This is a genomic window from Pseudomonas sp. N-1-13 (assembly GCF_057787095.1).
Genome location: NZ_JBYNRI010000001.1, coordinates 2074936 through 2130116, shown reverse-complemented (window position 1 = coordinate 2130116; position 55181 = coordinate 2074936). Strand labels below are relative to the sequence as shown.

Annotated in this window: 59 protein-coding genes (2 of these 59 only partly in view); 30 read left to right on the top strand and 29 right to left on the bottom strand. The window is 61.3% G+C overall.

Annotated features, from left to right (window positions below):
* The 5 genes from AC3I65_RS09755 to AC3I65_RS09735 all read right to left on the bottom strand — a co-directional run.
* Positions 1 to 46, bottom strand: partial view of an ABC transporter permease gene (locus tag AC3I65_RS09755; RefSeq protein ID WP_076385414.1) — the 5' portion only. Its footprint begins 911 nt before the window's first position; the window shows 46 of its 957 coding nt (coding positions 1-46); its start codon is at positions 44 to 46; its stop codon lies off the left edge, out of view.
* Positions 47 to 91: 45 nt separating this feature from the next.
* Positions 92 to 1735, bottom strand: a complete 1644-nt coding sequence (locus AC3I65_RS09750) for an ABC transporter substrate-binding protein (RefSeq protein WP_107322316.1) — start codon at positions 1733 to 1735, stop codon at positions 92 to 94.
* Positions 1736 to 1821: 86 nt separating this feature from the next.
* Complete coding sequence (locus AC3I65_RS09745; protein WP_076385417.1) at positions 1822 to 3096, bottom strand: NAD(P)/FAD-dependent oxidoreductase; 1275 nt, start codon at positions 3094 to 3096, stop codon at positions 1822 to 1824.
* A 36-nt stretch (positions 3097 to 3132) separates the two neighbouring features.
* Positions 3133 to 3801: a haloacid dehalogenase type II gene (locus AC3I65_RS09740; protein WP_076385419.1), complete on the bottom strand. Its 669-nt coding sequence runs from the start codon at positions 3799 to 3801 to the stop codon at positions 3133 to 3135.
* 430 nt (positions 3802 to 4231) lie between these two features.
* On the bottom strand, positions 4232 to 5116 hold the full coding sequence (locus tag AC3I65_RS09735) for a LysR family transcriptional regulator (RefSeq protein WP_305468129.1): 885 nt from the start codon (positions 5114 to 5116) through the stop codon (positions 4232 to 4234).
* Between the two features lie 94 nt (positions 5117 to 5210).
* On the opposite strand from AC3I65_RS09735, the gene AC3I65_RS09730 reads away from it, so the two are divergent.
* From AC3I65_RS09730 to AC3I65_RS09720, 3 genes are all read left to right on the top strand, one after another.
* Positions 5211 to 6347 (top strand): DSD1 family PLP-dependent enzyme, encoded by a 1137-nt coding sequence (locus AC3I65_RS09730; RefSeq protein ID WP_488523669.1) that lies wholly within the window; start codon positions 5211 to 5213, stop codon positions 6345 to 6347.
* Positions 6337 to 6735 carry a RidA family protein gene (locus AC3I65_RS09725; RefSeq protein ID WP_454864873.1) on the top strand — a complete coding sequence of 133 codons (399 nt, stop codon included), beginning with the start codon at positions 6337 to 6339 and terminating at the stop codon, positions 6733 to 6735. Before AC3I65_RS09730 ends, AC3I65_RS09725 begins: the two co-directional genes overlap by 11 nt.
* Before the next feature lie 275 nt (positions 6736 to 7010).
* A complete protein-coding gene (locus AC3I65_RS09720; protein ID WP_076385427.1) occupies positions 7011 to 8471 on the top strand; it encodes an aldehyde dehydrogenase family protein in 1461 nt (486 codons plus the stop codon).
* A gap of 15 nt (positions 8472 to 8486) precedes the next feature.
* Here the strand turns inward: AC3I65_RS09720 and AC3I65_RS09715 are convergent, their stop codons facing one another.
* Together AC3I65_RS09715 and AC3I65_RS09710 are read right to left on the bottom strand one after the other, a co-directional pair.
* On the bottom strand, positions 8487 to 8879 hold the full coding sequence (locus tag AC3I65_RS09715; RefSeq protein ID WP_047227679.1) for a GFA family protein: 393 nt from the start codon (positions 8877 to 8879) through the stop codon (positions 8487 to 8489).
* 33 nt (positions 8880 to 8912) lie between these two features.
* Complete coding sequence (locus AC3I65_RS09710; protein ID WP_076385429.1) at positions 8913 to 9839, bottom strand: LysR family transcriptional regulator; 927 nt, start codon at positions 9837 to 9839, stop codon at positions 8913 to 8915.
* A 131-nt stretch (positions 9840 to 9970) separates the two neighbouring features.
* Here AC3I65_RS09710 and AC3I65_RS09705 point away from each other — a divergent pair, with 131 nt between their 5' ends.
* A complete protein-coding gene (locus tag AC3I65_RS09705) occupies positions 9971 to 10375 on the top strand; it encodes a RidA family protein (protein ID WP_047227681.1) in 405 nt (134 codons plus the stop codon).
* A gap of 161 nt (positions 10376 to 10536) precedes the next feature.
* Here AC3I65_RS09705 and AC3I65_RS09700 read toward each other — a convergent pair whose 3' ends face one another.
* The 3 genes from AC3I65_RS09700 to AC3I65_RS09690 are packed head-to-tail and all read right to left on the bottom strand — an operon-like array spanning position 10537 to position 12100.
* Positions 10537 to 11016: a VOC family protein gene (locus AC3I65_RS09700; protein WP_047227682.1), complete on the bottom strand. Its 480-nt coding sequence runs from the start codon at positions 11014 to 11016 to the stop codon at positions 10537 to 10539.
* Positions 11017 to 11076: 60 nt separating this feature from the next.
* Positions 11077 to 11322 carry a hypothetical protein gene (locus AC3I65_RS09695; protein ID WP_047227683.1) on the bottom strand — a complete coding sequence of 82 codons (246 nt, stop codon included), beginning with the start codon at positions 11320 to 11322 and terminating at the stop codon, positions 11077 to 11079.
* Positions 11315 to 12100, bottom strand: a complete 786-nt coding sequence (locus tag AC3I65_RS09690; RefSeq protein WP_047227684.1) for an MlaA family lipoprotein — start codon at positions 12098 to 12100, stop codon at positions 11315 to 11317. Before AC3I65_RS09690 ends, AC3I65_RS09695 begins: the two co-directional genes overlap by 8 nt.
* Positions 12101 to 12361: 261 nt before the next feature.
* On the opposite strand from AC3I65_RS09690, the gene AC3I65_RS09685 reads away from it, so the two are divergent.
* The 6 genes from AC3I65_RS09685 (at position 12362) to AC3I65_RS09660 (ending at position 18171) form a co-directional block, all read left to right on the top strand.
* Entirely contained in the window at positions 12362 to 13072 is a 711-nt protein-coding gene (locus AC3I65_RS09685; protein WP_047227685.1) for a response regulator, read from the top strand.
* Positions 13069 to 14415: a sensor histidine kinase gene (locus AC3I65_RS09680; RefSeq protein WP_139050630.1), complete on the top strand. Its 1347-nt coding sequence runs from the start codon at positions 13069 to 13071 to the stop codon at positions 14413 to 14415. The genes AC3I65_RS09685 and AC3I65_RS09680 overlap by 4 nt, the downstream gene beginning before the upstream one ends.
* A 102-nt stretch (positions 14416 to 14517) precedes the next feature.
* Positions 14518 to 15039: a glutathione-regulated potassium-efflux system oxidoreductase KefF gene (gene kefF, locus AC3I65_RS09675; protein ID WP_488523668.1), complete on the top strand. Its 522-nt coding sequence runs from the start codon at positions 14518 to 14520 to the stop codon at positions 15037 to 15039.
* A 1-nt stretch (position 15040) separates the two neighbouring features.
* A complete protein-coding gene (gene kefC / locus AC3I65_RS09670) occupies positions 15041 to 16867 on the top strand; it encodes a glutathione-regulated potassium-efflux system protein KefC (protein ID WP_488523667.1) in 1827 nt (608 codons plus the stop codon).
* Positions 16868 to 16904: 37 nt separating this feature from the next.
* The gene (locus AC3I65_RS09665; protein ID WP_047227689.1) at positions 16905 to 17285 is read left to right on the top strand and encodes a RidA family protein; all 381 of its coding nucleotides are present in this window, start codon (positions 16905 to 16907) and stop codon (positions 17283 to 17285) included.
* Between the two features lie 331 nt (positions 17286 to 17616).
* Entirely contained in the window at positions 17617 to 18171 is a 555-nt protein-coding gene (locus tag AC3I65_RS09660; protein WP_488523666.1) for a thioesterase family protein, read from the top strand.
* Between the two features lie 68 nt (positions 18172 to 18239).
* On the opposite strand, the gene AC3I65_RS09655 is transcribed toward AC3I65_RS09660, so the two are convergent.
* The gene (locus AC3I65_RS09655; RefSeq protein WP_047227691.1) at positions 18240 to 18575 is read right to left on the bottom strand and encodes a lipoprotein; all 336 of its coding nucleotides are present in this window, start codon (positions 18573 to 18575) and stop codon (positions 18240 to 18242) included.
* 237 nt (positions 18576 to 18812) lie between these two features.
* On the opposite strand from AC3I65_RS09655, the gene AC3I65_RS09650 reads away from it, so the two are divergent.
* Positions 18813 to 19469 (top strand): polysaccharide lyase family 7 protein, encoded by a 657-nt coding sequence (locus tag AC3I65_RS09650; RefSeq protein WP_488523665.1) that lies wholly within the window; start codon positions 18813 to 18815, stop codon positions 19467 to 19469.
* A gap of 15 nt (positions 19470 to 19484) precedes the next feature.
* On the opposite strand, the gene AC3I65_RS09645 is transcribed toward AC3I65_RS09650, so the two are convergent.
* From AC3I65_RS09645 to AC3I65_RS09635, 3 genes are all read right to left on the bottom strand, one after another.
* Positions 19485 to 20717: a nucleoside permease gene (locus tag AC3I65_RS09645; RefSeq protein ID WP_445577727.1), complete on the bottom strand. Its 1233-nt coding sequence runs from the start codon at positions 20715 to 20717 to the stop codon at positions 19485 to 19487.
* A 194-nt stretch (positions 20718 to 20911) separates the two neighbouring features.
* On the bottom strand, positions 20912 to 22012 hold the full coding sequence (locus AC3I65_RS09640; RefSeq protein ID WP_139050635.1) for a sugar phosphate isomerase/epimerase family protein: 1101 nt from the start codon (positions 22010 to 22012) through the stop codon (positions 20912 to 20914).
* On the bottom strand, positions 22009 to 23175 hold the full coding sequence (locus AC3I65_RS09635) for a Gfo/Idh/MocA family protein (RefSeq protein WP_488523664.1): 1167 nt from the start codon (positions 23173 to 23175) through the stop codon (positions 22009 to 22011). The genes AC3I65_RS09640 and AC3I65_RS09635 overlap by 4 nt, the downstream gene beginning before the upstream one ends.
* A gap of 178 nt (positions 23176 to 23353) precedes the next feature.
* Between AC3I65_RS09635 and AC3I65_RS09630 the strand changes: the two genes are divergently transcribed.
* From AC3I65_RS09630 to AC3I65_RS09615, 4 genes are all read left to right on the top strand, one after another.
* Entirely contained in the window at positions 23354 to 24373 is a 1020-nt protein-coding gene (locus tag AC3I65_RS09630) for a LacI family DNA-binding transcriptional regulator (protein ID WP_139050637.1), read from the top strand.
* 112 nt (positions 24374 to 24485) lie between these two features.
* Positions 24486 to 25436: a TAXI family TRAP transporter solute-binding subunit gene (locus tag AC3I65_RS09625; RefSeq protein ID WP_047227696.1), complete on the top strand. Its 951-nt coding sequence runs from the start codon at positions 24486 to 24488 to the stop codon at positions 25434 to 25436.
* Between the two features lie 80 nt (positions 25437 to 25516).
* Positions 25517 to 27544, top strand: coding sequence for a TRAP transporter permease (locus tag AC3I65_RS09620; RefSeq protein ID WP_139050638.1), 2028 nt, complete (start codon positions 25517 to 25519; stop codon positions 27542 to 27544).
* A complete protein-coding gene (locus tag AC3I65_RS09615) occupies positions 27541 to 27921 on the top strand; it encodes a DUF1850 domain-containing protein (RefSeq protein WP_107322309.1) in 381 nt (126 codons plus the stop codon). Before AC3I65_RS09620 ends, AC3I65_RS09615 begins: the two co-directional genes overlap by 4 nt.
* Positions 27922 to 28036: 115 nt before the next feature.
* On the opposite strand, the gene AC3I65_RS09610 is transcribed toward AC3I65_RS09615, so the two are convergent.
* Together AC3I65_RS09610 and AC3I65_RS09605 are read right to left on the bottom strand one after the other, a co-directional pair.
* Positions 28037 to 29128, bottom strand: coding sequence for an SMP-30/gluconolactonase/LRE family protein (locus tag AC3I65_RS09610; protein WP_047227698.1), 1092 nt, complete (start codon positions 29126 to 29128; stop codon positions 28037 to 28039).
* A gap of 97 nt (positions 29129 to 29225) precedes the next feature.
* The gene (locus tag AC3I65_RS09605; RefSeq protein WP_188251548.1) at positions 29226 to 30356 is read right to left on the bottom strand and encodes a sensor histidine kinase; all 1131 of its coding nucleotides are present in this window, start codon (positions 30354 to 30356) and stop codon (positions 29226 to 29228) included.
* Positions 30357 to 30654: 298 nt separating this feature from the next.
* Between AC3I65_RS09605 and AC3I65_RS09600 the strand changes: the two genes are divergently transcribed.
* A complete protein-coding gene (locus AC3I65_RS09600) occupies positions 30655 to 31626 on the top strand; it encodes an EamA family transporter (RefSeq protein ID WP_454864885.1) in 972 nt (323 codons plus the stop codon).
* A gap of 53 nt (positions 31627 to 31679) precedes the next feature.
* Here the strand turns inward: AC3I65_RS09600 and AC3I65_RS09595 are convergent, their stop codons facing one another.
* Genes AC3I65_RS09595 through AC3I65_RS09585 form a run of 3 tightly spaced genes read right to left on the bottom strand, consistent with a single transcriptional unit; the run spans position 31680 to position 34144 of the window.
* A complete protein-coding gene (locus AC3I65_RS09595) occupies positions 31680 to 32312 on the bottom strand; it encodes a Vgb family protein (RefSeq protein WP_107322306.1) in 633 nt (210 codons plus the stop codon).
* 34 nt (positions 32313 to 32346) lie between these two features.
* Positions 32347 to 33573: a helix-turn-helix domain-containing protein gene (locus AC3I65_RS09590; protein WP_488523663.1), complete on the bottom strand. Its 1227-nt coding sequence runs from the start codon at positions 33571 to 33573 to the stop codon at positions 32347 to 32349.
* Between the two features lie 37 nt (positions 33574 to 33610).
* On the bottom strand, positions 33611 to 34144 hold the full coding sequence (locus AC3I65_RS09585; protein ID WP_047227703.1) for a cysteine hydrolase family protein: 534 nt from the start codon (positions 34142 to 34144) through the stop codon (positions 33611 to 33613).
* Between the two features lie 201 nt (positions 34145 to 34345).
* Between AC3I65_RS09585 and AC3I65_RS09580 the strand changes: the two genes are divergently transcribed.
* The gene (locus AC3I65_RS09580; RefSeq protein ID WP_488523662.1) at positions 34346 to 34780 is read left to right on the top strand and encodes a GNAT family N-acetyltransferase; all 435 of its coding nucleotides are present in this window, start codon (positions 34346 to 34348) and stop codon (positions 34778 to 34780) included.
* Positions 34781 to 34957: 177 nt separating this feature from the next.
* Here the strand turns inward: AC3I65_RS09580 and AC3I65_RS09575 are convergent, their stop codons facing one another.
* The gene (locus AC3I65_RS09575; protein WP_488523661.1) at positions 34958 to 35308 is read right to left on the bottom strand and encodes a hypothetical protein; all 351 of its coding nucleotides are present in this window, start codon (positions 35306 to 35308) and stop codon (positions 34958 to 34960) included.
* A 142-nt stretch (positions 35309 to 35450) separates the two neighbouring features.
* Here AC3I65_RS09575 and AC3I65_RS09570 point away from each other — a divergent pair, with 142 nt between their 5' ends.
* From AC3I65_RS09570 to AC3I65_RS09535, 8 genes are all read left to right on the top strand, one after another.
* Positions 35451 to 35711 (top strand): hypothetical protein, encoded by a 261-nt coding sequence (locus AC3I65_RS09570; RefSeq protein ID WP_047227706.1) that lies wholly within the window; start codon positions 35451 to 35453, stop codon positions 35709 to 35711.
* A gap of 2 nt (positions 35712 to 35713) precedes the next feature.
* Positions 35714 to 36049, top strand: coding sequence for a DUF6388 family protein (locus AC3I65_RS09565; protein WP_488523660.1), 336 nt, complete (start codon positions 35714 to 35716; stop codon positions 36047 to 36049).
* 91 nt (positions 36050 to 36140) lie between these two features.
* Positions 36141 to 36533, top strand: a complete 393-nt coding sequence (gene tusD / locus AC3I65_RS09560) for a sulfurtransferase complex subunit TusD (RefSeq protein WP_047227753.1) — start codon at positions 36141 to 36143, stop codon at positions 36531 to 36533.
* Entirely contained in the window at positions 36533 to 36895 is a 363-nt protein-coding gene (tusC, locus tag AC3I65_RS09555; RefSeq protein ID WP_047227708.1) for a sulfurtransferase complex subunit TusC, read from the top strand. The genes tusD and tusC overlap by 1 nt, the downstream gene beginning before the upstream one ends.
* Positions 36895 to 37188 carry a sulfurtransferase complex subunit TusB gene (gene tusB / locus AC3I65_RS09550; protein WP_107322303.1) on the top strand — a complete coding sequence of 98 codons (294 nt, stop codon included), beginning with the start codon at positions 36895 to 36897 and terminating at the stop codon, positions 37186 to 37188. The genes tusC and tusB overlap by 1 nt, the downstream gene beginning before the upstream one ends.
* On the top strand, positions 37185 to 37520 hold the full coding sequence (locus tag AC3I65_RS09545) for a TusE/DsrC/DsvC family sulfur relay protein (protein WP_047227710.1): 336 nt from the start codon (positions 37185 to 37187) through the stop codon (positions 37518 to 37520). The genes tusB and AC3I65_RS09545 overlap by 4 nt, the downstream gene beginning before the upstream one ends.
* On the top strand, positions 37517 to 38518 hold the full coding sequence (locus AC3I65_RS09540) for a glycosyl transferase family protein (protein ID WP_047227711.1): 1002 nt from the start codon (positions 37517 to 37519) through the stop codon (positions 38516 to 38518). Before AC3I65_RS09545 ends, AC3I65_RS09540 begins: the two co-directional genes overlap by 4 nt.
* Before the next feature lie 88 nt (positions 38519 to 38606).
* Positions 38607 to 39611, top strand: a complete 1005-nt coding sequence (locus AC3I65_RS09535) for a glutathione S-transferase family protein (protein WP_047227712.1) — start codon at positions 38607 to 38609, stop codon at positions 39609 to 39611.
* A gap of 139 nt (positions 39612 to 39750) precedes the next feature.
* Here the strand turns inward: AC3I65_RS09535 and cysG are convergent, their stop codons facing one another.
* The 6 genes from cysG to AC3I65_RS09505 all read right to left on the bottom strand — a co-directional run bounded on the left by cysG (position 39751) and on the right by AC3I65_RS09505 (position 47426).
* On the bottom strand, positions 39751 to 41145 hold the full coding sequence (gene cysG / locus AC3I65_RS09530; protein WP_076385475.1) for a siroheme synthase CysG: 1395 nt from the start codon (positions 41143 to 41145) through the stop codon (positions 39751 to 39753).
* Positions 41146 to 42426, bottom strand: a complete 1281-nt coding sequence (gene serS, locus AC3I65_RS09525) for a serine--tRNA ligase (protein ID WP_047227714.1) — start codon at positions 42424 to 42426, stop codon at positions 41146 to 41148.
* A gap of 15 nt (positions 42427 to 42441) precedes the next feature.
* Entirely contained in the window at positions 42442 to 42816 is a 375-nt protein-coding gene (gene crcB / locus AC3I65_RS09520; protein WP_047227715.1) for a fluoride efflux transporter CrcB, read from the bottom strand.
* Entirely contained in the window at positions 42813 to 44138 is a 1326-nt protein-coding gene (locus tag AC3I65_RS09515) for a replication-associated recombination protein A (protein ID WP_047227716.1), read from the bottom strand. The genes crcB and AC3I65_RS09515 overlap by 4 nt, the downstream gene beginning before the upstream one ends.
* A gap of 200 nt (positions 44139 to 44338) precedes the next feature.
* Entirely contained in the window at positions 44339 to 44962 is a 624-nt protein-coding gene (lolA, locus tag AC3I65_RS09510; RefSeq protein WP_047227717.1) for an outer membrane lipoprotein periplasmic chaperone LolA, read from the bottom strand.
* A 58-nt stretch (positions 44963 to 45020) separates the two neighbouring features.
* Positions 45021 to 47426 (bottom strand): DNA translocase FtsK, encoded by a 2406-nt coding sequence (locus AC3I65_RS09505; protein WP_076385477.1) that lies wholly within the window; start codon positions 47424 to 47426, stop codon positions 45021 to 45023.
* Positions 47427 to 47744: 318 nt separating this feature from the next.
* Here AC3I65_RS09505 and trxB point away from each other — a divergent pair, with 318 nt between their 5' ends.
* The 4 genes from trxB to infA all read left to right on the top strand — a co-directional run bounded on the left by trxB (position 47745) and on the right by infA (position 50539).
* Positions 47745 to 48704, top strand: coding sequence for a thioredoxin-disulfide reductase (gene trxB / locus AC3I65_RS09500; protein WP_107322300.1), 960 nt, complete (start codon positions 47745 to 47747; stop codon positions 48702 to 48704).
* Positions 48705 to 48774: 70 nt separating this feature from the next.
* Positions 48775 to 49455, top strand: a complete 681-nt coding sequence (aat, locus tag AC3I65_RS09495) for a leucyl/phenylalanyl-tRNA--protein transferase (protein WP_047227754.1) — start codon at positions 48775 to 48777, stop codon at positions 49453 to 49455.
* Between the two features lie 57 nt (positions 49456 to 49512).
* Positions 49513 to 50220, top strand: coding sequence for an arginyltransferase (locus tag AC3I65_RS09490; protein WP_047227720.1), 708 nt, complete (start codon positions 49513 to 49515; stop codon positions 50218 to 50220).
* Between the two features lie 100 nt (positions 50221 to 50320).
* On the top strand, positions 50321 to 50539 hold the full coding sequence (infA, locus tag AC3I65_RS09485) for a translation initiation factor IF-1 (protein WP_002553999.1): 219 nt from the start codon (positions 50321 to 50323) through the stop codon (positions 50537 to 50539).
* Between the two features lie 277 nt (positions 50540 to 50816).
* Here the strand turns inward: infA and clpA are convergent, their stop codons facing one another.
* Both clpA and clpS read right to left on the bottom strand, forming a co-directional pair.
* A complete protein-coding gene (clpA, locus tag AC3I65_RS09480; protein WP_047227721.1) occupies positions 50817 to 53087 on the bottom strand; it encodes an ATP-dependent Clp protease ATP-binding subunit ClpA in 2271 nt (756 codons plus the stop codon).
* Positions 53088 to 53116: 29 nt separating this feature from the next.
* Entirely contained in the window at positions 53117 to 53479 is a 363-nt protein-coding gene (gene clpS / locus AC3I65_RS09475) for an ATP-dependent Clp protease adapter ClpS (protein ID WP_015094394.1), read from the bottom strand.
* A gap of 227 nt (positions 53480 to 53706) precedes the next feature.
* Here clpS and cspD point away from each other — a divergent pair, with 227 nt between their 5' ends.
* Complete coding sequence (cspD, locus tag AC3I65_RS09470) at positions 53707 to 53979, top strand: cold shock domain-containing protein CspD (protein WP_047227722.1); 273 nt, start codon at positions 53707 to 53709, stop codon at positions 53977 to 53979.
* A gap of 81 nt (positions 53980 to 54060) precedes the next feature.
* Here the strand turns inward: cspD and icd are convergent, their stop codons facing one another.
* A protein-coding gene (gene icd, locus AC3I65_RS09465) for an NADP-dependent isocitrate dehydrogenase (RefSeq protein ID WP_047227723.1) crosses the window boundary here: on the bottom strand, positions 54061 to 55181 show its 3' portion. It continues 136 nt past the right edge of the window; only the last 1121 of its 1257 coding nucleotides appear in the window; the start codon falls outside the window, past its right edge — the gene reads right to left on this strand; the stop codon is at positions 54061 to 54063.

Here is a 55181-nt window from a genome sequence, read left to right as displayed (position 1 = left end):
CGGCGCCCATGCGCCGGCCGATCAACCAAAGTGTGCTGCTATTCATCCGCCTGCCCTCCTGCCCTGTCACCCAGCCAATACCCGGCGTTCATCAGGCGTCCAGCCAGACTTGCTCGGAGAACATGTAGCCCATGAAACCGCCCAGCGGGTTGGTGCCATAGCCTTTGACGCGCTGATCGACACCGTCGATGTTGCTGATAAACACCGGGATGCCGATGCCGCAGTGGTCATGCACCAGGGTCTGCATGTCGGCGTACATCTTGCCGCGCTTGACCTCATCAGTTTCGCCGCGGGCCTGGACCAATAGCTGATCGAACTGCGGGTTCTTCCAGGCGGACTCATTCCACGGCGCCGTGGACTGGAAGAACTGCGAGAACAGCATGTCGGCGTTGGGCCGCGGGTTGATATTGCCGAAGCTGATCGGGTGCTTGGCCCAGTGGTTGGACCAGTAGCCATCGCTCGGCAGGCGGTTGACATTGAGCTTGAGCCCGGCCTCCTTGGCCGATTGCTGCAGCAACACGGCAACGTCCACCGAGCCGGTGGCAGCCGGCGAGCACATCACCGGCATGGTGATACTTTCCATGCCCGCCTTCTTCAGCAGGAAACGCGCTTTTTCCGGGTCATAGGTCCGCTGTGGCAGGTCAGCATTGAAGAACCGTGCGCCGGGGGCGATCGGATGATCGTTGCCGACCCTGGCGTAGCCACGGAAGATTGCCGACTTGATCTGTTCACGGTCCAACAGCAACTTCATCGCCTGAGTGAACTCCGGGCTCTGGCCCGGCATCTGGTCCTGACGAATGATCAAGTCAGTGTAGTTACCCGACGGCGAGTCCACGACCCGATGGCCAGCACTGTTCTTGATACGAGTGGTGGAACGCGGGTTGACCTCGTTGACAATCTGCACATCGCCCGATAGCAGCGCGTTGATCCGCGATGGCTCGTCGGGAATGCCGATGAACTCGATCTCGTCCAGATACGGCAGGCCGGGTTTCCAGTAATTGGTATTGCGCGCACCGATGGAACGCACTCCCGGCTTGAATTCCTTGACCTTGAACGGACCGGTACCGATGCCCTGGCTGAAATCGCTGGTGCCTTCAGGCACGATCAACAGATGGGAGATGGCCAGGACCGATGGCAGCTCGGCATTCGGGCCGCTCAGGCGTATCTGTACTTCATGGCTGCCGATGGCCTTGACCTCGGCGAACTGCGACGCCAGCGGCAAGACCTTGGATCCCGTGATCGGATCCTTGTGTCGCAACAGGGAAAACACCACGTCAGCGGCGGTCAGCCCCTTGCCATTGTGGAAAGTCACTTCCTTGCGCAGGGTAATCACCCAGAGCGTGGCGTCTGTCGTGTCGATGCGCTCGGCCAGTTCGAGTTGCGGCACCATGTGACTGTCGAAGCGCGTCAGGCCGTTGTAGAACATGTAATGACGCACGTAGTCGGTGGACGATGAGCCTTTGGCCGGGTCCAGGGTGTCGGCGGTGGAACTGGAGATGCCGGCGACGCGGATACGCCCGCCCGGCTTGCCTTTGCCCGGGCTTGCCGCTTCTTCGGCGAACAGCTTGCCGGCGGCGCCGAAGAGGCTGCCTGCACCTGCTGCGGCCACACCTGCCAACCCCAGCATCTGCAATGCATTGCGGCGAGACATGCCGCGATTGAGCCCTTCGAAAACACGCAGACTTTCTGTACCGGTGATCAACTGGTCTTCAATGCCATTTTTGTTGTCAGTCATGTCAGTTCTACCTTTCGGAAAATGATAGGGCTCGATTGCGCACGATTAACGCAACGTGGTTGAAACGCCAAACAACGCCATGAAACTCAGTGCAGGTAGTCCTGCAGGCGGTAATACGCGCCTACCAGCGGCAGGAACCAGGGTTTGCCGAAATGCCCGGGAATGGCCGGCCAATCCAGCTCGCGCCAAGGGTTGGCCTCGACCTCGCCGGCCATGACCTGGGCCATGACCTGCCCCATGTGCACCGACATCTGCACGCCGTGGCCGCTGTAGCCCATGGAGTGATACACCCCCCCATGCTGGCCGGCCCGGGGTAAACGGTCGGACGTCATGTCCACCAACCCGCCCCAGCAATAGTCGATCCTGACGTGGGCCAGCTGCGGGAACATCTGCACCATCGCCGCTTGCAGCACCTTGCCGCTCTTGGCGTCGGAAACGCTGTCAGACATGGCAAACCGCGCCCGACCGCCAAACAACAGCCGGTTGTCCGGCGTCAGGCGAAAGTAGTTACCGATCATGCGGCTGGTGACGTAGGAGCGACGCGCCGGCAGCAAGCTGTCGATCAGCGCCTGGGGCAACACTTCGGTGGCAATGACGAAGCTCCCCACCGGTACGATTCGCCGCCGGTACCAGCCCAATCCGCCTTGCTGACAGGTGCCGGTGGCCAGCAGGATCTGCGAGGCCTGCAGCGCGCCCTTGCTGGTGTTGACCTGATAGCCGCCTGTGTTCGCCTTCCAGTCCTTCACCGACACGCCCTGGAACACCAACGCCCCGTGACGGGCCGCCGCCTCGGCCAGGCCGACACCGAAGCGCCCGACATGCATCTGCACGCCGTTGCGCTGCAGCAGGCCACCGTGGAACTGGGCCGAATTGACCTCCGCCCGCACCGCTTGGGCAGACAGCAACTCGACGTCGGCATCGACTTCCTTGCGGATCAACTCACAGGTGCGCGCCAGTCCTTCGTAGTGCAACGCTTTGGCGGCCAGTTTGAGCTTGCCATGGCGAGTGAGATCGCAGGCAATCGCTTCCTGCTCCACCAGCGAAACCACACTCTGTACGGCGCTTTCATAGGCCAGGTAATAAGCCCGCGCTTTATCGGCGCCGAGGCTGGCGGTGAGTGACGCGTAGTCTTGGGCAACGCCGGTGTTGCACTGACCGCCATTGCGCCCCGACGCTTCGCCAATCACCCTGCCTGCTTCCAGCACCGCCACGCTGGCCCCCTTCAAGGCCAGGGCCCGGGCCGCCGCCAGACCGGTGAAACCACCACCGACAATGGCCACGTCTACCCGCCCGGGCAATCCGCCGAGCTGGGCACCGGTGAAGGCCGGTGCGGTATCGAGCCAATAAGACTCACTGCCCATGTCTAACCCCTTTTCACCTTGAAGAGTGCGCTCAACTCAGAGCCCGACCAGACCGGCCAAACCGCCGATGTCCGGGATTTGGTGGTAGCCATACACAGCGTTCGCCGGCTGCTCATGACCGCGGGCGACGAAGGCTTTGTTCTTGATCTTCATGTCGTGGGCCGACATCAGGTCGTAGCGAAAGCTGGACGAGACATGCAGCACATCCTCCGGCCCGCAGCCGAGGTTATCGAGCATGAATTCGAAGGCCGCCAGGCGCGGCTTGTAGGCCTGGGCCTGCTGGGCGGTAAAGACTTTATGGAAAGGCGCGCCAAGCTTGTCGACGTTGGACATGATCTGTTCGTCCATCGCGTTGGAAAAAATCACCAGGGGAATCTTGTCGGCGATTTTCGACAGACCCGCCGGTACATCGGCGTGAGGGCCCCACGTGGGCACGGCGTCGTAATAGAGCTGGCCTTCGCCCCGATATTCGACACCCCAGCGCTTGCAGACCCGCATCAGGGACGTCTTGATGATTTCATCATAGGGCCGCCACTCGCCCATCACCTGATCCAGACGATAAGCGGAGAAATCCTTGACGAACTGGTCCATCTGCCCGGCATCGACACGATCGGCGAACAGCTCGCGGGTCATGGTGCCCATTTGGAAGTTGGTCAACGTGCCGTAGCAGTCGAAGGTGATGTACTTGGGTCGAAGAAAGCTCATGAGTGCGGTCCTGGATTTGTTGTTGAAGGCAATGCCGAGGCAAACATTGATGCCGTTCGTGAAGCACCGGTACAACGCTGCATCACGTTTTTATTACAACACCATGAGACCGTGGATAAACGGTTAAAAATACCGGCCGCTTGGTACAAACCACCGTTTTGCAGGGCTCGCTCAGCAGACTTTGCGGGATGCTCCAGACACGGGCGTTGCACCCGTGTTTCTGTGGGTTTGCGGACAGTTATGGTGCGTCTGGCGACGCAGTGAAGGCCGCTTTGCGGCAGAATCTACGCCTGCAGCGGGCCGTTCCAGCATCCAGGTTGAACGGGCCGCCGCTATCGCGAGCAGGCTCGCTCCCACAGGGTTTTGATGGGGCAGCCACCTTTGTGTTTGCCACAGATTCATTGCCGGAGTGAGCCTGCTCGCGATGGCGTCAGGCTTTCAACTCAGCCTCAAGAAAACTCACCAACGCCTGCACCCGAGCGCTGCGAACTTTGCGCGACGGCACCAGCAGGTTGATCGATGCGCTGTCGAATTGCCAATCAGCGAGCACCCGGACCAGGTTGCCCTCGGCGATGGCTCTGCTGACATCCCATTGCGAGCGCAGCACCAGGCCCAGCCCCTCTTCGGCCCAGCGTCGGGCCACGCTGCCGTCGTTGCTCAGCAATGCTGGCTGGATGCGCAGGGTCTTGCGCTCCTGCTCATTGCGCAGATGCCACAGCGTGACGTCCTCATCGTTTTCGCGAATGCAAATACAGCGGTGCTCAGCCAGTTGCTCCGGTGAAGACGGCGTGCCGTGCCGCTCCAGGTAGGCGGGGCTGGCGCACAACCAGCGGGCATTGTGGCTCAGGGGCCGGGCGACCCACTGGCTGTCACTGAGGTTGCCGATGTGAATCACCGCATCACTGTCGTGACGATCAGGCCAGGGCGTTTCCCGTAGATCCAAGTGCAGGCACAACTGTGGGTGCAACCTGGCAAAACGCGCCAGCAACGGCGCGATGCGTTGCCGTCCATAGCCGAACGGCGCCGCCAGCCTGAGGGTGCCGGCCAGTTGATCGTCCGGCTGTTTGAACGATTCGGGAAGCGCCTCCAGTTGCTCCAGCAACAGCGCGCTCTGGCGGGAGAAGCGCTCGCCATCGGCGGTGAGGCTCAAGCGCCGAGCATCGCGGTTGGCCAGGGTCAGGCCGAGCAGTGTCTCCAGTTTGCGTAAGCGCATGGACAACGCAGGTGGCGAGACATTGAGGGCCCTGGCCGCTGCGCTCAACGACTCGGAGCGCGCCAGCGTCACGGCCATGCGCAGGTCTTCGATGCTAATCATTCAGTTCAACTTAATGATTGATGACGCAGCATTGAACCACGACTTCACGATCACTGAGTAGAGTCGCCCTGTCCCTATCCATCGAGTGCTGCTCATGACCGCCTCAATTCCGCTCCTTGATACCCCTGTCGCGCTCATCGATGTACCGCGCATGCAGCGCAACATCCAGCGCATGCAGCAACGCATGGACACCTTGGGTGTGCGTCTACGGCCCCACATCAAGACCAGTAAATGCCTGCCCGTGATTCAGGCGCAGATCGCCGCGGGCGCCAACGGTGTCACCGTGTCTACCTTGAAGGAGGCGCAACATTGTTTCGCAGCCGGCATCCAGGACATTTTCTACGCCGTGGCCATGGCGCCCGGCAAACTGGCCCAAGCCCTGACGCTCAGGCGCCAAGGCTGTCGCTTGAGCATCCTCACGGACAGCCTGACGGGGGCCCAGGCCATCGTCGATTTCGGCCAGCAGCACGATGAGCGGTTCGAGGTCTGGATCGAGATCGATTGCGACGGCCATCGGTCCGGCGTACGGGTCGAGGACGATTCACTCGTGGGCATCGCCCGGCTACTTGATGAAGGCGGCATGCAGCTTTGCGGCGTGATGACCCACGCCGGCTCCAGCTACGAACTCGATACGCCCGACGCGCTGCAAGCCTTGGCCGAACAGGAACGCAACCTCTGCGTCCGTGCAGCCCAACGCATTCGCGAGGCCGGGCTGGCCTGCCCTGAGGTGAGCATCGGCTCCACACCCACGGCGCTGTCGGCACAGAACCTGGAAGGCGTCACCGAAGTTCGCGCAGGCGTCTATGTATTCTTCGACCTGGTGATGCACAACGTCGGCGTCTGCCAGGCAGGCGAACTGGCGCTGAGCGTGCTGACCAGCGTCATCGGTCATCAACAGGAAAAAGGCTGGATCATCACCGATGCCGGCTGGATGGCCATGAGTCGTGACCGGGGTACGCAGCGCCAGTCACGGGACTTCGGCTATGGACAAGTGTGTAGCGAAACCGGCGACTGGATCGACGGCGCGCTGCTCACCAGCGCCAATCAGGAGCACGGCATCATCACCCTGACGAACGCCGAGCACGTGGATATCACCGCGCGGTTTCCCATCGGCAGCCGCCTGCGCATCCTGCCCAACCATGCTTGTGCCACTGGCGCACAGTTCCCTCATTACCTCGCCTGTGATGCCACGGGCCAAGTGCACAACTGGAGCCGTCTGCATGGCTGGTGAAATCGGGTTTATCCATACCATTCACGCCGCAGCGCCGCGTGGACATTACACCCAGGCGCTGTCGTACCAGGGCGTCCTGTATGTGTCCGGGCAATTGCCGGTACGCGCCGATGGCAGCCACAGCGTCGACCAGCCCTTCGAGGTCCAGGCCGCCATCGCCCTGGAAAACCTGCTGGCGATTCTCGACGCCGCTGGCCGGGGACCGAGGGATCTGGTGAAGGTGACGGTCTATGTCGCCGGCATCGAACACTGGCCGGCCTTCGACCGAATCTATGCCCGCTATCTGGGCGAGCACCGCCCCGCACGCGCCGTGGTGCCCGTCCCGGCGCTGCATCATGGCTACCTGATTGAAGTCCAAGCGCTAGCGCGCGACGCAAGCCATTCCTAAGGGAAGTGGATGCCCCTGTGGAGCGGGATCGAAAGCCAATGCCTGAATCGGCCAGCGTCGCCAGCACTGGCAAGCTTGTCTGAACCCAAGGGCTACGCCCTGAAACGGATGCCGCTACGTTTTTGCCAAGTTAGCGCGCCAGATACAGCAGATTCTCCTTTGCCAACGTCGAGAACGGCACAATTGATCAGGGCCGCTTTGTTAGTTTATTGAGCAGACACGGCATAGCGACCTGCAGCAGGCCATGCCATAAACGCTCTATGGGAGCCCGTTGGATGACAACCCGATCTTCGAACAGCTACACCCTTGATCCGCACACAACCAGACAGCTTTATATCAATGGTGACTGGTCGTCCCCGGCACATGCGGCCACCTTGCCGGTGATCAACCCGGCCACCGAAGAGGTTGTTGCCCAAGTCGCCCAAGGGTCGTGCGAGGATGTTGATCGGGCGGTCGCGGCGGCGCGGGCGGCCTTCCCCGGCTGGTCCTCGACTTCGCCAGCTTCGCGCGCGCTGGTGATCGGCAGAATCCATGAACTGATCCTTGAACGAAAGGAGGCGCTGGCCCAGGCGCTCTCTCTGGAAATGGGCGCGGCCATCGGTTTTGCCCGGGCGATGCAAGTGCCACTGGCGGCCGAGCACGTGCGCGTGGCCCGCGATGTGCTGTCCAGCTATTGTTTCCAGAAGGTCGAAGGCGGCACAGCCATTACCCGCGAACCCATCGGCGTCTGCGGTCTCATTACGCCGTGGAACTGGCCGCTGTATCAGATCACCGCAAAAGTCGCTCCGGCCATTGCGGCGGGTTGCACGGTCGTTCTCAAACCCAGCGAACTGTCGCCCCTGAGCGCCCTGCTCTTCGCGCAACTGGTGCATGACGCGGGCCTTCCTCCCGGTGTCTTCAACCTGGTGAACGGCAGCGGTGCCGAGGTCGGTGCGGCCATGGCGGCGCATCCCGATATCGACATGATCTCCATCACCGGCTCGAACCGCGCAGGCGCGTTGGTGGCCCAGGCGGCCGCCCCGACGGTGAAACGCGTGACCCAGGAGTTGGGCGGCAAGTCACCGAACGTGCTGCTGCCAGACGCTGACTTCGACAAAGCCGTGCCACCGGGGGTGATGTCGGCGTTTCGCAATGTCGGCCAGTCATGCAGCGCACCAACCCGCATGATCGTGCCAAGAAACAGGTTAGCGGAGGTCGAAGCCCTGGCTGCCGCCACCGCCAATGCGATCATCGTCGGTGATCCGCAATCGGAAGAAACCATCCTCGGTCCCATCGCCAATCAAGCCCAGTTCAAGCGCGTGCAGGCCATGATCGAAGTGGGCCTGAACGAGGGTGCAAAACTGCTGTGTGGTGGGCCAGGCCGCGTGCAGGGTTTTGCAAAAGGCTTCTACACGCGCCCCACTGTGTTCTCCGAGGTGGACAGCGCCATGCGCATCGCCCAGGAAGAAATCTTCGGCCCGGTGCTGTGCATCATCCCCTATGACACGGTGGATGAAGCGGTCGCCATCGCCAACGACACCGTCTATGGGCTAGGCGCTCACGTTCAGGGTCAGGACCTTGAACAGGCGCGCAGCGTTGCCTCGCGTATCCGCGCAGGGCAAGTGCTGTTGAACTATCCGGCGTGGAACCCGATGGCGCCGTTCGGTGGCTACAAGCGTTCCGGCAATGGCCGTGAGTATGGTCTCCATGGGTTTGAGGAGTACCTGGAGATCAAGGCGATTGTGGGCTTTGGCTAAGACCCGCTACCGCGCCTACTCCTCGGAGCGCCCCTTACCCTCACGATCATGCGGGTAGTGCCTGGTGAACGGAAACGCCGGCAACCAGGACTCACGGCGCACGGTCCAGCTTTCGTAGGTGGGCATCAGTTGATCCGGGGCATCCAGCGTTCCCAGGTTCACTTCCACCTCGTCGCCGCTACGGGCAAACACCGACGAGCCGCAGCGCGGGCAGAAGAAGCGCCCGGCGTAGTCCCGGGTTTCGCCCTCGATCGTCACGGCATCCTGGGGGAACACGGCGGAGGCGTAGAAGAGCGCCCCGTGATGCTTGCGGCAGTCGAGGCAGTGGCAAAGACCAACCCGGTACGGGCGCCCCGAGGCTTGGATGCGAACGTTGCCGCACAGGCAACCGCCGGTGAATTGGTCCATGGTACGTCTCCTCTGCAGTCATGTGGTCGGGTTTCATGACCCGGATCGGTCGAGAACAGGCGCATGCTGTGCCATCAACTCCACCACCCATTCAATGAACACCCGCAACTTGGCGCTGATGTGTCGGTTAGGAGGATAGGCCACGTAGAGCGGCATCGGGTCGAGGCGCCAGTCTTCGAACAGGCGCACCAACTCACCTCGCGCCTGGTGGGATCTGGACATGTACTCGGGTAGCCAGAGCACACCCAACCCCGCCAGGCCGGCCGCGAGGTAGGCGTTGCCATCATCGACGGCCAGTGCGTAGCGTCCTTTGATGTGCAAATGCTCGCCGTGGTTGTGCATGGCGTAAGGGAGCGGTTTGCCGGTGCGCGCCCAGAGGAAGCCGACGATGCGATGCTGGGAATCTTCCAGTTCTCGCGGATGCGCAGGCGTGCCCACGCGCTGCAGATAGCTCGGTGCGGCAAACACGCCAAGGGCCAGGTCGCCGACGCGCCGGGCGATCAGCGACTGATCCGTCAGCTCGCCGCCGCGCACCACGCAATCGACGTTTTCATCGAGCATGTCGACGATGCGGTCGCTTGCGCCCATGTCGATCTGAATGTCCGGGTATCGCGCGTAAAATTGCGGCAATGCCGGCATCAGGATCATGGTCGCCAACGGGCTTGGCACGTCCACTCGCAATCGCCCTCTGGGCAGTGCCTGAGCGCCGGACAGGCTGGTCTCGGCATCGTCCATGTCGGCCAGCAGGCGAATCACCCGCTCGTAATAAGCGGCGCCGTCAGCGGTGACGTTGACCTTGCGCGTGGTGCGGTTAAGCAACTTGACGCGCAGCCGGGCCTCCAGTTGCTGCACCAGTTGGGTCACGGTGGTCTTGCTCATGTGCAGTGTTTCGGCGGCCTTGGTAAAGCTGCCCGCCTCCACCACTCGAACGAATGCTTGCATCGCGTCGAAACGATCCATTGCTGCCCCGGGTGTTCGTCAGATTGTTTGGATTTTACAAACAGTGATCGCCAAGGTTGCTCGTTTATCGTCCGCGCACAAGCCCCTAGAGTGTTTTCAACATTGAATCCGACCCTTTGATGGAGGCACCCATGACACAGCGCGATGTAGTTTTCCCCGCCGGACGCCAGGCACTTTATGAGCGTAATCGCTATTCGCCGGCGATTCGTTCCAATGGCTTTTTGTTCGTATCGGGGCAAGTCGGCAGCACCGAAGACGGCTCGCCAGAGCCTGAACTGGAGGACCAGGTTCGGCGGGCGTTCAACAACCTGAAGGCGATTCTCGCCGCCGCCGATTGCACCTTTGATGATGTGGTTGACGTCACCGTGTTCATCGTCGACCCCGAATCGACATTCGAAACGATCTGGAAAGTGGTGCCCGAATTCTGGGGCAGCGCACCGCACCCGACGCTCACGGCGGTGGGGGTGACCTGGTTGTATGGTTTTCAGTTCGAGATCAAGGTGATTGCCAGGTTGCCTGAAACCGCCCAGGGGTGAGCTGACTGGCGGTGGGTCAGGTTGCGGCTGTTGAATGTCCCGCCGTCTTCGCGAGCAGGCTCGCTCCCACAGGGGATTGTGTTGACCCACCCATCGAGACCGACACAGATCCAATGTGGGAGCGAGCCTGCTCGCGATAGCGGACTGTCAGCCTGCGCCGCTCAACCTTTCAACGCTGCTTCGATGGCCGCGATGTCGATCTTTGTCATCTCCATCATGGCTTCGAACGCGCGCTTGGCCGCTGCCTGATCGGGATTGGCTATCGCGGCGGTCAGCACGCGCGGGGTGATCTGCCAGGACAGGCCCCACTTGTCCTTGCACCAGCCGCAGGCACTGGCCTGGCCGCCATTGCCGATAATCGCATCCCACAAGCGGTCCGTTTCGGCCTGGTCATCAGTCGCGACCTGGAACGAAAAAGCCTCGGTATGCTGGAACGCCGGGCCTCCGTTCAGCCCCAGGCAGGGAATGCCCATTACCGTGAACTCGACCGTCAGCACATCGCCCTGCTTGCCCATCGGGTAGTCACCGGGGGCGTGATGAACAGCCTGCACCGCACTGTCCGGGAACGTCGCGGCGTAGAACTGCGCAGCCTCCAGCGCAGCACCGTCGTACCAGAGACAAATCGTGTTTTTGTTATTCATCCGATCTCTCCGAGAGATAACTGGACGGTAAAGTCTAGCAGTCTCTGCGTCGACGCAAGGCTAGCGGACCAGTGGACTCATCCGCTCCCCATGACTGACCATCCAGCGAATCATGCTCGCCAGAGGCACCCGGTAATTCTGGATGTCGCACGCGCCAACCTGGTCATGGCTGTACAACTCCAGGTAACGGCTGAGCAGTAAATGTCGGCCATCCTCCGTCAACTGCAACTCGATCTCCCGGCAATGCAGAATGCCTTGCTCAAGGTTTTTCACTCGCCGGTGCAGAACCAATACAGGGTTACTCATCCACGGTCTCTCCCTCCGGGCAGGCGTCGTCCCCCGCCACCGCGCCCAACTTGCCCTGGGCGACAAAATCGGCGCGCCGCTGCGCTACCGCGTCACGAAGCGCCACGTAGTAATCCGGCCTGGCCCGCAACTTGTCCGTCAACGGGAGCGCCTCGGCACGACCATCAACAACCCCGCCTACGGTATTGATCGTGCCCAACGTATCGACCGTATCGCTGTTGCTGCCGAACGGATCGACCGCAGAACTCAGCAGTTTGCCGGTTGCGTCGCGCAGGCTGGACGTTCCCAGCAACGGCAGTTCGACGATCGGCCCGGGAGCGATGTTCCAGACGCCGAACGTCTGGCCGAAATCGGCCTTGTGGCGCTCAATACCCAGTTTGCCCGACACATCGATCAGCCCGACGATGCCTGCGGTGGTGTTGATGACGAAGCGACCCAGGGTGTTGACCGAGCGTTGAGCGTTGCCTTGCAGCAGATCGTTGATGAAGACCTTGGGCTCACCGAAGTTCGCCACGAAGTTATGCACCCCCGTCTGAACCACATCTGGAAGCTTGAGATAACCACGGGCAACCGGGGCCAGCGCATAGTCATCGACAGTCCGGTTGAAAGCGAAGATGCCCCGGTTGACGGGCTCTGCCGGATCATCGACGGTGTAGCTCGCACGTTCACAACTGCCAGGGGTTGCAGCGGGCGTGCTGGTGCAGCCGCTGGCGAATGCCACGAGTCCTACGACAACAGTGCAACGAACAAACAGCGGAGCGGGCTTGGTGATCGGCATACAAGGCTATCTCGGCGAGGAATTGGGGCGATACCGGTCAGTTTGGGAAGACACCGCCGTACACAGCTCTGGTGGCGAGGGTTGTGTTGGGTTGGCCGTCGTTTAACTGACTGACATCGGGTGATCCTGCCCCTGATTCTTTGCCTGAAGATTTCCACAACATTGCCCGTCGGCAACTTTATTACCGAGTTGAAATATATGACGCAGGCCCCGGATTGACCCTAGTATCCCCTTCTGTATTCATTGCCCTGCGTGCCCACTGTGAGCCATCTATTACTGGTGGACGACGACCTCGAAGTCCTCGCCCTCTTGCGCAAATTCCTCGAGCAACATGGCTATAGCGTCGAAGTGGCCGCCGACGGTGCCGCCCTGTGGCAGGCGGTGGCGCGTCGCTTGCCGGACCTGATCATCCTCGACGTCATGTTGCCGGGAGACAGTGGACTGGTGCTCTGCCAGCGACTGCGGGCCGAACATACGGTCGGCATCATCATGCTCACGGCCATGGGTGAGCTGAGTGATCGCGTCGTCGGTCTTGAGCTGGGGGCGGATGATTACCTGACCAAGCCGTTCGATGCGCGCGAGCTGCTGGCCCGGGTGCGCGCCGTGCTCAGGCGCACCGGCGAAGCCAGGGGCACATTGAACAACAACTCGCGCCTGATTCTGGAATTCGAAAATTGGCAGCTGGACGTCACCCGCCGCGAGTTGCGCTCACCGGACAAAGTCATGATCCCGTTGTCCACCGGCGAGTTTGAGTTGCTGCTGGTCTTTGCCGAACACCCGCGCCGGGTCCTCACTCGCCAGCAACTGCTGGACCTGGCCCGCGGCGAAACGTATGACGCCTTCGATCGCAGCATCGACGTCCAGGTCAGCCGGCTGCGCCGCAAGCTGGAGAGCGATATCACTGGCCCATCGATGATCCGCACCATTCGCAACAGCGGCTACCTTTTCAGCCCCCATGTGGTGAAGCGATGAAGCCCCGGCACTCAGCTTTCCATCGGCCACGCGATACGGTAGCCCGCTGGATTGCCCTGACCACCATGCTCGCCATGCTGACTTTACTGGCCCTGAACGAGCTGTTCGGCCTGTTGGCTGGGACCTGGGCGCGCCCTCCCCTGATGGAAACCGGCCTGATGGAGAAAGCCGCCGCCATCACTCGTATCATCGACTCGGTGGCGCCCGGACAACGGCCCGATATCGCCAGGGCGGCCAGCGACCAGGCGTTCGCCGCACAATGGTTACCCCGCCGTGAAGACGCACGAGTGCCGGTGATCGACGACCCACAGTTCAGTGAGGGGGCGACGTTCCTGCGCAAGCAACTGGGCAGGCCCGAGGCCAGGATAGAGGCCTTCGAGCCCGGCGATTGGCCCGCCGATCATCCAGACAGGCGCTACGCGGTCCTCATCCAATTGGCCGACGATTCCTGGGTGGAATTTTCCGTAGCCTCTCGCAGTTGGGGCCTGAAAGAGTGGATGCGCAACCTGATCATTATCGGGCTGATTCTTCTATCGACGTTTATCGTCGCCCTGATTGCTACACGGCATCTGGCAACACCGCTGGAACGCTTTGCCGAAGGCGCCAGGCGCTTTGGCGTGGACTTCCGGGCGCCGCCCATCCCGGTGGTCGGGCCTCACGAAATCCGTCAGGCGATCCTCGCGTTCAATGCCATGCAGGCCCAGCTGCAACACTTCGTCCAGGACCGCACGCAGATGCTCGCAGCCATCTCCCACGACCTGCGCGCACCCCTGACCCGCATGCGCCTGCGTGGAGAGTTCATCGACGACGCCGAACAGCAATCGAGGCTGTTCAGGGACGTGGATGAAATGCAGGCGATGGTCAATAGTGCGCTGGAATTCTTCCGCGACGAAGCTCGGCTCGAACACGCCACCGCGTTCGACCTGGCCGAACTGCTGCACACGGTCGTCGACGACTTCAAGGATGCCGGCACCGAGGTTTCATTCGAGGGCGCTCCTCGTTTCGTTTACATGGGCCGGCCCATCGGGATCAAGCGAGCGCTGGTCAACCTGATCGACAATGCGAGCAAATATGGCAGCGAGCCGGGCGTTCAGCTCAAGGCGTTCATGGACCGTGTCGAAATTCGCGTCCACGACCGCGGGCCTGGTATCGCCCCGCAGTTCCACGAGCAAGTCTTCGCGCCCTTCTTTCGCATCGAAGGCTCGCGCAACAAGAACACCGGCGGTGTCGGGCTGGGGCTGTCGGCAGCGCGGGCGACGGTGCTGGAGCATGGCGGGACGCTGACCCTCAGGAATCGGCGGGGCGGCGGTCTGGAGGTCAAGGTCTCGCTGCCGCTCAATTAACCCCGGCACCATACGCCGGCAAACAATGTTCTAAACAACACGCGCCTTCCTCGGTAGGATGTCCGGCCTTTTGACCAGGACCGGCCTCCCGGAATTGCCCTGATGATTCTGATCATTTACGCCCACCCTTACCCTGACCAGTCACGGGTCAACCAGCAAATGCTCCAGCGGGCATCCAGTCATCCGGACGTGGTCATACGGTCCCTCTACGATCTTTATCCGGACTTCGACATCGACGTCGAGGCCGAACAACGCGCCATCGAACAGTGCCAACTGCTCGTCCTCCAACACCCGATGTATTGGTACAGCATGCCGCCGCTGCTGAAATTGTGGATCGATAAAGTGTTCACCCATGGCTGGGCCTATGGCAGAGACGCCACAGCCCTCAAAGACAAGCCTCTGCTGTGGGCCGTCTCCACGGGTGGCAACCACGATCATTTCCAGATCGGCGCCTACCCGGGCTTCCAGGTGCTGGCCCAGCCCCTCCACGCAACGGCCATCTACTGCCACATGCGCTGGTTGGAGCCGGTCGTGGTACACGGCGCGTATGCGGGCGCGTCCGAAACCCTGGATGCACAAATCGAACACTACAGCGCACGCCTGGCCTCCTGGAAGGAAGATTGATATGGAGACTCACAGCCTGATTGAACTGCTTATCTACCTGGGTTCGGCAGTGTTGATCGTGCCGATTGCCGTCAGGTTGGGCCTGGGCCCGGTGTTGGGTTATCTGCTGGCCGGGTGCGTGATCGGCCCGTGGGGACTCAAGCTCGTTACTGACGTAAAGGCGATTCTGGAATTCGCCGAAATCGGCGTCGTCCTGATGCTGTTCGTCATCGGGCTCGAGCTCGATCCCAAGCGGCTCTGGGCGTTGCGCAGGATGGTGTTCGGTGGCGGTGCCTTGCAGATGCTCGCCTGTGGCGGGGCAATCGCGGTGTTCTGTGCGGCCCTGGGGCTGAATTGGACGGCCGCGCTGCTGGTCGGCCTGACCCTGAGCCTGTCCTCCACGGCCATCGCCATGCAAGCCATGAACGAGCGCAACCTGACGTCGACCGCCGTCGGGCGCAGCAGCTTCGCCGTCCTGCTGTTCCAGGACATCGCGGCCATTCCGCTGGTTGCCATGATTCCGTTGTTGGCGGCCCACGGCGACACGCCGTCCGGCACCGCTCTGGTGCTTTCGATTATCAAGATCGTCGTGGCCATCAGCGTCGTCGTGCTGTTGGGACGCTACGTGACACGCCCGCTGCTGCGCTTCGCCGCGCGCTCGGGTCTACGTGAGATCTTCAGCGCCGTGGCGCTGTTTCTGGTGTTCGGCTTCGGGTTTCTGCTGGAAGAGGCCGGCTTGTCGATGGCCATGGGCGCGTTCCTCGCCGGGGTGCTGCTGGCCAGTTCTGAATACCGCCATGCCCTGGAAAGCGACATCGAACCGTTCAAAGGCTTGCTGCTGGGGTTGTTTTTTATCGGCGTCGGCATGTCGATCGATTTCGGCACGCTGATCAATGCACCGCTGAAGGTCATGACCCTGACCCTGGGTTTCATTCTGATCAAATTGCTGGTGATCAAGGCCGTCAGCCGTTTGCTGAACGTCCCTTCCGGCCAACGCTCATGGCAAGCGGTGTTGCTCGGCCAGGGCAGCGAGTTCGCCTTCGTGGTGTTCGGCGCCGCCACGCTGGCCGGCATTCTGACCGACCAGTGGGGCAAGAGCCTGACGCTGGCGGTGGCCCTGTCCATGTGCCTGACGCCGTTGCTGATCCTGCTGCTGGATCGAATAGAGTCCGCCACCAAGAAAGACCGCCAGGAATCCGACCTCGTCGATCAGCAGAACCCACGGGTGATCATCGCCGGGTTCGGCCGCTTCGGACAGATCGCCGGGCGTCTCTTGATGTCCTGCGGCGTCGAGGTGGTGGTGTTGGATCATGACCCCGACAACATCGAGACGCTGCGCAAATTCGGCGTAAAAGTGTTCTACGGCGACGCCACTCGCCTCGATCTGCTCCACGCGGCCGGCGCCGGCCAGTCGGTGGTGCTGATCAATGCGATTGACGACCAGCAGGACAACCTGACGCTGACCCGACTGGCCCAGGAGCACTTCCCCGCGTTGAAACTGATCGTCCGTGCGCGGGACATGGGGCACCTGATCACCCTGCGGCAGATGGGCGTAGAGACCGCCGAGCGGGAAACCTTCGAGAGCGCGCTGGCATTGGGCCGAAATGCGCTGGTGCAGATGGGCGTCGGGGCTTACGAAGCGCGCGAGCGCGCGGATCAGTTCCGTCGTTTGAATCTGCAAATGCTGGAGGAAATCGTCGCCCAGCCGGAAGACGACCTCAAGTTCAGGCACGACGCCTACCAGCGCGCCAACGCGTTGCTCACCGAAATGTTCAACGAAGACCGTGCGCGCCCAGTCGACAGTTGGCCTGACCATCATCGAAACGAAACGGATGAAGCGCGCAGCTGATCCGTCCCCTTAACCCTTTCCTGAACAAGAGGCTTTCATGGCAAACCAAGACATCACGTTCATCCCCGACCCGGACGCGGACTCCATCTCTTCCGACGTCGCCGGCTTCGGCGGCCTGCTGGTTTCTACCCAGATCCCCACTCGCCCTGACGGCAGCCTGGAGCTGGGTGACATCACCTTGCAAAGCGAATGCACATTGCAGGCGCTCAAGACAGCCCTGGAAGGCGCCGGCAGCTCCATGGACCGGGTCTTGCACCTGACCATCTACCTCACCGACATGGCCGACCGCGCGGCCTTCAACGAGGTGTATCAGCGTTTCTTCGCCAAACCCTGGCCGGTACGCGCCGCAGTGGGCGTGGCGGCGCTGGCGGTTGAAGGAATGCGAGTGGAAGTGACTGCGATGGCGGCCAAAGGCTGAGGTTACGGCTGTTTTTGATCGTTCCCACGCTCTGCGTGGGAATGCATCCCGTGACGCTCTGCGTCACCTTCCAGAAGCGGAACGCGGAGCGTCCCTGGCGACGTTCCTACGCAGGAGCGTGGGAACGATCGATAATCCAAAGTGCCCTTATGGCGAGGGAGCTTGCTCCCGCTCGGCGGCGCAGCCGTCGCAAACTCAGGTTCTTGATGAGTTCAAACCCGCCGGACCTGTCCCAAATGTGCGATTTCCACGAAAACAGTCATTTGCGCACCTAGCCCAGGCCTCGGCGCCTGTCTAAAGTGCGGCGTTTTCCACCCTCGCGGGCGTATTTATGAATCTCTGGTTCCGACTGTTGCTCATGCTGTTTCGTCGTCCCTGGCGCAAGCCGACCGGCCCCCTGGATACCACCGTGGTGCGCATGCGGGTGTGGCCGTTGGACCTGGACCTCAACCGCCATGTCACCAACGGCCGCTATTTCACCCTGGCCGACGTAGGGCGTATGGATTACGTGCTGCGCAGCGGCGCCTACAAAGTGGCCTTGCGCAACCGGGCAGTGCCGATCGTGGGGGATGTGTGGGGTAAGTTCCGCCGGGAGCTGAAGCTGTTCGAAGCGTTCGAGGTGCACACCCGCCTGCTGGGCTGGGACGAGAAGTGGACCTTCATGGAACACCGCTTCCTGAGCCAGGGGCGCGTGGTGGGCGTGGTGATGATGCGCGGCCTGTTCCGTTCGGCCCAAGGCACGATTGCACCGGGAGAGTTTATTCGCGCACTGGGGTTGGCCGAACACTCACCGGCCATGCCCGAATGGATCAGCGCCTGGTCGCAAAGCTGCGATGACATGAGCCTTGGGCTTCGGGAGGAGGAAAGTGCTCGTACTGTTGACTAGCAGTGACTGGATCAGATCGATCCGCGCCAGCCGGCACTGCACATCCCTCCCCCACAACAGCGTGAGTCTTACTGAACGGTTTTCAGCTTGACCACATCACCGGACACCTTGGTGGTGTAACCGGTCAGGACCCAGGCCCAGAACCAGTCTTCCTGCACTTGGGTGTTGATCATGGCGTCGCCGCCCTTGGCCAGGATCGCGGCATTCTGAGCGCGCACGAAACGGTTGTTCTGGCGGATCGGGATCATGCCGAACAGCAGCAGGCCGGTGGCTTTCGCTTCACTGTGGCCGACCACGGTGTATTGGCTGCTGTCGTACTGCTTGGTTTTCATCGGGGTGCCGGTGCAACCCGCCAAGGCCAGGCCAACCAGTGCGCAGGCGACAATTTTGCTGAGGTGGTTCATTGAATACTCCATGAGAAAACGCCCGGGATCCATCTCTCGGACGGCGCGTACTCTAACCGATCAGCGTCAAATTGACATCACTGCGCTCAACCGGCCGCAAGGCTCAGCGCAGAGCCATTCGTCAGTTGCCTCTGCAGCTAAACAGGCCCCCGTCGATACCATGGACACTGTGCCACGGAAGGTAATCTTGCCCATTCCGGCTGATGAGTAATGGCCGGTTCCGTCGGAGCATTGACCATGATCGATTTGACTGTCTGGAACATCACCCTACCCGTGCAGACCCCGGCGCAAGTCGTGGCGACCAAGGCCATGCCGACGCTGCAGAACAAGTATTTCAACCGCTCCGGCGAGCGGATTGTCTTCTGGGCGCCGGTGACCGGCTCCCACACCGGTAAAAGTGACTACCCGCGCTCCGAATTGCGCGAAACCACCAAAGACGGCAAGTTGCGCAACTGGCGTTACAACAGCGGCGTCAATACCCTCAAAGGTACTTTGGCGGTGAACCAGGTCCCTTCCGAGGGCCGTGTAGTCGTGGCGCAGATCCACGCCAAGGATGCCCCTACGCCGCTGTTGAAACTGGTGTATCGCTACGCCAAGGGCACCGGCAACATCGATGTGGAATATCGGGTAAAACCCAAGGACAAGAAGAGCCCGGTGATCTATACCATGCCGAAAGTGGCACTGAACAAAACCTTCAGCTACTCCCTGCAAATGGACAAGCAAGGCAAGCTCACGGTGCTGATCAACAACGTTGGCAAGCAGGTGAAGCTGGACCGCGCCTGGCATGGCTACAACTTTTACTTCAAGGCCGGCGTCTACACCCTGGACAACGTCGGTTCTTCCAGCGAAGGCGGGAAAGTGACCTACACCAAACTGGACGTCAGCCATAAATGACTGACGTCCAGCCCCTCAGGCCTTTGAAGCGGCCACGACCGCCTGCCGGCCGTTGAAGGTAAACAGGAAGCAGACGAACACCAGCAGCGCAAAACCGGCTGGGAACAACCAGATGCTCTTCCACTCGTGGCCGCCGTCCACGGCATAGTGATCGGTCACCTGCCCCGCCACCCAGAAGCCGATCAGCATGCCCACGCCATAGGTCGCCAACGTAATCAGCCCCTGGGCCGAGCTGCGAAAACGCTCCGGCGCCTTGGCATCGGTGTAGATCTGCCCCGAGACAAAAAAGAAGTCATAGCAGATGCCGTGCAGGGCGATACCGGTGAAGAGCATGAACGCCAGGTCGCCGTTATTGCCGTAAGCGAACAGCACGTAACGCAGCGCCCAGGCCAGCATGCCGACCAGCAGCGCCAACTTGATGCCAAAGCGTTGGATGAACAGCGGCAACAGCAACATGAACAGCACTTCGGAGACTTGCCCGATGGCCATTTTTGCCGTGGGATTGGTCATGCCGGTTTCGGCCAGGAACGGGTTGGCGTTCTGGTAATAGAAGGCCAGGGGGATGCAGATCAGGATCGAGGCGATGAAGAACACCAGGTAGCTGCGATCCTTCAACAGGCCCAAGGCATCCAGGCCCAGCAGCTGTTTGACGTCACCTGCGCTCGCTTGCGCCTTGAGCGGTACGGTGGCCGGCAACGTGAAGCTGTAGAGCCCCAAGACCAGCGAGGCGATGCCGGCCATCAGGAAAGTATTGCGCAAGCCGCCCGCCGAGATCGCTTCGCGCGAATCCCAGGCAAACACAAAGCTGATCACCACGCCGGCGACGATCCAGCCGATCGTGCCCCACACCCGGATACGGGAGAACTCCAGCGCCGGGTCGCGCATCTGGCGGAACGCCACGGAATTGACCAGGGCCAGGGTCGGCATGTAGATCACCATGTACGCCAGCACGTACGGGTAGAACACGCTGAAATCCGCCGCCGCATACAGCTGATACAACAACACCGCGCCCAACAGGTGCAGCACCGCCAGGATGCGTTCGGCATTGAAGTAGCGGTCGGCGATCAGGCCGATCACGAAGGGGGCAATGATCGCTCCCCAGGACTGGGTGGAGAACGCCATGCCGATCTGCCCACCGCTGGCGCCCAGGGTGCTGGACAGAAAGGTCCCCAGGGTGACGAACCAGCCACCCCAGATAAAGAACTGCAGAAACATCATCACGCTCAAGCGTGCGTTCATCGTGGTCATGACAGTCACCGTTTTATTGTTGTTCTTGTGAAGAAAAATGCTCAGAAGCGCTGTTGTGGCGAGCCGCTGTGGGAGCAAGGCTGGCCCGCGATGGCCGCGCCGCGGTCTAACCGTTGAACCGCGTTGTCGTTCATCGCGGGCCAGCCTTGCTCCCACAATGAGTTTTCTCGCCATAGGGTTTTGGGTTGGGCCGGTTACCTCAACAGGCCCAACAACCGCCGGTTGGAATCTTCATCGGCCGTTACCCCGGCAAAATCGTCAAACGCCTTTCGGGTCTTGCTGATCATGTGTCGCTCAATGAACGCCGCGCCTTCTGCAGCACCCTGTTGTGAGTCCTTCAGGCAACACTCCCATTCCAACACCGCCCAGCCGCTGAAATCGTATTGAGTCAGTTTGCTGAAGATCGATTTGAAATCGATCTGGCCATCGCCCAGCGAACGGAACCGTCCAGGACGATCGACCCAACCCTGATAGCCGCCGTACACACCGGAACGGGCGTCGGGCCGGAACTCGGCGTCCTTGACGTGGAACATGCGGATGCGCTCGTGATAGCGATCGATGAAGCCCAGGTAGTCCATCTGCTGCAGGAGCAGATGGCTGGGGTCGTAGAGAATCGCTGCCCGAGGGTGATGATCGACGGCCTGCAAAAAGCGCTCGAACGAGGCGCCATCGTGCAGGTCCTCACCCGGATGGATCTCGTAGCACAGGTCCACGCCGGCTGCGTCGAAGCAGTCCAGAATGGGCAACCAGCGTCGGGCCAGTTCGGCAAATCCCTGCTCCACCAGGCCAGACGGGCGTTGCGGCCACGGGTACAGGTACGGCCACAACAGCGCACCGGAAAACGTCGCATGGGCGGTGAGGCCCAGTCGCTGGCTGGCGCGGGCGGCGAGCTTCAATTGCTCTATCGCCCATTCGGTCCGCGCCTGGGGCTGACCGCGCAGATGGGCCGGGGCGAAGTCGTCGAACAGTGCGTCGAACGCCGGATGCACCGCCACCAACTGGCCTTGCAGGTGCGTCGACAACTCACTGATCTGGACACCGGCCTGGGCACAAATGGCCTTGAGTTCGTCGCAGTAGTCCTGGCTCTCGGCGGCGCGGGCCAGGTCGATGTATTGCGTGCCCGACGTCGGCAGCTGGATGGCCTTGTAACCTTGTGCGGCCGCCCATTGAGCGATGTTCGCCAGGGTGTCGAACGGCGCGTCGGCGGACATGAACTGCGCCAGGAAAATACCTGGGCCACGCAGGCCTGTCGGTGTTTGGGCAATGGGATTCACGGCGGGGCTCTCCTGATTCATTGTGTGCAGGCCAGTGCGGTCCACTTGGTATCGCCGCGATGGTTGGCGATGGCCGCTTCGATAAAGGCCATGCCCCGCAGACCGGTTTCGATGCCGGGTACGCCGGGGGCGTCTGGCCCTGGCGCGGCGGCCCGTATGGCACGGGCAAAATCGCCATAGAGGTTGGCCATGGCTTCCAGATAACCTTCAGGATGCCCGGCCGGCAGCCGCATCCGTTGGCGGGCGGCCTCACACAGCCAGGGCTGGCCCACACCGGACCGCAAGACTCGCAGGGGTTGGTCGAGGGGACGATGGATCAGGCTGGCCGGTTCTTCCTGGCGCCATTCCAATCCACCCTTATCGCCATACAGACGGATTTTCAGCGGGTTCTCTTCACCTGCGCAGACCTGACTGGCAATCAGCACGCCGCTGGCACCACCGGCCATGCGCAACAGCATCGCCGCGTCGTCGTCCAGTTGCCGACCCGGGATGTGGGTGCCCAACGCCGCGCATATCTGTTCGATGGGTTGGTCGGCGACGAACTCCGCCAGGGAAAACGCATGGGTGCCGATGTCGCCAATGCAGCCACCCAACCCTGACTGTTGAGGATCGTCGCGCCAACCGGCCTGTTTGTTGCCTTGCCCGGCGACGTCCTGACTGAGCCAGCCCTGGGGGTATTCGACCAGCACTTTGCGCACCGCACCGATCACGCCGGTGCGCACCATCTCCCGAGCCTGCCAGACCATCGGATAACCCAGGTAGGTGTGAGCCAGGCCGTAGAGCCGGCCGCTGCTTTGAAGCACTTGCTTGAGGGCCAGCAACTCACGCAGGTTCATCGCGGCGGGCTTTTCACTGAACACATGAAAACCCGCCTGCAGCGCCTGGTTGGCGATGGGGGCGTGCAGATGATTGGGAGTGACGATGACCAGCAGTTCCATGCGCAAGTGGGCCGGCAGCGCCGCTTCGCTGTCGAGCATGCCTTGCCAATCGCTGTAGCAACGGGACGCGGCCAGCCCCAGGGCCGCGCCGGTCTGCTGATTGTTGTGCGCATCACGGCTGAACGCACCGCACACCAGTTCAAAACCACCGTCCAGACCCGCGGCCTGACGGTGGGCCTGGCCAATGAAAGCGCCCTCTCCACCGCCGACAAAGCCCATTCTTATTTTGGCTGCTACAGGATTCATCGCGACTCTCTTATGCTGGGACTGATGACAATGTAACCGGTTACATCATGGCGGAAATCTAGGCTCAGTTTTGCGGCATGTCAAACCCGTTGGCACATGCATGAGCATTTGTGCGACGCGCAACCTGCGGTAAGCTCCCCAACCGTGCCGGCATTCCTGGCGCCGAATCGAGGTGATTTTGTCCAATATCCGTGAAGTAGCCCGGCTGGCCGGAGTTTCGGTGGCCACGGTTTCCAGAACGCTGAAATCTCCCGAACGGGTGCTGCCCCAGACTCGCGACAAGGTTAACGCGGCGGTGGAACAGGCCGGTTATCGGCCCAACCTGATGGCCGTGCAGTTTCGCTCCCGGAGAACCGGCAACCTGGTGATTCTGGTCCCGACCATCGCCAACACCTTTTTCGCCCGGGTCATCAGCGGGGCCCAGCAGGCTGCGCAGGCGGCCGGTTATCGACTGCTGTTGTGCGACACCCAGGGTCAGGAAGAGATCGAGCGCGAATTTGCCGCCCTCGTCTACGCGCACCAAGCCGACGGGGTGATCCAGTTGCGCGCGAGCAACCCTTTCGAATCGCTTCCCGCGGGCGCCGAATCCTTGCCGCTGGTCAACGCCTGCGAAGTGGTCAAAGGCGCCCCCTACCCGACCATCAGCCTCGACAACCGGGCCGCCGCCCAGGCCATGACCGAACACCTGATCGGGCTCGGCCACCGGCGCATCGGCATCATCAAAGGGCCCCGAAGCAGTCCCCTGACCCTGGACCGCGTAGCCGGTTATCAGGATGCACTGCACCAAGCCGGTATCGCCGCAGACCCTGGCCTGATCTGTCACGGCGACTTCACGTTGAAGGCCGGTTACGACGGGGCCGGCGCGATGCTGGAGCTGGCCGAGCGCCCCAGCGCGCTGTTTTGTGAAAACGACGAGATGGCCATTGGCGCGCTCAAGCGCATCAAGCAAATGGGGTTGCGGGTGCCCGAGGACATTTCACTGGTGGGTTTTGATGACATTCCTTTCGCCGCCTACTGTGATCCGCCGCTGACCACTCTCTCACAACCTGCCGAAACCTTCGGCCAGCGGGCGGTGCAAATGCTGATCGCCCTGATCGAGAAAACACCGCTTGCCGAACGGCATGTCGTGCTGCCGTTCGAGTTGACCGTGCGCGGCAGCAGCGCTGCGCCAGGCCCGGCGTTTAACAAAGATGCTTGAAAAAAACGACGCCCGTCACCTTTTGATGCGCTATTGACTCGCCACCTGCCGGTCCGTTTCGACTACAGTGGCACTACTCTGCATAAAGCCATAACAAGACGGAGAGTTTCCCATGCGAGTCAACAAGCGCTTCACCCTTCTGGCCGCCGCGGCAGCACTGGTGGTCACGACCACAGCCCAGGCAGCACCGGTGTACATCAACATCCTGACGGGGGGCACCAGCGGGGTTTATTACCCGATCGGGGTCGGCCTGTCGCAGATTTACAGCAACGGGATCGAAGGCTCCAAGACGTCGGTACAGGCCACCAAGGCCTCGGTGGAAAACCTCAACCTGCTGCAGGCCGGTCGCGGTGAGCTGGCGCTGGCGCTGGGCGACTCGGTGGCGGACGCCAAGAACGGCGTGGAAGATGCCGGTTTCAAAGCCCCTCTGACCAAACTGCGGGCCATCGCCGGCGCCTACCCCAACTACATCCAGATCGTTGCCAGCCAGGAATCGGGGATCAAGACCCTGGCCGACCTCAAGGGTAAATCCATCTCCGTGGGGGCGGCCAAATCCGGTACCGAGCTCAACGCGCGGGCCATCCTCAAGGCCGCAGGGTTGAGCTACAGCGACATGAAGGTCCAGTACCTGCCGTTCGCCGAATCGGTAGACCTGATCAAGAACCGTCAACTGGATGCCACGCTCCAGTCCTCCGGGCTTGGGATGGCGGCCATTCGTGACCTGGCCTCGACCATGGCGCTCAACTACGTGTCGATCCCGGCAGACGTGGTGGCGAAGATCGGCAACCCGGCCTACCAGAGCGCAAATATCCCGGCCAATACCTACGACGGCCAGGCCGAAGCCGTGCCGACCGTGGCCATCACCAACATCCTGGTTACCCGCGCGGACGTCTCGGACGAGGTGGCCTATCAGATGACCAAGCTGATGTTCGATAACCTCACCCGCCTGGGCAACGCCCATTCGGCGGCCAAGGACATCAAGCTGGAAAATGCCGCGAAGAACCTGCCTATCCCGCTGCATCCCGGTGCCGAGCGCTACTACAAGGAAGTCGGCGCGCTGTAGACCGACCCGGTGCAGCGGCGATGATCGCCGTTGCACCCTCCTGGTTCGCACCTTCGATGTAGACAAGAGGCTTTCAGTTAATGAGTGAAATTCAGCACGGTCTTCCCTCCGACCCACGAGACTGGCCCAAGACGCTGTTCTACGTGGCCCTGCTGTTTTCTGTATTCCAGATCATCACCGCCGCCTTCTCCCCCATTTCCAGCCAGGTGCTGCGTGCCGTGCACGTGGGTTTCCTGTTGTGGGTGGTGTTCCTCAGTTACCCCGCCTATGGCGCAAGCCGCCCCTGGCAACCTCTGGCATGGCTGTTGTCCCTGGCCGGCGTGGCCACGGCGGTGTATCAGTGGGTGTTCGAAGCCGACCTGATCCAGCGTTCCGGTGACCTGACGTCCGCGGACCTCATCATCGGTATCGTTTTGATCGTGCTGGTGTTCGAAGCGGCCCGACGGGTGATGGGGATTGCCCTGCCGCTGATTTGCGGGCTGTTCCTGACCTATGGGCTGTTCGGTGAATACTTGCCAGGCGACCTGTCCCATCGCGGCTACGGCTTCGATCAGATCGTCAATCAGTTATCCTTCGGCACCGAAGGCCTGTATGGCACGCCCACCTACGTATCGGCCACCTACATTTTCCTGTTCATTCTGTTCGGTTCCTTTCTTGAAAAGGCCGGAATGATCAAGCTGTTCACCGATTTCGCCATGGGCCTGTTCGGCCACAAGCTCGGCGGCCCGGCCAAAGTGGCGGTTGCCTCCTCTGCCTTGATGGGCACCATTACCGGTTCGGGCATCGCCAACGTGGTGACCACCGGGCAATTCACCATCCCGCTGATGAAACGCTTCGGCTACAAGGCCGCGTTTGCCGGCGGCGTGGAAGCCACCTCGAGCATGGGCAGTCAGTTGATGCCGCCGATCATGGGCGCCGTGGCGTTCATCATGGCCGAGACCATCAACGTGCCATTTGTTGAAATCGCCAAAGCGGCGTTGATTCCCGCGTGCCTGTACTTCGGCTCGGTGTTCTGGATGGTTCACCTGGAAGCCAAGCGCTCCAACCTCAAGGGCTTGCCCAAAGACCAATGCCCCAGCGCGCTGGGCGCCGTCAAAGAGAACTGGTACCTGCTGATCCCACTCGCCGTGCTGATCTACCTGCTGTTCTCCGGTCGCACGCCGCTCTTTTCCGGCATGGTCGGACTGGCACTCACTGCCATCGTGATTCTCGGCTCGGCGATCATTTTGCGGGTGTCGAGCTTTGCAATGCGCTGCGCTTTCTGGATCGCCCTGGGCATCTTGTGCGTGGGCTTTTTCCAGTTAGGCATTGGCGTCATATTTGCGGTGATCGCAGTGTTGGTGGCGATCTGCTGGTTCATCAAAGGCGCACGGGAAACCCTGACGGTTTGCCTGCACGCACTGGTGGACGGCGCACGACATGCGGTGCCGGTGGGGATTGCCTGCGCCCTGGTAGGGATCATCATCGGCGTGGTGTCGTTGACCGGTGTGGCGTCAACCTTCGCCGGCTACATCCTGGCCATCGGCAAGGACAACCTGCTGCTGTCGCTGATCCTGACCATGCTCACCTGCCTGGTACTGGGCATGGGCATTCCGACCATTCCCAATTACATCATCACCAGTTCGATCGCCGCGCCCGCCCTGCTGGAACTGGGCGTGCCACTGATCGTGTCGCACATGTTCGTGTTCTATTTCGGCATCCTCGCCGACCTGACGCCGCCGGTCGCGCTGGCCTGCTTCGCCGCTGCGCCCATTGCCAGGGAAACGGGGCTGAAAATCAGCTTCTGGGCGGTGCGCATCGCCCTTGCCGGTTTCGTCATTCCATTCATGGCGGTCTATAACCCGGCGCTGATGCTCCAGGGCGACAGCCTATGGATGACTGCTTACATGCTGATCAAGACGATGCTGGCGGTCGGGCTGTGGGGCATGGCGTCCACCGGCTACCTGCAACAGAAAATGCCGATCTGGGAACGCCTGATGTGCTTTGCCGCCGGGGCTTTGCTGGTCGTGGCGCTGCCGCTGACCGATGAGATCGGCTTCGTGGTGGGGGCTCTGCTGATCTTTCAACACGTATGGCGCTCGCGGCGCACCGGACGGGCCTTGGCGTGATCGGTTTGTGCCTGGGCCTGGCCGGTGCGGTCTGGGCCCAACTTCCTGTCACGGATTTCACCCTGGCGTGGAATCACACCATCGAGAAAATCCGCTGGGAGGAAGATTACCGCGTGACTGAACAAGGCCTGGTTCTGGGCGAAGCCAGGGTCAAGGGCAACGGCGCCGGCATGGAAGTTCCGGACGGTGCCCGGTTGAAAAACGGCAGCTGGCACTATCAGCGCCAGTTGCCGCCCCTGCAACCGCTGAAACTGGGGCGAACACCCGAAGCGGGTGATTACCAGTTGTGCGTCGACGGGGCTTGCCAGCCGATGAGCCATTGGCTCGGACCGCCCAAGGCAAGTCAGCCAACGGTGGAATTGTGGAGTTGCGGATAACGATCTCCCCTGGTCCAAACAGAACTCTGTGGCGAGGTTTTTTTGTGGGAGCAAGCCTTGCTCCCACAACTGCCCCCCTCACCACAATCAAACCCAGGGTCTGAAGGTCAGTCACTCAGGCAAACGTCGCCCCACGGGTATTCACAAACAGTGCATACAACGAGTGGCTGCCGGCCATGAACAGGCGATTACCCTCCCGTCCGCCGAAGCAGACGTTAGGGCAACGCTCCGGCAGGGAGATGTGGCCGATAGCCTTGCCCTCGGGGTTGAACACTCGCACACCGTCGAGCTTTTCCAGGTCGGCCTTGGGATCGCCATTACCGCCCCACCCGCACCAGAGGTTGCCACTCTCGTCGCATTTGAGCCCATCGATGGCCGCGTAATCCAAGCCTTCGATGTGCTTGCGCCGTTCGCCCAGGGTGCCATCGTCCTTGACCGTGATCGCCCACACCAGGCGGTTTGGCTTGGCCCGGCCTTCGACCACGTAGAGGATCTTCTCGTCTGGCGAAAAGCACAGGCCGTTGGGCCCTGCCATGTCGTCGATCACTCGCGTGACCTTGCCGGTTTCACCGTCGATGCGATACACCGCGTGGGGCTGGGCAGGGGCGACTTTATGCCCTTCGTAGTTGTTGCCGGTCTGGAACGGTGGATCGGTGAACCAGACAGAACCGTCGCGCTTGCACACGATGTCGTTGGGCGAGTTGAAAGGCTTGCCCTCGAAACTGTCCGCCAGCACGGTGATGGTGCCGTTGTGCTCGGTGCGGGTGACGCGCCGGCCTTCAGTCGACGTGGTGGAGCCTTCGCAGACCAGCAAGCGCCCTTGGCGATCGCGGCACAGGCCGTTGGAAAAGTTGGAGTTCTCGCGGTAAACCGACAGGCTGTCGGTGACTTCATCCCAGCGCATGATGCGGTTGTTGGGAATGTCACTGACCAGCAAATAACGACCGTCGCCCACCCACACCGGCCCTTCCGCCCAGCGCAGGCCACTGGCGAGCTTTTCAACACTGGCGTTGAACAGCCGCAGGTCCATGAAGCTGGGGTCGAGGATCTTGATCAGTGGGTCAGGGTAGCGCTGGCTCAAGGGTTCTGCCTGAGTCAGCCCGGGCAGGTTGCCCAGGGTTGCGGCGGCGGCCGAAACCACCAAGGATTTTTTCAGGAATACCCGGCGGCCCTGATGGGCAGTCGTTGCAGGTTGCGAAGCATCCATCGTGCGTCTCCGTTAATTATTATTGGACGGCGACGACAGTTTTACTCCGTGATAGGACATCGTACAAGTATGCGCTCTGCCCTGCGCAAGAAAAAATTCAGTTGCCGTGGAGCGGGATCCGTACGGTGAAGGTGGTGCCCGATCTGGCCTTGGAATGAACCTCGATAGTGCCCTTATGGGCGGATACGATGGCGGACGCGATGTGCAGGCCCAGCCCGAGCCCAGCCGCAGAGCCATACTGCATGTCACCGCTGCGCAATTGCCGGACCATCGGGTTGAAGATGCTGGCAATGGCGTCCTTCTCGATAAGCTTGCCCTGGTTGTTGATGGCAATCACCGCCGTATCCTCTTCGGTACTCAACGAAACAGTAATCGGCGCACCCTCGCTGCCATGCTGGACGGCATTGCCAATCAGGTTGGCGAACACTTGCTCCATACGCGCCTGGTCAAACAGGCCTTCAAGGGCGCCCGTCGTTTCAAAGATGATTCTGCTTTCCGGATGATAGGCCCGCGCCTCTTCCACCATGCCCTCGCAGGCCGCTACCAGGTCACCGTTGAAGCGCTGCACCGGAATGCCCGCCCCCAGTTGGGTACGGGTAAAGTCCAGCAGATCGCCGACAATCTTGTTGGCCCGTTTGACGCTGGTGTAGATGCGCGAAGAGATCTTGGTGGCTTTGGCGGGCAAGTCGCCTGCCCGCAGCAGCACTTCGGAACTCAGCAGGATCGCGCCCAGGGGGCTGCGCAAGTCATGCCCCAGAATCCCGAGGAAGATATTGCGGCCCGCATCGACGGCGCCCGAATAGCTGACCACGGACTCCGCCAGGGCCTGGTCTACGGCCTCGTTGAAGCGGATCACGTCGGACACCACTTGCTCGTGGTCCAGTTGGGTCTGCGGCATCCAGAGCATCAGCACGCTGGTGCGCAGCGCCCGGTATTCCGAAACCATCTGCTCCACCGTAAACCCCGAGGACTGGCGAATGACCGCATGGGTTTCGGCTGCAGTTTCAGCCTCTGCCGCCGGCGCATCGCCTTGGGATTTGGCGATCTGCTCCTTGACGGTTTGCGAAGTGCGCAGGTCAGCGGCAATGGTGCGCAGCATCTGCTCGGCGTGATCGCGCAGAGCCACCGAATCCATGCCATGGGAGGCGGGTGTGATGGTTTTGGCGAAGTCTTCCCACGCCTGAAGAATCGGCTCGATATTGTCGAGGATGAAATCAGCCAGGCGCATGGGTTGCTCCGCACAAAGGGATTATCGAGGGTCAGTGACGCAACAACGCATGGGCTGCCGGCCTCGGTTCCATTGTTGTACAGCAAACCGAGGGGGCTTTGTGATTCATCGTGGCGCGCGCGCAGCTGGCGCCACACCGCGTAGGCGCTTGAATGAACAGCCTTGCGCCAAAATAGGGCACTTGTCTCTTGCAACGCTATACGGTACAAATCCCTTTTGATGTTGTACGACAACCTATAACTATATTAGCCGTTCCGAAGCGTCTTGCTTCGGCGGCCTCCCTTTGAGACCCCCTGCCATGACCCGCTCCACGGCTGTACCTGACACCCCCACTCCGCTCCCTCGGCACCTCGCCGTGCTGGTTCTGCTGTGCATGGGATGTGCCTTCGCCGGCAACCATGTCGCTGCCAGGGCAGCATTTGATGACGGTGCCGGGGTCTTGCTGGCGATCCTGCTGCGCTCGGGCGGCACCTTGCTGGTGCTGGCCGCAATGGTGCTCTGGCAACGCCAGAACCTGCGCCTGCCGCAGGGGGTCTGGCGCTGGCAATTGGCTCTGGGGCTGTTGATTGCCGCCCAGAGTCTGTGCCTGTATTCCGCCGTGGCTCGGGTGCCGGTCGCCCTGGCGCTGTTGGTGGGCAATGTCTTTCCGATCCTCTTGGCGTTGCTGACCTGGGCACTCGGCGGGCCACGTCCGACCGCGCGCACTGCCGCGTTGATGGGCATGATTCTGGTTGGCCTGGTGTTCGTGCTGGAAGTACCGGCCCGGCTGTCGTCGCAAGAAAGCGTCGGCCCGCAGTGGTTGCTCGGCGTGGGCCTGGCCTTCTGTGCCGCCTGCGTGTTCGCCTGCGCGCTATGGATCACCGATCACAAACTGTCCCAGGTGCGCGGTTCGGTCCGCAGCCTGCTGACCATTTTCATCGTGTTCAGCAGCGTCAACCTCGCCGGCCTGACCGGCGCCCTTCCCGGTGGCTTCGACCTGCCGGCCAGCAGCACCGGCTGGTTTGCCCTGGCGACCCTGGTGGTGCTCTATGGCACCGGGTTTATCGTGCTATTCATTTCCGTGCCCCGCCTGGACATGCCACGCAACGCCCCGGTGATGAACATCGAACCGCTGGCGACCCTGCTGATCGGCTGGCTGGTGCTGGACCAGATGCTCAACCCGGGCCAGGTGATTGGCGGCGCGATTGTGGTCACCGGCATCGTGTTGCTGACTTATCGCAAGGTCGAGCGCATCAAGGCGCCGGTTGCCGAGGCCGCCGGACGCAACTGAACTGAAGCATCCATCGTCGCTGTGTGGGAGCAAAAGCTGCTCCCACACACGCTTCAGGCCGGCCGACGCACCGCCCTCACCTTCGCGCTATTGCCACCGCCGCAAAAGAACCGCTCGCCGCCGTCTGACTCAAGACCCGACACGCCAATCCCCGGCGGCATGGTCACGCTTTCCAGCACTTCTGCGGTTTGCGGGTCAATGCGCCGCAGATCGCTTTCATCGTTTTCCCAGGTGCCGTGCCAGAGTTCGCCGTCGACCCAGGTCACGCCCGTGACGAAGCGGTTGGATTCGAGGGTGCGCAGGATCTTGCCAGTGGAGGGATCGATCTGGAGGATTTTGCGCGCCTTGTACTGGCCGACCCAGAGTGATCCTTCGGCCCAGGCCAGTCCTGAATCATCACCACTATTGGGCGCCGCAATGGTCGCCAGTACCTGGCCGTTGCGCGGGTCGATCTTGCGAATGGTGTCTCCGGCGATCTGGAACAGGTGTTCACCGTCAAAAGCCGTTCCGGCGTTTGCCGGAACGTCCAGCGAACGCAACGTCTGGCCGCTGGCCGGATCGAGGGCATGCAGCTTGTCGCCGGAAGCGAACCAGACGAGCTCGCCGTCATGACTGACACCATGCACGCAATCGACGCCGGGAAAAGGGCCGTATTCACGCAGGATCTGCGCATCTGAACGTTTCATCTTGCAAGCCTCCTCGTTGGGGTGTGACTGCATCCTAACCATCGGGCAGCAGCGCGGTGAGTAACAATACCGTCGTGAATCCGGGCAGCGGTGGCGCCAGCCAGCGACAGGCCCGCCCACGCCCGACCGACTGCACCTTGCCGGACGCGGCCAGCGTATCGAGGGCCCGTTGCACGGTGCGCTGGCTGGCATCCAGGGCCAGCGCCAGGGCGGAACTGGACCAGGATTGGCCATCGGCCAGCAACGCCAGCACTGCGGCGTGGGGCTCTTCTACAGGACGCGCTAGCACCACCACTTCGCCCTCCCTGCGCGGCACCAGGGCAAACCCACGCGGGGTCGCCGTCACCTCGGCCAGCGGGCGCAGCGCCACGCGCAAGCGTCCGACTTCAACACGCAGTCGGGCGCGATGGGAATCATCCGTCAGTTTCAAGCCAAAGGCCTGGGCAACGAGGGTTTCCCTGGACACATCGGCAGGCCAGGCTTGAGCCAATTGCCTGGCGAGGGTGAACAACACCGGGCGCCTGGCAAGAGAGATCCGCAGGCTCGCCCTGTTCACGCCATTGCGACATGCGTCCACCACCAACGCGTCGCTGGACAGGAGTGCTTCAACCTCCTCAAGGGTCAGCAAGCGCTCCTCGCCCCCTGCAATCAGACGCGCCGCCGGAGCCTGCAGGACGCCCCAGGCGCTTTCGACTTCGGCAGTCAGCGCGCCAATGCCGGCTTGTCGCGCAGCCTGGGTGGCACGTTCAAGTGCCGCCCGTACGGTTTTCGTTCGTAACCGCCGCATGGCGATGCCCGCCACCACCAGTTCGCAAGCGGCTCTGGACGGCGGTGGAAGACAGCCCGGGTCAAGGTCAACCAGCCTCGCCTCGGCCTCGTCGAGATGGCCTAGCAGCAGTAAGCGGCGGATTTCGATTGAGCGTGCGTGGGCGACGTTCGTCCGGTCGCCCTGGCGTTCAAGCACCGCCCGCGCAGCCTCCAGGCGCTTCACCGGCCAAGCCAGATCACGGGACGCCAGGGCGATCTCCCCTTCGGCCACCACGCACCGCGCCTGTGCCACGGCCTCCCGGGGCCCGAAGGCCCGAGCCGCCCGCCGCATCAGCACCCTGGCCCGCTCCAGCTCGCCCAACTGCGCCATGGCAATGCCGCGAAGCGCCAAGGCCGGCGCATCGTCACGCAGGGAAACGCGATTGAGCGCGGCCACCGGATCCCCCGCCGCCAGTGCTCGTGCTGCGGCGCTGATCAACGCATCCGATGCCATCGTCCGGTTTCCCTCGCCACAGGTTTGGGTGTCGCGGTCAGAGACGGATTTCCCCCGCCGGCAGCACATCGATCCGCGACACCGCGCTGCTCAGGCGTCCCAGCCGGTTGTTGTGGTTGGCAATGATCTGCTCGGCCGCCATGCTGCCGTTGTCCACGGTGGAATGGGCGTCCGCGGCCAGCACCACGTCGTAACCCAGGGCATGGGCCTGACGTACGGTGGCGTTGACGCAATAGTCGGTTTGCAACCCGCAGATCACCACGCGATCAATCATCCGCGCTTGCAGCAGCGACAGCAGATCGGTCTGGTAGAAGGCGTCCGGCGTGGTCTTGCGTACTCGCAGGTCATCCGGTGCGGTCAACAGGCCGTCGGCCAGTTGCCAGGCGCTGGAACCATAAGTCAGCGCCCCCTCCAGCTCTTCGTGCTGGATCAGGATCACCGGCAAGCCGACGGCCCTGGCCCTGGCGCTGAGCTCGTTGATTGTCCGGATCATGCGTGGGCTGTCGAAACACTCCTCTTGGCCGCTGCACAGCGCGCTCTGGACATCGATGATCAGCAATGCGGTGTTCATGACGTTCCTCTTCAAAACGTGTTGGATCCCGACAACAGATTAACAACCTGGCGATCATTCCCTGTCGCGGATCGCGTCAAAACACTAGGCAGTATGGCCCGGTTTGCGTAGTACGCCTGTTCGCCGTCGCTTGGGTGACGCAAAAGCCAGGTTTGGGATAGGCTCGTGCGGCTCATCCCCCACCGCACAAGGACATTGCCGATGACGCTACGAATCGAACGTACGGACACCCCCACCGCAGAAGACCGCGAGGCGATCCTCGTCCCGCTGCGCGCCTACAACACGGCCAAGACCGGCGGGACGGTGCCTGAGTTGGTCGCCTGGCTGGTGCGCGACGAACACAGCGGCGAAACCGTGGGCGGGCTCTACGGTCGAGTGTTCTTTCAATGGTTTTATATCGAGTTGCTGGTGGTGCCGGAACAGGCCCGTGGCCAGGGCACTGGTTCGACGTTGATGCAGATGGCCGAAGACTTTGCCCGAGAGAAAAACTGCGTGGGCATGTGGCTGGACACCTTCGACTTCCAGGCGCCCGCGTTCTACAGGCAACTGGGCTTCACGGAAATCGGCCAGATCGACGATTACCCGCCGGGCCACCAGCACTTCTTCTTCCAGAAGCGCCTGAGCCAGACCGAGTGAAATACAGGCTCTTGTGGACTTACTCGCGATAGCGGTGGGTCAACTGCGGTGATGTGGGCTGTGCCGGCCTCATCGCGAGCAGGCTCGCTCCCATATGGGTTGCGAGTGTTCACAGGATCTGCAAACGACACAAAAACCTGTGGGAGCGAGCCTGCTCGCGATAGCAGTGCAAGTGGTCTACAGACAAGTCGCCAACGCCGCCAACCGACGCTTGGCAACAAAGTCGTCATGCCGGGCGAAGTAGTTCAGCGCCGTGCCGGAAGCGCTGGTTTGCAGATCCACAAACGACTCGGCCGAGCGGGTGTACACGGTCATGCCACCCGTCTTGCCGGGTTGCAGATAGGCACCGGCATCGACGCCAAACACAGCTTCGTCCTGCCAGGAAAACTGCACACACTCGGCCACCACCTGCTGCGGTTTGTCCGAAGTCAATGTCTTATAGGGTGCTTGAGTACGGGCCTGGTTCATCGCCGAACCCGCGCAGCCAACCAGCAACGTTGCGGCCACGGCCACCATCAGCATTCGCATTGCGTTCACTCATAGAGAAAAAAACCGACTGTAGCACTGCGGCCTGGGCCTTCATGCTGCTTTACTGAAATTTATACGCGACACCGGGCGATGATTCGCGCAACCTGTCGCGCCATTGCCACTTGCCCGCGCGGAACAGCCCATGACACCCAATGCCGAGTTCTACAAACCCAGCACCGAATACGCTGACAAACTGATCAGCCAGATCGGCCAGACCCCGGCCTGGATCGCCAAGCGAATCGGTGTCACCGACAAGCGGATTCGCTACATCCTCGACGGCGAACGCACCGTCAAGGGCGAAACCACGCCGATACAGATGACCTACACCGAACAGTTCGCCCTCGAATGCCTGGCCGCTGCGGCCAAGGCCAGCAAGAAACAACCCCCGGCACCCAAGGAGTGACCATGGCGGCAACCGAACAGCAACACGAACGAGCGCTGGAAAAATTTCTCGATGCACGCCCCGACCTGCGCATCGAGCTGGACAACCTCAACCCGCTGTTGGCCCAGGCCAAGGGCGAGACCGCCGCGCAATATCGCGCCGAGCGCTTGCATGAAGCATTCGAAGCCGAGGCTGAGCACCAGGGCCTGTTCGCTTGGGAACTGACCCTGCAACTGACCGCCACCTCGCCCCAGGACTATGAAAACCAGCGCATGGAAGTCCACAAGGAGGTGGCGCAGATGGCGGGGATGGAGTGGGCGGAGTATTGCGAGTTGAATGGTCTCAAAAACCAAGGCTGAGCACTTCCTGTGGCAGTCGCCCCTTTCCTGGCAATCGCCCCCCCGTCCATAAAGCTTTATCATGGCCACAGTTTTGCTGATCGGGTCTGTCATGAAGTTTGCCATCGCGTTGTTTTCCGCCGCCCATGCGCCCTCCTCGCGCCGCGCCCTGTTGTTTGCCCAGGCCGCGCTGGCCGGTGGGCATGAAATCGTGCGGCTGTTCTTCTATCAGGATGGCGTCTATAACGCTGCCGACAGCCTCGTAACGCCCCAGGATGAACAAGATCTGCCCCGACAGTGGCGCGCCTTTGTCAGCGACAACCAGCTCGACGGCGTGGTTTGCATCGCAGCGGCGTTGCGCCGTGGCGTGCTGAACGATGAAGAGGCCCAGCGCTACCAGCGTTCGGCGGTCAGCGTCAGTGCGCCCTGGGCCTTGTCCGGCCTGGGCCAGTTGCATGATGCGATCCAGGACGCCGACCGCTTGATCTGTTTTGGAGGCGCGTAATGGCCAAATCCTTGTTACTCATCAGCCGCCAGGCTCCCTGGTCGGGGCCCGGGGCCCGGGAAGCGCTGGACATCGTGCTGGCCGGCGGCGCGTTCGACCTGCCCATCGGCCTGCTGTTCCTCGACGACGGCGTCTTTCAACTCGCCAACGGCCAGAACGCCAAGGCGCTCCAGCAAAAGGACCTGAGCGCGAATTTGCAGGCGTTGCCCATGTTTGGTGTCGAGGACCTGTACGTCTGTGCCGACAGTGCCGCCGAACGTGGCGTCGCAACCACTGCCCTGGCGCTGGACGAGCTGAAAATACTCAGCGCGCCGCAGATCGCCGCGCTCATTGATCGTTATGACCAGGTGATCACCCTCTGATGTCGACTTTGCATGTGTTGTCTCATTCCCCCTTCGGCGATAGCCGCTTCGCCAGCTGCCTGCGGGTACTGGGCGAGCAGGACGCACTGCTGCTGTGCGGCGACGCGACATACGCCTTGCGAGCCGCCACGGTGCCGTTTGCAGAACTGCAGCGCAGAGGCCTGAAGCTTTTCGTGCTTGGCGAAGACGCACAAGCCCGGGCCCTGGACATTCCGCAATGGGCCGAGGCCATCGACTACCCGGCGTTCGTCGCGCTGTCGCTCCACCATGACAAGGTCAACACCTGGTTATGAACGTGCTGAACGTGGGCCAACGCGCCATTGCGCTGGACAAGGACGGCTACCTGGCCGATCTCAATGACTGGTCGGCCGAAGTCGCCACAGCCCTGGCGGCCGCCGAAGACATCCAGTTGAGCCCCGAACACTGGGAAGTCCTCGAACTGCTGCGCGGCTTCTACGACGAATTCCAGCTCTCCCCCGCGACCCGGCCGCTGATCAAGTACACGGCGCTGAAACTGGGCACCGACAAGGGCAACAGCCTGCACCTGAACCGATTGTTCAAAGGCACCCCCGCCAAACTCGCCGCCAAGCTGGCGGGCCTGCCCAAACCGACGAACTGCTTATGACCGACTTCCCATCGCTGACCCTTGAAACCCCGGCCGAACATCCGTTCGCCCAATTCGTGCGCATCCTCGGCAAAGGCAAGCGCGGCGCCCGTGACCTGACCCGCGAAGAAGCGCGGCAAGCCATGGGCATGGTGCTGGACGAGCAGGTTGAGGACACCCAGCTCGGCGCCTTCCTGATGCTATTGCGGCACAAGGAAGAAAGCGCCGAAGAAATGGCCGGTTTCACCCAAGCCTTGCGTGAGCGCCTGCAGACCCCGGCGTTGCCGGTGGATCTGGACTGGCCGACCTACGCCGGCAAGAAGCGTCATTTACCGTGGTACCTGCTGGCGGCCAAATGCCTCGGGCAGAACGGTGTGCGGATTTTCATGCATGGCGGCGGCGCGCATACGGCGGGCCGGCTCTACACCGAGCAACTGCTTGGCTTCCTGAACATCCCTCTGTGCCGCGACTGGCAGCAGGTTGGCGCAGCGCTGGACGACGGTGGCCTGGCCTTCATGCCATTGGTGGACTGGGCACCGCAGATGCAACGGATGATCGACCTGCGCAACACCCTGGGCTTGCGTTCGCCGATCCATTCCCTGGCGCGGATCCTCAACCCTCTGGGCGCCCGTTGCGGACTGCAAAGCATTTTCCATCCGGGCTACCAGGCGGTCCACCGCGATGCCAGCGGTTTGCTGGGAGACACCACCATCGTGATCAAGGGCGACGGTGGCGAGATCGAGATCAACCCGGACGCCGACAGCCACCTGTATGGCACCCGCGACGGTGTGAGCTGGGATGAGGAATGGCCGCGACTGGCCGAACAGCGCCACGTCAAACCGCAAAGCCTCGACCCTGAGCACCTCAAAGCCATCTGGCGAGGCGATGTTGAAGACAGCTACCCGCAACTGGCGCTGATCGCCACCATGGCCCTGGCCTTGCGCGGCCTGGGTCTGGCTCGGGAAGACGCGTTAGAGCAAGCCCGCCAATACTGGGCCGCGCGGGATCGATCGATTTAACCGATCATCAACGCCCAACCTTTGCGCTTTTTGTTCGAACCTATGGGAATAGACTCCTCTCCAACGTTTATTGGTAGAGGAGATCGAGATGGGTTTGTTAGTCGAAGGTCGCTGGCAGGACCAGTGGTATGAAAGCAAGGACGGCACCTTCCAGCGTGAACAGGCGCAACGCCGCCATTGGATCACCGCCGACGGCAGCGCCGGCCCCACGGGCGACAGCGGGTTTGCCGCCGAGTCCGGGCGCTACCATTTGTATGTATCCCTGGCCTGCCCCTGGGCCCACCGGACGCTGATCTATCGCAAGCTCAAAGGCCTGCAAGACCTGATCGATGTCTCGGTGGTCAGCTACCTGATGCTGGAAAACGGCTGGACCTTCGACAAGCGCCATGGCTCCACTGGCGACAAACTCGATCACCTGGATTTCCTGCACCAGCGCTACACCGCCGATACGCCGCACTACACCGGTCGCGTCACCGTGCCAGCGCTGTGGGACAAACGGCAACAACGCATCGTCAACAACGAATCAGCGGAAATCATCCGCATGTTCAACAGCGCCTTCGACGGCTTGACCGGAAACGACCTGGACCTCTACCCCGAGCACCTGCGCAACGATATCGATGCATTGAACGAACGCATTTACCCGGCAGTGAACAATGGCGTGTACCGCGCCGGGTTCGCCACCACTCAGGCGGCCTACGAAGAAGCGTTCGATGGTTTGTTCACTGAGCTGGACCGCTTGGAAGCATTGCTGCAAACCCGACGCTACCTGGCCGGTGAATACCTGACCGAAGCCGATATCCGCCTGTTCACCACCATCATCCGCTTTGACGCGGTGTATTTCGGCCATTTCAAATGCAACCTGCGGCGCATTGCGGATTATCCGAACCTGTCGAACTGGTTGCGGGAGTTGTACCAGTGGCCGGGGATTGCCGAGACTGTGGACTTCACCCATATCCAGCGCCATTACTACGGCAGCCACAAGACCATCAACCCCAACGGAATCGTGCCCAAGGGGCCGGAGCAGGACTTCAGGGTTGCCCATGATCGGGAGCGGTTGAGTGGGAAAGGGATTTGGCGGGGGGTTGAGAACTGATCCAGGATCTTTGTTGATTCTGAAGGCCAATCGCGAGCAGGCTCGCTCCCATATGTGATCGTTGTTCAACCATGAATCTGCGGTTGTACACGATCACGGTGGGAGCGAGCCTGCTCGCGATTGGAGCGACACGGTCTGTCTAGACCTGCCCCTGAGCCCCTTCAAACCACGCCAGTTTCTCGCGCAGTTGCACCACTTCCCCAACGATCACCAGGGTCGGTGCATGAACCTCATGCTCAGCCACCAGTTTCGGCAAATCTGCCAAGGTGCCGGTAAACACCCGCTGGTTGGAGGTGGTGCCCTGCTGGATCAGCGCCGCCGGTGTGTCCGCCGCGCGACCGTGCTTGATCAACTCGTCGCAGATGATCGGCAGCCCCACCAACCCCATATAGAACACCAACGTCTGCGCCGGCGACACCAAGTCCGCCCACGGCAAGTCACTGGTGCCGTCCTTCAGATGACCGGTGATGAATCGCACCGACTGGGCATAATCGCGATGGGTCAGCGGGATCCCGGCGTAGGCCGCGCAGCCGCTGGCGGCGGTGATGCCCGGAACCACCTGGAACGGGATGCCATGGGCCGCCAATTCTTCGATTTCTTCACCGCCACGACCGAAGATGAACGGATCACCGCCCTTCAATCGCACCACCCGCTTGCCTTGCCGGGCCAGATCGACCAACTGCTGGTTGATCTGCTCCTGGGGCACCGCGTGCTCTGAGCGACGCTTGCCGACGTAGATCCGCTCGGCGTCACGCCGGCACAGCTCAAGGATCGCCGGAGCCACCAGACGGTCGTAAAGCACCACGTCCGCCTGCTGCATCAGGCGCAAGGCGCGGAAGGTCAGCAGGTCCGGATCACCAGGGCCTGCGCCCACCAGATAGACTTCACCCGGTGCATTCGGCGCCTGGCCTGCAATCTTTTCACGCAACAGGCGCTCGGCCTCGGCGCCCTGCCCGGCCAACTGCCGGTCAGCGATCGGCCCCTGGAACACCTCTTCCCAGAACGCCCGGCGTTGCTGCACATCCGGGAACAGCCCTTTGACCTGGCTGCGAAAACGCGCCGCCAGCCCGGCCAGTTGCCCGTAGGTCGAAGGAATCCAGGTTTCCAGCTTGGCCCGGATCAACCGCGCCAGCACCGGCGCATCGCCGCCGCTGGACACCGCGATCACCAGCGGCGAGCGGTCGACAATCGCCGGGAAGATCACGCTGCACAGGGCCGGTGCGTCCACCACGTTGACCGGCACGCAACGCTTGTGGGCGTCGGCCGACACCTGGGCGTTGAGCGATTCGTCGTCGGTGGCGGCGATGATCAGGCCACAGCCGTCCAGGTCCGCTTCCACGTAGCCACGCAGGATGCATTCACCGCCGCTGCCACTGACCAGTTCCCGCAACTGCGGTTCGATATCGGGTGCGACCACCCGCAACAACGCGCCGGCATCGGCCAACAGGCGAGACTTGCGCAAGGCAATCTCGCCGCCGCCGACCACCAGCACGCGACTGCCGCGCAGGTTGTGGAACAGTGGCAAATAGTCCATTTAGCCGATGACCTCGATGCCGCCCATGTAGGGCTTCAACACCTCGGGCACACGGATCGAACCGTCGGCCTGCTGGTAGTTTTCCAGGACCGCCACCAGGGTGCGGCCCACGGCCAGGCCGGAGCCATTGAGGGTGTGGACCAGTTCCGGCTTGCCGGTTTCCGGGTTGCGGAAACGCGCCTGCATGCGGCGGGCCTGGAAGTCGCCACAGTTGGAGCACGAAGAAATCTCGCGGTACTTGTCCTGGCTCGGGATCCAGACTTCCAGGTCGTAAGTCTTCACCGCACTGAAGCCCATGTCGCCAGTGCACAGCGCCAGGGTCCGATACGGCAGCTCCAGCAGTTGCAAGACTTTCTCGGCGTTGGCGGTCAGGCTTTCCAGCGCTTGCATGGACACCGAGGGCTCGACGATCTGCACCATCTCGACCTTGTCGAACTGATGCTGACGGATCATGCCCCGGGTGTCACGGCCCGATGCCCCGGCTTCACTGCGGAAACACGGTGTGTGGGCGACGAACTTGATGGGCAATTGCTTGGCGTCGACGATCTCGCCCGCGACGATGTTGGTCAGCGACACTTCGGCGGTAGGGATCAGGTACAGATCGGCCTCGCCTTCGCGGCTGATCTTGAACAGGTCTTCCTCGAACTTCGGCAACTGGCCAGTGCCCTGCAAGGCTGGCGCCTGAACCAGGTAAGGCGTGTAGGCTTCTTCGTAGCCGTGCTCGGTGACGTGCAGGTTGATCATGAACTGCGCCAGGGCGCGATGCAGACGGGCAATCGGCCCGCGCAACAAGGCAAAACGGGCGCCCGACAGCTTGGCGGCGGTTTCGAAATCGAGCCAGCCGAACTTCTCGCCCAGGGCGACGTGATCCTGCACCGGGAAATCGAAGACTTTGGGCGTGCCCCAACGGCGCACTTCGACGTTGCCGTCTTCATCTTCACCGACCGGGACCGATTCATGCGGCAGGTTGGGGATACCCAGCAGGATCGAATCCAGTTCGGTCTGGATCGCGTCCAGCTCGACCTTGCCGGCACTCAACTCACCCGCCATGCGCTCGACATCGGCCATCAGCGGTGCGATGTCTTCGCCGCGCTGCTTGGCCTGACCGATGGATTTGGAGCGCGCGTTACGTTCAGCCTGCAGGGCTTCGGTGCGGGTCTGGACGGTCTTGCGCTGTTCTTCCAGCGCTTCGATGCGCGCGACGTCCAGGGCGAAGCCACGGGATGCCAGGCGGTCCGCTACGTCCTGAAGGTTGCTACGTAACAGTTTGGAATCGAGCATGTCGGTCTCTCGTTATCAAAGTTTGGTCAGGGACAGGCCAGCCCAGGTGGCGAGCAGCCCGCCGAATACGCTGATAGCCGCGTAGCCCAGGGCCAGCGGCACCTGCCCGCTTTCCAGCAGGCGCACCGTATCCAGTGAAAAGGATGAAAAAGTCGTCAGGCCGCCAAGAAAGCCGACCAACAGCCCCGCGCGCACCTCGATGGGCACCTCGGGGCGAATCAAAAACAGACCGTATAGAACGCCGATCAGCAGACAGCCCACGATATTAACGGCCAGCGTGGCGGTATAGAAGTGCCGCGGCCAATTTGCGTTGACCCAATTGCCAGTCGCAAAGCGCAACAACGTGCCGGCAACGCCACCAGCGGAGACTGCGAGGATCAAGGGGATCAAGGTTTTCTCCGCTGCCTTGGACTCAGACGGTCCAGTTGTGCCAAATGATTGAGTTTCTCGCCGATCTTCAGTTCAAGGCCACGGGGCACCGGCTGATAGAACGGCTGGGGTTCGAGTTCTTCGGGAAAATAGTCTTCACCGGCGGCATAGGCGTCCGGTTCGTCGTGAGCGTAACGGTATTCATCGCCATAGCCCAATTGCTTCATCAGTTTGGTCGGCGCGTTGCGCAGGTGCAGCGGCACTTCCAGGGAGCCATGCTCGGTGGCGCTGCGCATCGCGGCCTTGAAGCCCATGTACACCGCATTGCTCTTTGGCGCGCAAGCCAGGTAGGTGATGGCCTGGGCCACGGCGAGTTCGCCTTCCGGGCTGCCGAGGCGCTCCTGCACATCCCAGGCGGCCAGGCACAGGCTCAGGGCGCGGGGATCGGCATTGCCGATGTCTTCGCTGGCCATGCGTACCACTCGACGCGCCAGGTACAGCGGATCGCAGCCGCCGTCGATCATGCGCGCAAACCAGTACAAGGCCGCGTCGGGGTTGGAGCCACGGATGGATTTGTGCAGCGCCGAAATCTGGTCGTAGAACGCCTCACCGCCCTTGTCGAAGCGTCTACGGGTATCGCCCAACAGGCTTTGCAGCAGTTCGACGCCAATCTCGCTGTTGTCTTCGGCCAGGTCCGAGGCGTTTTCCAGCAGGTTGAGCAAGCGCCGGCCATCGCCATCGGCGGCCGAAAACAGGATCTGGAAGCCTTCGTCGCTGAGGCTCAACTGGCGTTTGCCCAGGCCGCGTTCCTCGGTCAGCGCCCGGTGCACCAACTTGCGCATCGCCGCCTCGTCGAGGCTCTTGAGCACATAGACCCGCGCCCGGGACAGCAAGGCGTTATTGAGTTCGAACGAAGGGTTTTCGGTGGTCGCGCCAATGAAGATCAGCGTCCCGTCTTCGACGTAGGGCAGGAACGCGTCCTGCTGCGACTTGTTGAAACGGTGCACTTCATCGACAAACAGGATGGTGCGCTTGCCGTATTGCCCGGCCTGCTGCTTGGCGACTTCCACCGCCTGGCGGATTTCCTTGACCCCGGCCAGCACCGCCGAAACCGTTTCGAAATGGGCGTCCGAGACTTCCGCCAGCAGTCGCGCCAGAGTGGTCTTGCCCACGCCCGGCGGGCCCCAGAAAATCATCGAATGGAGCGCGCCCTGCTCCAGCGCTTCGCGCAGAGGCTTGCCGCGAGCGAGCACATGCTCCTGGCCGACGTACTCATCCAGGTTGGTCGCGCGCAGGCGGGCGGCCAATGGCTGGGCAATCGGGGCGCTTCGAAACAGGTCCATCACTACTTATGCAACCTCCGCTGGGTCCTGGTGCCGATCCTCTCTACCGGAGCAGATCTGTGGGAGCATCTGTGGGAGCAAGGCTTGCCCGCGATACAGACACCTCGGTGCGTCTGGTAGACCGAGGCGATGCAATCGCGGGCAAGCCTTGCTCCCACAAGCCTTGCTCCCACAGGCCATTTCCGACAGGGGCTTTATGTTTACTCCTGGATCACGTCCGCACCCTTGGGGATGTCGAACTTGAACTTGGACGCAGCGATCGGCTCGTTGGCCTTGACCCCGGTGAACAGGATATTGGTACGCTGACCGACACTGTCGATCAGTTGCATGTCGTTGACCAGACCGTTGCGAAAGGACAGGCGCAGGCTGTCGAACAGGCTGTCCCGGGTCTTGGGCTTGAGGGTGAAGTCAATCACGCCACCGGCCTCTTTGGAGCTGATGTCGAAACTCTGGCTGATCTTGGAAACATCGCCGGAGAGCAGCAACGCCGGGGTCTGGGTCAGGCGCTGGTCCAGGGTTTTGATGGTGACCTGTTCCAGGTCCGGGTCCCACAGCGAGACTTTCTTGCCATCGGACACCATCAATTGTTCAGCCGGTGCATCGGTGTGCCAGTAGAACAGGCCCGGACGCTGCAAGGCCATCTCACCGGCGGTTTCCTGCAACTGGGTACCACTGCCGTCGAGGGTCAGTTGGGAGAAGCGAGCGGTCAGGGTCTGGGAACGTTCCAGCAACTGGGTCAGGCGGGCCACGTCCTTTTCATCGGCATGGGCCGACAAGGTGGTCAGGGCCAGTACGGGCAACAGCAACATGCGAATCAGGCGCATGGGAGTCCTCTTGAAGTCGTGGGAGGTCGAGCGGCGTGTCGCCAGGCCGCTCAGGTCATTAATCGCGCATCGGGCCCGGCGCCAGTACTTCGCGCGAACCGTTGGTGTTCATCGCCGTCACGACCCCGGCCATTTCCATGGCCTCGATCATGCGTGCGGCACGGTTGTAGCCGATCTTGAGCTTGCGCTGAACGGCGGAAATTGAGGCCCGGCGGCTTTCCAGGACGAACTGCACCGCTTCGTCATAGAGCGCATCGGTTTCGGCATCGTCATCGCCACCACCACTGCTGCCCTCAAAGCCGCTGCCGGCCTCCTCGACACCGTTGAGGATGTCGTCGTTGTATTCAGGGGCGCCACGCAGTTTCCAGGCTTCAACGACCCGGTGCACTTCATCGTCGGACACGAACGCACCGTGCACACGAATCGGCAGGCTGGTGCCCGGCGGCATGTAGAGCATGTCACCGTGGCCCAGCAACTGCTCGGCGCCACCCTGGTCGATGATGGTCCGCGAGTCGATCTTGCTCGACACCTGGAACGCCATGCGGGTCGGAATGTTGGCCTTGATCAGGCCGGTGATCACGTCCACCGACGGCCGCTGCGTCGCGAGAATCAGGTGGATACCAGCGGCACGGGCCTTCTGGGCGATCCGGGCGATCAGTTCTTCGACCTTTTTGCCGACGATCATCATCATGTCGGCGAATTCGTCCACCACCACCACGATGGTCGGCAGCTTGTGCAGCAGCGGCGCTTCGTCGTGGATATTCTCGCGGTGGTACAGCGGGTCGCTCAACGGCGTACCGGCCTCTTCGGCCTCCTTGACCTTGGCATTGAAGCCCGACAGGTTACGCACGCCCATCTTTGCCATCAGCTTGTAGCGGCGCTCCATCTCGGCAACGCTCCAGCGCAGGGCGTTGGCGGCGTCCTTCATGTCGGTCACCACCGGGCACAGCAGGTGCGGAATGCCTTCATAGATCGACAGCTCGAGCATTTTCGGGTCGATCATGATCAGCTTGGCGTCTTCCGGGCCGGACTTGAACAGGATCGACAGGATCATCGCGTTCACACCCACCGACTTACCGGAACCGGTGGTACCGGCCACCAGCAGGTGCGGCATTTTCGCCAGGTCAGTGATGACCGGCTTGCCGCCGATGTCATGGCCCAGGGCCAGGGTGACCGGCGACTTGTGGTTGTCGTATTCAGGGGTGGAGAGCACTTCGGAGAAGCGCACGATCTGCCGGTCTTCGTTGGGAATCTCGATGCCCACGGTGGTCTTGCCGGGAATCACTTCCACTACCCGCACGCTGGTCACGGCCAGAGAACGTGCCAGGTCCTTGGCCAGGTTGGCGATACGGCTGACCTTCACGCCCGCGGCCGGCTGGATTTCGTAACGGGTAATCACCGGGCCCGGATGGATCGAATCCACCGAAACCTCGACGCCGAACTCCTTGAGCTTGATTTCCAGCAGGTGACCGACGGCCGCCAGGGATTCGGGGGAATAGTTGAGCTGTTTCTTTTCGGCCGGGTCCAGGATCGAGATCGGCGGCAAGGTGCCTTCCACTGCACTGTCGACGAACAGCGGCGCCTGTTTCTCTTTCTGCACGCGCTTGCTCTGCTCCGGCGCCTTGGCCGGAGCCATGGTGATGACCGGCGGCACCTGTTTCTCGCGCTCGGACATGTGCTTGCTCAGGGCCTGTTCACGTTCGATCAGGCGTTCCTTGACCTTGGCCTGCTCGCGCTTGTCCGTGACGGTCGGGGCCACCACGTCGTGGACGCGGTCATCCACCTCGCGCAGTTGCGCCACCAGTTGCTTGCGCTCGGTGCGCGCCGCCCACCAGCGATTCATCGCTCCCTGGATCAGCTCGATCAGGTCCAGGGTGATCTTGCCGGTGACATCCATCACCTTGAACCATGACAAATCGGTGAACACCGTCAGGCCGAACAGGAACAGGGCGATGAACAGCAGCGTACTGCCCTGGATGTTCAGGGCGTTTTTGGCCAGCTCGCCAAGACTTTCCCCCAGCGCACCGCCCGCTCCGGCCGGCAGGCCGGTGGGAGCGTGAAAATGGATATGGGCCAGCGCAGCGCCCGACAGCACCAGGAACACCAGGCCGATCAGGCGCCAGGAAAACAGCCAACCACTCCACTGCCAGGGCTCGTGGCGTTGACGGAAAATCTGATAGGCCTTGATCGCCAGCAAAAGCGGAAAGATGTAGGCGAAATAGCCCAGCACCATGAACAGGATGTCAGCGCTGTAGGAACCGGCCGGACCGCCGAAATTCTGCACATCGTCGATCTTGCTGTTGTGGCTCCAGCCCGGATCGTCCTTGCCATAGGTCAGCAAGGCCATCATCAGGAACAGGCACAAGGCGCCGATGGCGATCAACGCACCTTCCTTGAGCCGGTAGTGCAATTGCTGGCGCCAGAGCGGAACGACTGTTTTAGGTGCTGCGGTGGATTTCTTCAAAACGCTTCTTTTCCTGCGCCAAAGGCGCGTCCATCTGTTGAATGACTATAAAAAACTGCTCATCACGAGCAGGCAAAAAAGTGAATGTGCACAACCGGTACTACTTTTACCACTGTGACGTGCATCCAGAAAACCGCAGGTGTTGCCGAAGATTTTGATCTTTTGCCTCTCCTGCGTTCAAAACTCAAGCATTGTACGGGTTTGTCAGCCCCAAGGCATTGCCCGCACGATGGGCTACAGCATAGCCAAAAACCAGCTGTGTTGGCGTCAATTGGAGCATGCATTCTCTTTCGTGACAAAGGCTTATGAGGTGTTTTTATGAGCGAAGTGAAGCATTCACGCCTGATCATTCTCGGTTCCGGCCCTGCGGGATACAGCGCCGCTGTCTATGCCGCCCGTGCCAACCTCAAACCCGTTGTCATTACTGGCCTGCAGGCCGGTGGCCAGCTCACTACCACCGTCGAAGTCGACAACTGGCCCGGCGATGTCACGGACTTGACCGGTCCGGTGCTGATGGAACGCATGCAACGCCACGCCGAGCGCTTCGACACGCAGATCGTCTACGACCATATCCACACCGCCAAGTTGCAACAGCGCCCTTTCGAACTCATCGGCGACAGCGGCACCTACACCTGCGACGCGCTGATTATCGCCACTGGCGCTTCAGCCCAATACCTGGGCCTGGCCTCGGAGCAGACCTTCGCCGGCAGGGGCGTTTCCGCCTGTGCAACCTGCGACGGATTCTTTTACCGCAATCAGGTAGTGGCGGTGGTCGGTGGTGGCAATACGGCGGTTGAGGAGGCTTTGTACCTGTCCAACATCGCCCGCGAGGTACACCTGATTCACCGCCGGGACAAACTGCGCGCAGAGAAAATACTGCAGGACAAGCTGTTCGAAAAAGCCCGCCACGGCAATGTGAAACTGCACTGGAAGCAGAATCTGGATGAAGTGCTGGGTGACGCCAGCGGCGTCACCGGCGCGCGTCTGCGCCAAAGTGAGACCGGCCAGACCAGCACCTTGTCCCTGGCCGGCGTGTTTATCGCTATCGGCCATCAACCCAACACCGAGTTGTTCCAGGGCCAACTGACAATGCGCGACGGCTACCTGATCGTCCGCGGCGGCAGCGAGGGCAATGCCACTGCAACCGATATCGAAGGCGTGTTCGCCGCCGGCGACGTGGCCGATCACGTGTATCGACAGGCCATTACATCGGCCGGCGCCGGTTGCATGGCCGCACTCGACGCCGAGAAGTATCTCGATGACATTCCGGTGGTTTGACGGTTAACCTTTAGGCGGCCTCTTGTCTGCGCACAAGACCCGCCCTCCCCTTCTGCAAGCCCGGATGACCATGCTGACTTGGCTACAACGCAACACGTTCGATTTTCCGCCACTGGCCAAAGCCCTGAGCGACCCCAATGGCTTGCTGGCCGCCGGTGGCGACCTGTCCGCCGATCGGCTGATCCGGGCCTATCGCCACGGCTGTTTCCCGTGGTTCTCCGAAGGCCAGCCGATCTTGTGGTGGTCACCGGATCCACGCACCGTATTGTTTCCCGACGAACTGCATGTATCGCGCAGCCTGGGCAAGCTCCTGCGCAAGCAACGCTATGCCGTGACGTTCGACAAGGACTTTGCCGCTGTCATCGAGGCCTGCGCCGCGCCCCGGGACTATGCTGACGGCACCTGGATCACCGAGGCCATGCAAACCGCCTATCTGGAGCTGCATCGACGCGGTTTCGCCCATTCAGTGGAGGTATGGGACCAGGGTATATTGGTGGGCGGCCTGTATGGCCTGGCCATGGGGCAGCTGTTTTTTGGCGAGTCCATGTTCAGTCGGGCCGATAACGCCTCGAAATTCGGCTTCGCCACCCTGGTCCAACATCTCAAAGCGGCCGGTTTCGTGCTGATCGACTGCCAAATGCCCACCGAACACCTGCACAGCCTCGGCGCCCGGTCGATCCCAAGGGCTGAGTTTGCCGGCTACCTCAAGGCGCATCTGGACCAGCCCAACCACGCAACCTGGGTTTGCTGAGCGACAATGGCGCTCCTGGCTTACACTTAATCCAAAGCTTACTCCCGAGGGTTGATCATGACCGAGTTGGCGCGCTTGAAGTTCTATGCCACTCAACCCCACTCTTGCAGTTACCTGCCCGAGGAGCAGGCCACGACTCTGTTCCTCGACCCTAGCCAGCCCATGGATGTGCATGTCTACGCAGATCTGTCGGAGATGGGCTTCCGTCGCAGCGGCGATCATCTCTACCGGCCCCATTGCCAACATTGCAATGCGTGCGTTCCGGCGCGCATCCCCGTGGCTCAGTTTGTACCCAATCGCCAGCAGAAGCGGATTTTCAAGCGCAACGCCGACCTGCAGGTCCGGCCAGCCAAGCCGCAGTTCAGCGAGGAGTATTTCGATCTGTACCAGCGCTACATAGAGCAGCGCCACGCCGACGGCGACATGTACCCGCCCAGTCGTGATCAGTTTTCGACCTTTCTGGTCCGCGACCTGCCCTTTTCCCGCTTCTATGAGTTCCGCCTCGAAGGGCGACTGGTGGCCATCGCCGTCACAGACCTGCTGCCCAACGGGCTTTCGGCGGTGTACACCTTCTATGAGCCCGACGAAGAACGGCGCAGTCTGGGGCGTTTTGCCATCCTCTGGCAGATCAACGAAGCCCGGCGCCTCGGGCTGGAAGCGGTGTACTTGGGCTACTGGATCAAAAACTGCAAAAAAATGAATTACAAGACCCAATATCGCCCCATCGAATTGCTGATTAACCAGAGATGGGTCGTCCTCAGTTAGAACCCCTTGGCTTAAACCCCCTTTTTCGGGCACAATGCACGCCGCTTTTGCCTGGCGCAGTTGCACCGGGCCATTCACTGGATACCGAGGGCTTTACTGCATGTCGAAAGAAGACAGCTTCGAAATGGAAGGCACTGTCGTCGACACCCTGCCCAACACCATGTTTCGTGTGGAGTTGGAAAATGGGCACGTCGTAACCGCGCACATCTCCGGCAAGATGCGCAAGAACTACATTCGTATTCTTACCGGTGACAAAGTGCGCGTCGAGCTGACGCCCTATGACTTGAGCAAAGGGCGCATCACTTACCGCGCTCGCTAACAAGTCAATACAAAACGCCCGGCTGATGCCGGGCGTTTTTGTTTGTCCGCGCCAATAATCACCTCACAACCCTGTGGGAGCGAGCCTGCTCGCGATGAGGCCGGCGCATTCGACATTACAGCCAACTGACCCACCGCTTTCGCGAGCAAGCGCGCTCCCACAGGAAATTTGTGGCGGATACAAATCCTGCAGTTATCCAGACCCGGAGGGGCCAGGTGTTTCTGAAGTCAGCAAAAAGGCGCCTTTCGGCGCCTTTTGCTTTTCCTGCGTGTAACGATCAGGCCATTTCAGCCGTGGTTTCGAAGTCGAAGGTCAGCTCGCCGTCCTTGATGTCGATGTGGACCACACCGCCATGTTCGGCCAGTTCGCCAAAGAGGATCTCCTCCGCCAGTGGACGCTTGATCTTGTCCTGGATCAGGCGAGCCATCGGCCGTGCCCCCATCGTCACATCGTAACCACCGGCCGCCAACCAACTGCGGGCCGCATCGGTGACTTCCAGCAGCACACGCTTGTCTTCGAGCTGCGCCTGAAGTTCGGTAAGGAACTTGTCCACCACACTCTTGATGACCTCATGGCTGAGGCGACCAAACTGGATAATGGTGTCCAAGCGGTTGCGGAATTCAGGCGTGAAGCTCTTCTTGATCACTTCCATCGCATCGGACGAATGGTCCTGATGGGTGAAACCGATCGAAGCGCGAGCCGCGGTTTCGGCGCCGGCGTTGGTGGTCATGATGATGATCACATTGCGGAAATCCGCCTTGCGCCCGTTGTTGTCGGTCAGCGTACCGTGATCCATGACCTGCAGGAGCAGGTTGAAGACTTCCGGATGCGCCTTCTCGATTTCATCGAGCAAGAGCACGCAATGCGGCTGCTTGGTGATGGCCTCGGTCAGCAGGCCGCCCTGGTCGAAACCGACATATCCCGGAGGCGCACCAATCAGACGCGATACGGTGTGACGCTCCATGTACTCGGACATGTCGAAGCGAACCAGCTCGATCCCCATCGCCTTGGCCAATTGCCGTGCGGCCTCGGTCTTGCCGACACCGGTGGGACCTGCGAACAGGAAAGAACCCACTGGTTTGTCCGGCGACTTGAGTCCGGCGCGAGACAACTTGATGGCGGTGGACAGCGAATCGATGGCTGCATCCTGACCGAACACGGTCAGCTTCAGGTCACGCTCCAGATTACGCAGCAGCTCCTTGTCGGAACTGGTGACGTGCTTGGGCGGAATCCGCGCGATTTTCGCCACGATGTCTTCGACCTGTGGCACTTCGATGCGCTTGACGCGCTTCTCCACTGGCTGAAGCCGCTGATAGGCACCCGCCTCGTCGATAACATCAATGGCCTTGTCCGGCATATGCCGGTCATTGATATAGCGCGAGGCCAGCTCAGCAGCGGCGCGCAGGGCTTCATCGCTGTATTCGATATTGTGGTGCAGTTCGAAACGCCCCTTCAGCCCACGCAGGATACCGATGGTGTCTTCCACCGAAGGCTCCGACACATCGACTTTCTGGAAACGCCGGGCCAGGGCACGGTCTTTTTCGAAGATCCCGCGAAATTCCTGGAACGTGGTCGAACCGATGCAACGGATATCACCCGAAGACAGCAGCGGCTTGAGCAGGTTCGAGGCATCCATGACGCCACCGGACGCGGCACCGGCACCAATGATGGTGTGGATTTCGTCGATGAACAGGATCGCCTGCGGACGCTTTTTCAGCTCGCCCAGCAATGCCTTGAAGCGCTTCTCGAAATCACCGCGGTACTTGGTGCCCGCCAGCAAGGCCCCCAGATCGAGGGAATACACCACACTGTTGGCGAGCAGGTCCGGCACCTGGTTATCGACGATGCGCTTGGCCAGGCCTTCGGCGATCGCAGTCTTGCCCACGCCCGCCTCGCCCACCAGCAGCGGGTTGTTCTTGCGGCGTCGGGCCAGGATCTGCGCGACCCGCTCGACTTCCGCCTCACGTCCGACCAGTGGATCGATACGCCCCTGGCGCGCCAGTTCATTCAGATTGCTGGCGTAGGCGTCCAGCGGATTGCCCGAAGAAGAAGACTCACCGCCCTCGTCATCCTGCATATCCTGTTCACCTTCGGAGTGATCGCCGTGCCCAGGTACCTTGGAAATGCCATGGGCGATGTAATTGACGACATCGATGCGCGCAACACTCTGCTGCTTGAGCAGGAAAACCGCCTGGCTTTCCTGTTCGCTGAAGATGGCGACCAGCACGTTGGCGCCGGTCACTTCACGCTTACCCGAGCTCTGTACATGAAAGACAGCACGCTGCAGGACACGCTGGAAGCCCAGGGTTGGCTGGGTTTCGCGATCCTCGTCATGAACGGGGATCAATGGCGTGGTGGAGTCGATGAACTCCTGCAAATCATGCTTGAGTTTATCGAGGTTTGCGCCGCAGGCACGCAAAACGGTGGCGGCAGCCTCGTTATCCAATAGGGCCAGCAGCAGGTGCTCGACGGTCATGAATTCATGACGCTTCGAACGAGCCTCCTTGAAGGCAAGATTGAGGGTGACTTCGAGCTCGCGGTTTAACATAGCTTCACCTCATACCCAAGTGGTCGGCGTTAACCGTCCTTCTCGATTTCACAGAGTAGCGGATGCTGGCTTTCCCGGGCGTACTGGTTGACCTGCATGGCCTTCGTCTCGGCGATGTCGCGGGTAAACACTCCACATACTGCCCGTCCCTCTGTATGGACGGCCAGCATGACCTTGGTCGCCAGCTCGCGATTCAGGTTAAAAAACACCTCGAGCACTTCGACGACGAAATCCATCGGTGTGTAGTCATCGTTGAACAAAACCACCTTGTACATCGGTGGCGCCTGTAATGCAGGCTTTGCTTCCTGAACAGCAATGCCTGCGGAATCGTCGTCATGTAGATCCGGGCGATCCTGATTGAATGTTAGTCGAATCTGGCTGATTGCATGCATGGAAAGAAAGGTTCGTTTAGTTGGCAAATACAGTGATGGGGGCGCTTGTAGGCGATTTCAACCACGTTCGCCGGGTCACCTTGACTATCGGGAAAACGGTGTTACAACCAATAGAGCCCATCGTGGGTTAAAAAGGTCCGTGGAATCGATCCTGTTTTCCAAGATTAGCCTGCGGATGGATTGGATGATACTCCACTGACGGAGTGTGTTGCAGAGGGATATGGCCTATGTCGGTCGTCAAGATGAGTGGCAAAGTCAAATGGTTCAACAATGCCAAGGGCTACGGTTTCATTATCGCAAACGGCAGGGATGAAGACCTTTTCGCCCATTACTCGGCGATTCAGATGGATGGCTATAAAACCCTGAGAGCCGGACAACGCGTCACGTTCGAAGTCATCCAGGGGCCCAAGGGCCTGCACGCGGTCAATATTGCACCCGACACCGTCGAAGATACCTCTTGCGCTACCCCCGTCAATGCCATGACCACTGAAGCCCATTGATCGGCACAAGCCTCCCCTGACAACAACAATGCCCGACTCGATCACTCGAGCCGGGCATTTTTTTGCTGACTGCCGATCCGCTTACATGTGCGAGATCAGTGCATCACCGAAGGCCGAGGAAGACAACAGCGTAGCGCCGTCCATCAGGCGCTCGAAGTCATAGGTCACGGTCTTGGCGGAAATCGCGCCGTTGGTGCCCTTGATGATCAGGTCGGCCGCTTCGGTCCACCCCATGTGTCGCAGCATCATTTCCGCCGACAGGATCAGCGAACCCGGGTTGACCTGGTCCTTGCCGGCATACTTGGGTGCCGTGCCGTGGGTGGCTTCGAACATCGCCACGGTGTCGGACAGGTTGGCGCCCGGCGCAATACCAATGCCCCCCACTTCCGCCGCCAAGGCGTCGGAGAGGTAGTCGCCGTTGAGGTTCAGGGTCGCGATCACGTCGTATTCGGCCGGGCGCAGCAGGATTTGCTGGAGCATGGCATCGGCGATGGCGTCCTTGACGATGACGTTCTTGCCGGTTCTCGGGTTCTTGAACTGCATCCAAGGCCCACCGTCGAGCAGGGTCGCGCCGAATTCCTCGGCCGCCACTTCGTAGGCCCACTCCTTGAAGGCACCTTCGGTGAACTTCATGATGTTGCCTTTATGCACGATGGTCAGCGAATCGCGATCGTTATCCACTACATATTGCAAGGCCTTGCGGGCCAGACGCTGAGTGCCCTGCTTGGAAACCGGCTTGACGCCGATGCCGCAATTCTCGTCGAAACGGATCTTGGTAACGCCCATTTCTTCTTTCAGGAACTTGATGACCTTGGTGGCTTCGGGCGAACCGGCTTTCCACTCGATACCGGCGTAGATGTCTTCGGAGTTCTCACGGAAGATCGTCATGTCCACGTCGCCAGGCTTCTTGACCGGGCTTGGCACGCCTTCGAACCAGCGCACCGGACGCAGGCATACATACAAATCGAGCTGCTGGCGCAGGGCGACGTTCAGCGAGCGAATACCACCACCGACCGGCGTGGTCAGCGGGCCCTTGATGGAAACCACGTAGTCTTTGACCGCGTCCAGGGTTTCCTGGGGCAGCCAGGTGTCCTGGTCGTAAACCTGAGTTGCTTTCTCACCGGCGTAGACTTCCATCCAGGAAATCTTGCGCTTGCCGCCATAGGCCTTCTGAACCGCAGCGTCCACCACCTTGATCATGA

Excerpts from the sequence above, each read along its gene's own strand:
- AC3I65_RS09745 (WP_076385417.1), bottom strand. The coding sequence starts at position 3,096 with ATGGGCAGTGAGTCTTATTGGCTCGATACCGCACCGGCCTTCACCGGT.
- AC3I65_RS09640 (WP_139050635.1), bottom strand. The coding sequence starts at position 22,012 with ATGAATCAGGAGAGCCCCGCCGTGAATCCCATTGCCCAAACACCGACA.
- AC3I65_RS09620 (WP_139050638.1), top strand. The coding sequence starts at position 25,517 with ATGAGTGAAATTCAGCACGGTCTTCCCTCCGACCCACGAGACTGGCCC.
- lolA (WP_047227717.1), bottom strand. The coding sequence starts at position 44,962 with ATGCGCCTGATTCGCATGTTGCTGTTGCCCGTACTGGCCCTGACCACC.
- tusB (WP_107322303.1), top strand. The coding sequence starts at position 36,895 with ATGTCGACTTTGCATGTGTTGTCTCATTCCCCCTTCGGCGATAGCCGC.
- AC3I65_RS09660 (WP_488523666.1), top strand. The coding sequence starts at position 17,617 with ATGAATCTCTGGTTCCGACTGTTGCTCATGCTGTTTCGTCGTCCCTGG.
- cysG (WP_076385475.1), bottom strand. The coding sequence starts at position 41,145 with ATGGACTATTTGCCACTGTTCCACAACCTGCGCGGCAGTCGCGTGCTG.
- AC3I65_RS09715 (WP_047227679.1), bottom strand. The coding sequence starts at position 8,879 with ATGGACCAATTCACCGGCGGTTGCCTGTGCGGCAACGTTCGCATCCAA.
- AC3I65_RS09590 (WP_488523663.1), bottom strand. The coding sequence starts at position 33,573 with ATGGCATCGGATGCGTTGATCAGCGCCGCAGCACGAGCACTGGCGGCG.
- AC3I65_RS09740 (WP_076385419.1), bottom strand. The coding sequence starts at position 3,801 with ATGAGCTTTCTTCGACCCAAGTACATCACCTTCGACTGCTACGGCACG.
- AC3I65_RS09645 (WP_445577727.1), bottom strand. The coding sequence starts at position 20,717 with ATGACCACGATGAACGCACGCTTGAGCGTGATGATGTTTCTGCAGTTC.
- AC3I65_RS09565 (WP_488523660.1), top strand. The coding sequence starts at position 35,714 with ATGGCGGCAACCGAACAGCAACACGAACGAGCGCTGGAAAAATTTCTC.
- cspD (WP_047227722.1), top strand. The coding sequence starts at position 53,707 with ATGTCGGTCGTCAAGATGAGTGGCAAAGTCAAATGGTTCAACAATGCC.
- AC3I65_RS09575 (WP_488523661.1), bottom strand. The coding sequence starts at position 35,308 with ATGCGAATGCTGATGGTGGCCGTGGCCGCAACGTTGCTGGTTGGCTGC.
- AC3I65_RS09725 (WP_454864873.1), top strand. The coding sequence starts at position 6,337 with ATGGCTGGTGAAATCGGGTTTATCCATACCATTCACGCCGCAGCGCCG.
- aat (WP_047227754.1), top strand. The coding sequence starts at position 48,775 with ATGCTGACTTGGCTACAACGCAACACGTTCGATTTTCCGCCACTGGCC.
- AC3I65_RS09705 (WP_047227681.1), top strand. The coding sequence starts at position 9,971 with ATGACACAGCGCGATGTAGTTTTCCCCGCCGGACGCCAGGCACTTTAT.
- AC3I65_RS09540 (WP_047227711.1), top strand. The coding sequence starts at position 37,517 with ATGACCGACTTCCCATCGCTGACCCTTGAAACCCCGGCCGAACATCCG.
- trxB (WP_107322300.1), top strand. The coding sequence starts at position 47,745 with ATGAGCGAAGTGAAGCATTCACGCCTGATCATTCTCGGTTCCGGCCCT.
- kefF (WP_488523668.1), top strand. The coding sequence starts at position 14,518 with ATGATTCTGATCATTTACGCCCACCCTTACCCTGACCAGTCACGGGTC.
- AC3I65_RS09610 (WP_047227698.1), bottom strand. The coding sequence starts at position 29,128 with ATGGATGCTTCGCAACCTGCAACGACTGCCCATCAGGGCCGCCGGGTA.
- AC3I65_RS09585 (WP_047227703.1), bottom strand. The coding sequence starts at position 34,144 with ATGAACACCGCATTGCTGATCATCGATGTCCAGAGCGCGCTGTGCAGC.
- AC3I65_RS09600 (WP_454864885.1), top strand. The coding sequence starts at position 30,655 with ATGACCCGCTCCACGGCTGTACCTGACACCCCCACTCCGCTCCCTCGG.
- AC3I65_RS09545 (WP_047227710.1), top strand. The coding sequence starts at position 37,185 with ATGAACGTGCTGAACGTGGGCCAACGCGCCATTGCGCTGGACAAGGAC.
- infA (WP_002553999.1), top strand. The coding sequence starts at position 50,321 with ATGTCGAAAGAAGACAGCTTCGAAATGGAAGGCACTGTCGTCGACACC.
- AC3I65_RS09515 (WP_047227716.1), bottom strand. The coding sequence starts at position 44,138 with ATGGACCTGTTTCGAAGCGCCCCGATTGCCCAGCCATTGGCCGCCCGC.
- AC3I65_RS09570 (WP_047227706.1), top strand. The coding sequence starts at position 35,451 with ATGACACCCAATGCCGAGTTCTACAAACCCAGCACCGAATACGCTGAC.
- AC3I65_RS09700 (WP_047227682.1), bottom strand. The coding sequence starts at position 11,016 with ATGAATAACAAAAACACGATTTGTCTCTGGTACGACGGTGCTGCGCTG.
- AC3I65_RS09730 (WP_488523669.1), top strand. The coding sequence starts at position 5,211 with ATGACCGCCTCAATTCCGCTCCTTGATACCCCTGTCGCGCTCATCGAT.
- tusD (WP_047227753.1), top strand. The coding sequence starts at position 36,141 with ATGAAGTTTGCCATCGCGTTGTTTTCCGCCGCCCATGCGCCCTCCTCG.
- clpS (WP_015094394.1), bottom strand. The coding sequence starts at position 53,479 with ATGCATGCAATCAGCCAGATTCGACTAACATTCAATCAGGATCGCCCG.
- AC3I65_RS09490 (WP_047227720.1), top strand. The coding sequence starts at position 49,513 with ATGACCGAGTTGGCGCGCTTGAAGTTCTATGCCACTCAACCCCACTCT.
- AC3I65_RS09595 (WP_107322306.1), bottom strand. The coding sequence starts at position 32,312 with ATGAAACGTTCAGATGCGCAGATCCTGCGTGAATACGGCCCTTTTCCC.
- AC3I65_RS09680 (WP_139050630.1), top strand. The coding sequence starts at position 13,069 with ATGAAGCCCCGGCACTCAGCTTTCCATCGGCCACGCGATACGGTAGCC.
- AC3I65_RS09655 (WP_047227691.1), bottom strand. The coding sequence starts at position 18,575 with ATGAACCACCTCAGCAAAATTGTCGCCTGCGCACTGGTTGGCCTGGCC.
- serS (WP_047227714.1), bottom strand. The coding sequence starts at position 42,426 with ATGCTCGATTCCAAACTGTTACGTAGCAACCTTCAGGACGTAGCGGAC.
- AC3I65_RS09735 (WP_305468129.1), bottom strand. The coding sequence starts at position 5,116 with ATGATTAGCATCGAAGACCTGCGCATGGCCGTGACGCTGGCGCGCTCC.
- AC3I65_RS09720 (WP_076385427.1), top strand. The coding sequence starts at position 7,011 with ATGACAACCCGATCTTCGAACAGCTACACCCTTGATCCGCACACAACC.
- AC3I65_RS09635 (WP_488523664.1), bottom strand. The coding sequence starts at position 23,175 with ATGAATCCTGTAGCAGCCAAAATAAGAATGGGCTTTGTCGGCGGTGGA.
- AC3I65_RS09690 (WP_047227684.1), bottom strand. The coding sequence starts at position 12,100 with ATGCCGATCACCAAGCCCGCTCCGCTGTTTGTTCGTTGCACTGTTGTC.
- AC3I65_RS09625 (WP_047227696.1), top strand. The coding sequence starts at position 24,486 with ATGCGAGTCAACAAGCGCTTCACCCTTCTGGCCGCCGCGGCAGCACTG.
- AC3I65_RS09750 (WP_107322316.1), bottom strand. The coding sequence starts at position 1,735 with ATGACTGACAACAAAAATGGCATTGAAGACCAGTTGATCACCGGTACA.
- AC3I65_RS09580 (WP_488523662.1), top strand. The coding sequence starts at position 34,346 with ATGACGCTACGAATCGAACGTACGGACACCCCCACCGCAGAAGACCGC.
- AC3I65_RS09605 (WP_188251548.1), bottom strand. The coding sequence starts at position 30,356 with ATGCGCCTGGCTGATTTCATCCTCGACAATATCGAGCCGATTCTTCAG.
- AC3I65_RS09535 (WP_047227712.1), top strand. The coding sequence starts at position 38,607 with ATGGGTTTGTTAGTCGAAGGTCGCTGGCAGGACCAGTGGTATGAAAGC.
- AC3I65_RS09710 (WP_076385429.1), bottom strand. The coding sequence starts at position 9,839 with ATGGATCGTTTCGACGCGATGCAAGCATTCGTTCGAGTGGTGGAGGCG.
- kefC (WP_488523667.1), top strand. The coding sequence starts at position 15,041 with ATGGAGACTCACAGCCTGATTGAACTGCTTATCTACCTGGGTTCGGCA.
- AC3I65_RS09650 (WP_488523665.1), top strand. The coding sequence starts at position 18,813 with ATGATCGATTTGACTGTCTGGAACATCACCCTACCCGTGCAGACCCCG.
- AC3I65_RS09665 (WP_047227689.1), top strand. The coding sequence starts at position 16,905 with ATGGCAAACCAAGACATCACGTTCATCCCCGACCCGGACGCGGACTCC.
- tusC (WP_047227708.1), top strand. The coding sequence starts at position 36,533 with ATGGCCAAATCCTTGTTACTCATCAGCCGCCAGGCTCCCTGGTCGGGG.
- AC3I65_RS09695 (WP_047227683.1), bottom strand. The coding sequence starts at position 11,322 with ATGAGTAACCCTGTATTGGTTCTGCACCGGCGAGTGAAAAACCTTGAG.
- clpA (WP_047227721.1), bottom strand. The coding sequence starts at position 53,087 with ATGTTAAACCGCGAGCTCGAAGTCACCCTCAATCTTGCCTTCAAGGAG.